This window comes from Pseudomonas sp. 05N432 (assembly GCF_056396945.1).
On sequence record NZ_JBFTMM010000011.1, the window covers coordinates 1 to 56,401 of the forward strand.

Consider the following 56,401-nt stretch of genomic DNA (forward strand, 5'->3'; position numbering starts at 1 on the left):
CTCCCACATTGGAACTGCGTTGACTTCGGTAATGAGGTCGACATAGAACCCCTGTGGGAGCGAGCCTGCTCGCGATTGCTTTCGCCCATTCAACACACTCCTCACCGCCTGCACCCACCCCGCGCACCCCCGCCCGCGGCGCTCCTTTTGCAGTGCGCGCTACCGAGGTTTTCCTTCATTCTTGCCACGCGTGAAGAAGTGGATGAACGGGTCGGCAAAACCTTGCGGGCAGTGGATCGTACGGCGCAGGCGTTCGGCCGGCTCTGAGATTGCTGGAAGGTCCTGCGGACCTTATCGCGAGCAGGCTCGCTCCTACATTGGAACTGCGTTGACTTCGGTAATGGGGTCGACATAGGCCCCCTGTGGGAGCGAGCCTGCTCGCGATTGCTTTCGCCCATTCAACACATTCCTCACCTCTTGCACCCACCCCGCGCACCCCCGCCCATGGCGCCCTTTTGCAGTGCGCGCTACCGAGGTTTTTGTTCATTCGCAGCGACATATTTCCTCATTTTCCTATGGCCGTCCTTGGGCCAACATCAACCTCGCCAGTCAGCCGAACGCTGACCACCTCAAGGTCCATTCAGAGACCGCAGGTAGCACCTGTTCCAAGGCCGCTGGCCGTACTGCCCAGGACAAAACTAAATCAACAGCTGTGGGAGTGCTCCATGATCAAGTCCTTGCTAACCCGTATCGCTCAGCCACTCGCGATCACCGCCATCGCTGCCGGGGTCGCCACCAGCGCCCAGGCCGGCACCCTGTCCATCGGCCACACCACGTGGGTCGGTTACGGCACCCTCTACCTCGCCCAGGACCTGGGCTATTTCAAGGAAAACGGCCTGAGCGTCGAACTGCCGGTGGTGGAAGAAGCCTCGATGTACATGGCCGCCCAGGCCTCGGGCCAGCTGTCCGGCTCGGCCTCGACCATCGATGAAGTGCTCAAGTATCGCCCGCAATTCTGCTTCAAAGCGGTAGCGGCTCTGGATGACAGCCATGGTGGCGACGGTGTGTTGGTGGGCAAGGACGTCATGAGCCTGCAAGAGCTCAAAGGCAAAGCCGTGGCGGTGAACGAAGGCTCGACCTCGCAGTTCTGGCTCTCGTACCTGCTGAAAAAGAACGGCATGAAAATGAGCGACATCACCGTGCAGAACATGACCGCTGACGATGCCGCCACCGCGTTCATCGCCGGTCGTGTGCCGGCCGCCGTCACCTGGGAACCCCATCTGTCGATGGTCCGCGACAAGAAGCAAGGCAAAGTGCTGATCGACAGCAGCACCACTCCCGGCGTGATCGTCGACGTGGTCGCGCTCAACTGCAACGTCATCGAAAAACAGCCAGAAGACGTCAAAGCCCTGGTCGCCGGTTTGTACAAAGCGGTGAAATACACCCAGGAACATCCGGACGAGGCTTACGCAATCATGGCCAAAGGCGTCGGCGGTTACCTCGCCGATCCGAAGGAACTGGCCGCTGCGGCCAAAGGCGTGCGCTTCTACGATCAGGCCATGAGCGAAAAACTCCTCGGCTCGCCGGGCAAACCAGGTGACAGCGCGGCGCTGATCAAAATCGCCAATGAAACCGCCAGCGAGCTGCAAGGCAAACCCTACAACGTCAGCCACGACGAACTGGTCGACAACCGCTTCGTCAGCCCGCTGTAGGAGGTGGCCATGTTCAAGCGAAATTCATGGTTGAGCCGCTGCATCACGCCCAAGACCGGCTTGCCGGTCAAGGTGATCTGGAGCGCCAGCGGCCTGGCCTGGGTGCTGCTGGTCGGCCTCTGGGCCGGGTTGTCGTACGGCGGCGTGGTGCCGGGCATGTTCCTGCCGACACCCGGCGCGGTACTCGATGCCGCCGTGCGCCTGGCGCGCGACGGCACACTCGGGGTCCACGTTTGGGCGAGCCTGGAAGTGGTGATGGTCGGCTTCATCGTCTCGTCGCTGGTGGCGGTGCCGTTGGGGCTGCTGATGGGCAGCTTCCGCATCGTCCAGGCGTTCCTCGAACCGATGGTCAACTTCATCCGCTACCTGCCGGTGACCTCCTTTGTGCCGCTGTTCATCCTGTGGATCGGCATCGGTCTGGAGCAACGGGTCTCGGTGATCATCTTCGGGGTGTTCTTCCAGCAACTGGTGATGATTGCCGATGTCTCCAAAGGCATCTCCAAGGACCTGATCAACGCCTCGTACACCCTCGGTTCGACCCGCCGCGACGCGGTGCTGCATGTGATCGCCCCGGCCTCGTTGCCGGGTGTGCTCGACACCTTGCGCGTCACCATGGGCTGGGCCTGGACGTACCTGGTGGTCGCCGAACTGGTGGCTGCTTCCAGTGGCCTCGGCTACCTGAGCCTCAAAGCTATGCGCGGCTTTCAGGTGGATGTGATCTTTCTGGCGATCGCGATCATCGGCCTGCTGGGCCTGGTCACCGATCAACTGTTCCGTTTCCTTCGACTGAGGATCGCCGCATGGGCTCAGTAACTGCCGCCAATCATCGCTTCACCACACCCACTGCCGCCCCGGTGCACGCCGCGCCACGGCTGCAAGTGGACAAGGTCAGCCTGCGTTACCAGAAGCCTGACGGCGGGATTTTTACGGCGCTGGAAAAGGTCTCGTTCGAAGTGCCGGACCAGCAATTCGCGGTGCTGGTCGGGCCTTCGGGCTGTGGTAAATCCAGTCTGCTGTACCTGACAGCCGGCCTGGCCGAACCCACTGAAGGCGAGATCTACGTCGGCGGCCAGCACGTCGAGGGCCCCGGCGCGGATCGCGGAATGGTCTTCCAGAGCTACACGCTGTTCCCCTGGCTGACCGTGCGGCAAAACGTCGAGTTTGGCCTCAAGCGTCGTGGCATGCCGGCGGCCCAGCGTAAGGAAATTGTCGACTACTACGTCAACGAAGTCGGCCTGACCGGCTTCGCCGACAACTACGCCAAGCAACTCTCCGGCGGCATGATGCAGCGCGTGGCCATCGCCCGCGCCCTGGCCAACGACCCGCAAATCCTGCTGATGGACGAGCCCTTCGGCGCCCTCGACAGCCAGACCCGCCTGCAAATGCAACAACTGCTGCTGCGGGTCTGGGGCAACAGCAAGAAGACCGTGCTGTTCGTCACCCACGACATCGACGAAGCGATCCTGCTCGGCGACCGGGTCTATGTGATGGGCGCAAGACCTGGGCGGATCAAGCAGATTCTCGATGTGCCGATCGAGCGTCCGCGCACGCTGGACATGGTCATGGAGCGCTCGTTCATCGAGATGAAGCGCGAAATCTTCGGCTTGCTGCATGACGAGTTGGAGGAGGCGCATTAATCGGCTGCCCGCCAGGTGCGCGCATGGCGGGCCAGACTTCACCGTGTTGCGAGGGAGCTTGCGGCGGATATGAGATTCGGAGCAACACATGACCCGTAGCAGCTGCCGAGCCCGCGAGGCTGCGTTCGGCCGCGAAGCGGTCGTAAAATCAGGCAACGCGTTCTCTCAGGTAAACTGCGTATGCAGGATTTGCGAGGACTTCGTCCTCGAACGCAGCCTCGCGGGCTCGGCAGCTGCTACGGATCGCGTACTGGTTAGGGCAAGCCTCTCGCCTAAATACTGCTGATGGACGAACCCGGGAGTTGTTGCGGTGCCTGAACCGAAAAGTTCAGAGTAACCGTGAAGCGGTTCTTTTCGGGCGCGACCTCGATGTGCCAGCCCAGTTTTGCGCAGAGCTGGTGCATCAGTTCGAGTCCGAGGCCGTAACCGAAATCGGTAGATTCCTGATGCTGCGGGGTGTCGCGTATCCGGTTGACGATGCGCAGTTGCAGCTGTTCGAAGGTGATCTCGACACTGCCATCGTCAGCGTATTGCAGGGCGTTGCGCAGGAAGTTACCCACCACGATGCGGCACGCGGTCAGGGGCAGCCGGCAAGGTTCGTCGCTGATGCGCAGGATCAACTCGATATCGCGTTTGCCGATCAGGTAGCGATGTTCCTGGATCAGTTCATTGAGCAACTGGCGCATGTCGAGCGGTTCTTCGCGCAGCGCTTCCGGGCTCTCGCGGCTCATCCACAACAACGTCTCGGCAATCCGCTGCATGTTCAGCACCGAGCGCTCGATCCGCTGCAAGGGCGGGGGCAGTTCGCCGCCGGACTGCACGGCGAGCAATTCAACATTGGCCTTGAGCACCGCCAGCGGCGTACGCAGTTCATGGCTGGTGTAGCGCAGCAGACGCTCTTCACGCAGGCTCGCGGCTTTAACCTGTTGCACGCTGTGGGCCAGCGAATCGGCCAGCACATTGAACTCGCGAAAGATGAAATGCGGTCGGCCATTCGGCGCCGCACCGAGGCTTTCCAGGCGGGTCGACCATTGCGTCAGCCGACCGAGCGGCCGGACCACCCACCACACCAGCAGGGCGATGATGATCAGCGCGGGAATGAACACCGCCAGACCGATCATGCTGATCATCGCCAACTCGTGTTCCAGGTAGGCATCGGACAACGGCGTCTCAACCACGCCACCTGCTTCATGGTCGTGGTCGGTGTCGTACATATACAGCGTTTTACCGTCGTACAACGGGTGGATCAGGATGGCCGTGCCGTCATCCTCGTCGTCGGATTCCATGTCGCCGAAGAACTGCACGGCGCCGAAGACCAATGTCGGCGTGGTGTCGAGCAGGTCGCGGACGTTTTTCGGCAAGGCTTCCTTGCCGATCGCACTCTTGACGAAGTAGTTATCGGGCGGCGGGGTCGTCGGGTCCTGCCGGTAATGCCGGGCGAAGTATTGCGCCTCCTCTTCCATCATCGCGCTGGCGGTAAACAGGAACCCGCGCATGGTGTACACCGGCAGCAGCTGGTTATAGATGATCAGCACCACGGCAATGATCAACAGCAGACTGCCACTGATCACCCACTTCAGACTCAAGCCTTTGCGCATGTCGCCCCCAACTGAACGCCGATACCGGGCAATGTCTGGATCAACGCCACGTCGAAATCTTTGTCGACCGCCTTGCGCAGACGGTGCATGTGCACCTTGAGCGTGTTGCTGTCCGGCAATTCGTCACCCCAGATCGCCGCTTCAAGACGCTCGCGATTGACAGTGGCGGGGCTGGCGCGCATCAGACATTCGAGCAACGTCCAGCCGGTCGGTGACAGGTGCAGCTCCTGACCGTTGCGACTGACCTTGCGCGTTGAAAGATCCATGATCAGGTCCGCGACTTGCAGCCGGCTGGCCTGGCCACTGCGGCGCAGGCTCAGGGCACGAATCCGCGCAACCAGTTCCGGCAGCTCGAAAGGCTTGACCAGATAATCGTCGGCCCCGACCGAGAAACTGGCGAGTTTGTCGGCCAGGGCATCCAGCGAGGTGAGCATCAGGATCGGTGTCTGATTGCCCTGTTCGCGCAGCTTTTTACACACCTGCTGGCCGTCCAGACGCGGCAGCATGATATCGAGCAAGATCACGTCATAGTGCTGGGCAAGCGCCAGGTTCAAACCCCTTTGCCCGTCACTGGCGTGGTCGCAGACGATCCCGGTGATTTCCAGGTACTCGATGACAGTGTTCGCTAGGTCGATGTTGTCTTCGACCAACAACAGATGAATATGCACGCACAGACCTACGGTTTTTCACTAGTGGGGCAGAGGATAGCGGAGTTGCGATTCTTCGCGACAATGTTCACCTGACGTTAACCCGCGGCTCCTTATCGTGACGGCGTGTTTCAACAACAGGACCTCGACATGCAACCCGCAGGCTCGGAAAAGGAAAGCGACCACTACACCGCACAGTTTATTTTTTGCTTGCTGCTGGTGCTGGGCATCGCCATTGGCATGGCCATCTACATCTCCCAACTGAATACCTGGATCGACAAGAGAAGAGCCTATTCAACCCCCCACTCGTTTGAGTGCGGCAGAGGGCAGGGCGTCTTCATCATCGACCCCAGCGGCAAACGCCGTGATTGCTACTTTGTTGAAGAGACCGAGGACGCTGAAGATCAATAGCGGCAAATGCCGGTGGCATCAGCCCGCGAAATTCAATCGCAAGAAACGTAGTTCTTGCGTTTGAATCCGCAATTACTCTGAATACGTCCTCTGACACAGATGAACGATCGCCTTCAACGTCCAGCGACGTCTGAAGCCCTCGTCGGATCAAGGAGTCAACCATGTCGTACGTGTTCAAACTGATGAAATCCCCCGTCGGCACCCTCACCCTGGTCGCCAAAGGCAGCAAGCTCTGCGCGATCCTGTGGGAAAACGAAAAGCTCAATCGGGTTCGTCTCGGCCCGTTGCACGAAGATATCCACAGCCCCGCGTTGCTGGAGACTGAGCGTCAACTTAATCAGTACTTTGCGGGTGAGCGTGATTGCTTTGAGCTGGAGCTTGATTTTGCCGGGACGGAGTTTCAGCAAAAGGTTTGGCACGCGCTGCTGACGATACCGTTTGGGGAGACGCGGAGTTATAGCCAGATTGCCCAGCAGATTGGTAACCCGAAAGCGGTTCGGGCGGTGGGGGCGGCGAATGGGAAGAATCCGCTTTCGATTGTTGCGCCGTGCCATCGGGTGATTGGGGCTTCGGGGAGTTTGACCGGGTTTGCGGGTGGGTTGGGGGCGAAGCAGTTTTTGTTGGGGTTGGAGGGGAGGGGGACGTTGGGGCTTTGAGGGTACAAAATCGCCGAGAAACGATTAGATGGCGGCTCGGTACAAGTTGATCGAAGGGGGACTGCGAGGCGCATCGGATTGCTTACGACTCAAAGTGGAAGGTGATGAGCTACCAGCTTAATCTTTCAACACATAGCTCTACTTTCGATGACAGAGATGGGATGATGGCGTTATGCTCCATCTAGGGTGGAGATCTCACCTACAATAATGTGAAATCAGCTTAATCAGGGATAGTATGAGTACAGTTAATAGCTCGCTTGGTATACCAATGACTCAGGGGCAATATGCTCAGCAGTGGACTATGGATGCTGAGCATATTTCAAGTTGCGGGCACTACAATTGGATGCGAGATCAAATAGGGGAACAGTCGCTCGTAGTAGAAATTGGATGCGGCTCGGGAATGAGTACGCTGGCTTTGGCAAAAAAGTCAAAAGTTTTATGTGTAGAGTCAAATGAAAATCTAGTTGATATATGTAAGGCATATCTTGTTTCAAATGGAGTGAGCGTAGAGGTCGTTGAGGTTGGTCGGCTGTCGGAAGCGAAAAGCCAGGTTGTCATAATCAAGCACGATTTATTTGATACTTCAATTGATACTGAAATAGCTGGTCTGAGTCCTACAGCCATAGTGTGCTGGTTGATTGGTGCCGCACCAGAAACGATCGCGAAAAAACTGGGGAAAGAGCTTGTTAATTTTACTGGCGCCGAAATGCCAGAGTATCGCGCTGACGTCCACAAGAGAACTTACGAGTTAGGCCGGAAGACTCTTAGTTCTGGAGGGCTTGTGCAAATTGTAGATCGTATCGGCATTGAATCATGGAACGAAAAAACTGAATTAAGACTATCTCTATCAGAACTCCACTCTGAGCTCGCGGGAGATGAGTACTTTCATACGGCGAGTGGAGTGTTTCTTAGGAAAGCTCCGCAAGGTTTCAGCCGTTCTCAGATTCAAATGCTTAGCCAGGGGCAGTCTTCTGAAGTGATCCCTGCTATAGCTTCTATAAAGTCCTCACTTAAGTAATGAGTAGAATGGGGCAAAGTAATCGACGTTAAGATGTTTGTCCCTTTTTTAATGATAATCATCCGTAAGGTTGTACGGTTTAGGAGTGGTAATGTTTTTGGGGGAAGGTAAAAGAGCTTTGCTTGAGTTTTTAAGAAATTTGACGCCTCAAATTTTATTTCTGACACTTGCAATAATTTTTAGCACTAAGCTCGATTTGGAGACTTTCGATTTTAGTTTTGAAGGTGTTAAAAGGTCATTCGCTTTTGTTATGTGCTTACTTGTTTTTATTGGCGCTTGGGTAGCGAATATGAGTAGCTTTATCGAGTCAGTACTTAAGTCTCCCGAAGAGCTTGAGAAAATAGCAGCAGAAATCAGATGTCAAAAAATTGCGTTTTGGAAGCGTACTTGGATGCTGTTTTGTGCAAATTGTAGATGTAACAAGCTTGTTTTTTTTGAGGTCGCCTTGGTGGTTGTGATTACACATATTGCGCTTGGTGCTGTTTTCTTTTCAGCCGTACAAAGTGCGGTTGTTAGTCCACTTGTTTACAAATAATCGACTGGAAAGGGAGGGGGGGTTGTTGTTGGCGTGATTTGGCGAATAAATAAATCTGTCCATTTTTTTGGAACTGGTAGGGGGACGTTACCGCTCGCGACAATGCGTTCTATTGGGGCTTGGACACATCCAGAACGAACACATCAATTAGCCCTGATAGTTCTGGTGGTAGCGTTCTTTCGATACTGTTTTTAAGGTCCTGAGCGGTTCCGATACCGTGTTTTATAAGCCCTGCAACCTTTTCATCTACGCCAAACCAGATTGCCAGGAAAATACCCTGTTGCTCTGCGTCCGGGTGGATGGAGTAGCGTTCATGCAACTGAGAGGAAGCAGCGGTGTATAGCTCCCTATGCCACTGTCCTTTTACCTCTGTAACAAGCAGCCGTCTTCTACCGCCAATCATCTTGGTCGCTGTGAAATCACTCCGGTTTTCATTTTTTAGTTGATGCTCCGGCGTCACTGAGATGCCTTGCGGCTCAAGTCTAAGGTTGAGGCGCTCAGCAATAATCTCAGTAGACCGAACTTCGTCCAACCGTTCACCTTTCTCATAAAAGCGATTTGCGGAGTTGAACTCTCCACCATCTATAGCGTTCTGAAAGTCCTGGAGTTCTTGGATCACGAGTTGACGCAGACCTTCCACAGTTACTACGGCATCGCGGTCCAGTCGATTTACGATTTCCTGTGGCGTCGGTGGTTCGAAATCTCTCAGCGCTATCTTCCTGACTTGGTTGGCATGCATGCTCTTTAAGTCCTTGTGAAGGTCTGCGAAGCGCAGGTCGGCAAGAAGCCGGTCGAGGACAAAAATTGCATCATCGGGATCAGCCGAGTTAATTGACCAGATCACTTCACTCAAAAAGCGGTATGCATTCTCTTCTTTGGGGCTACTCGTTCCCCAGTGACTCGGCAGGTCTACCTTAGGCCATTTGTCGAAGAAAGCGTCTAGAATGGCTTCCACTTTGCTTAATGTGAGCTTGGGCCAATAGGGATGATCAATATAACTCATTCGCCCAGACCGCTCGTGAAATAAAAGAACCGTATCTTTGTCGGCTTTGAGCCAGTTCCAGTATGTTTCTGGTGTGTTTTCCAGAAAATACCATGCGCGTACGAACCAAAATACACGTTTCTGTTCAATGTCTTCTATGCCGGTCGGATTGGGCCAATTGGACATGAACTCTGCACAACGTTCTGCAATGATTTTTTTCAATTCATCACGATTGCCATACTGAGCAGCTATCTCAAAAAGTGCATTCAGTGGCCCAAGAGCCAACCCCTGAAAATTTCTAAGCCATTCAATTGATAGCACGGAACGCGAATGGCTGAAGACTTTGTCGCCGCGCAGCAGCCAAATTTCAGGATGAATACATCCCGACTGTGCCAGTTGTGGCTCAACGTATTGCCGGAGAAAATTCTCGGCACTCGCAGTATCAGGGAAAATTAGGCGATCAGTTTCGGCCTTCAGTGCATCACGTTCTTCGTTGGAGACCGTACTGTATTTTGTGTCAATGTTGGTTCTCAGCGCCTTCAGAAGTCGAAGATCAACACCGTCTAAGTTCCCATTAACACGCATAATCTCCAAGCAAGCCGCATAAAGGATCATTACAGAGTGCAAACACTCTGAAGCGCACTGTAGTTCAGCTAGCCTAAGCAGGTCGGGGATTTTCGGAGCAATGAAGTCGAGACAGTTTCTGAGCGCGTTACGAACTAGCGTCTCATCTCCAAGTTCTTGCTCAACTTCGTCTTGACTCATAAGCACCAACTCGGCAAAGCGGACGAGACAACCCCAGTGGCGTCCACCTTCGACTAGTTCCCGGTTATCTTGGATATACTTGATGTTCAATGCGCGGTTGTCGTCTTGTTGCCTGCGACAGCGCTTCATTCTTCGGGTATGCCTAAACCTCGGGATTCGATGTTCTCGTTCAGATTGCAACACAGCCCTGTTGTAATTAACCCACTCTCGCATGAATGAAGGTTTTTTCGATGCTTGCTCGCGCATGTGCCGCCGCAAACTGTCTGGGCCTCTTTCTGCTATATTTCGATGGTGTTGATGTCCAGTCATGAAACTTGCCCACAAATTCGGGTTGTCGGTCTCAAACGCTAGATCGACTACGAATTTACGATCATCAGAGTAAAAATGAAGACCAGAATGGGAGTGGAAATCGAACTTATGTATCCTGGTTTCGAAAATCTGATCACGGTCAGTTAGTTTTCCGAACACATGGGCGATAATGCCTTGACGCAAGTCATCATCCTCTCGAATCACTTTAACCGCTGTGCTTTGGCTTGCAGATTTTTGCTCATGAAAATTCAGATTTTCGACCCATTGCCAAACGCGTTTTGGATCAAATGGAGGTGCTGCCAAATCGAAATAACGGTCAAGCATTGAACCTATTATCTTGCTCATGCCGCTTCGACAATCGCACTCATAAGTCCTCTTGCCGCATTTGCAAAAAAGACCTTTGCTTAGCTCATCCAAAAGACATTCAATGACCGTTAAGTTTAATCCATTGATGAAACTCTTTACAAAGTAGCGCGCACCTATCGTTCGCTCTCGGTGCTCTAGGAGACCTAAAAATAAGTTTGCACAGGCTCGAAAAAAATCAGCAAGATAAGCCTGCTCAAGTTTCTCCGGTCCTAAAGCTTCGATAATTTTGGCTGAAACTTTTAATGAGGCTTGACTTGCTTCAGCAATGAGGGCTGTCAAGTCGGCGCGATGATCATGATCCACTATTTCGAGTAAACATGCACTCGCCACTAGGCGAGTGTTTTCGCTTTCGTCCGACGTTAGAACGAGTTGGCGTAACTCATCTTTTAATTTCTCAATCGCTGGCGACCCCGCCAAAAGCTCAAGAATTAGATCGCGTAAGTGACCATCACTTCCGCTCACAAGAAGAGGTTTGATCTCATCCATAACATCTTGGGTGAAGAAACCTGCAGCACTGAATCTTCGCCAGAAATCTCCCCGTCTAAAATAGGGATCTTTGGTTTCAACTGCTTTCAGCCGCTTTACAAGCAGGCGTTTTGACGAATTTTCAAGCTGGGAAGGGTCGCCGTTCGCAAGTACTGCATAAGGGTCAAGTTCGATTGCGGACTCCTGAATAGACTTGTTACCTAGCGATGCCATCCAGCCCAGAAGCCCCCTGAGTTCATCTCGAACTATGGAGTTAGGTGCAATAATAGGGAGGCACTTAGGAAGTGTCAGAGCGTCCGCCGGGTCTGCTATCCGCTTGGTAAGATAGTCTGCCGCACAGTATTCAGCGACGATCTTGTGAACGGGACGATGTTGATCTGCACTATCGCCAGGTTTAAAAAGTCGAGTTGCTAGGATGCCTTCAGCCGATGTGTTGCCGCGAAATAATGATGCAAGCAAAGGATACATTCGGTCTTCAGTGGCTTCGCTCATGCCAATTCCTTCAGCACCAGACAACAAAAGCTTGGCGAAAACTTCCGATGATAAGTCAACTTTTTGAGTGGTCGAAAGTGTCGAATTGGTTCTCGCTATATTGATGTTAGCTTCCTTCGCCAAATGTTCGACTGCTTGTGAGAAAATAGACCGTTTGTCAGTGAAATATCTTTCGCTTTCGATATAGGCAGCAGCAAACAGTTTCAAAAACTGAGGGTTTGGGAGTAACGCGTCTAAATCAAATCGAGAAACTTCGGCTTGGAACGCTGAGAAATCTTCACCTTGCACATGATGTTCAAAAATCGTCCGCTGTTCCGCCTCATCAAACTCGCATAGTCTAACTACTAGTGGTGGGTGCCCAAGAAAGTCTTTGAATGCGTTTGTAGCAGCACTGTCCCACTCACTGGACCGACTTGAAATAATGAAGTGTGTCGGCTTTGCCTTTCTAGCGTTAGCGAGAAGCCTGTGAATCCCTGTCTGATCGACCTTGGCCAACTCATCAAATGCATCAATCACGAGTGGGCAATTCTCTACATCGGCTCCCATGTGTGTAAACACGTTTGCGGTAATGGTAGAAATGCCCAATTGGTGGGCAAAGCTCCCCATAAGCTCGGTTTTCCCACCGCCGGGCTCGGCCAATACCACAACATAATTTGAAGCGACTAGCAGCGTTTCTTCACTGTATGTCCTGTCATTACACGAGAGTCTGCGCGGAAGATAGAAATTCGAACTCATGGAGGGAAACTCAAAATATAGTGTATTGAACCGCACTAGATTTTCCGGCGGCCATTTTATTTGAGTCGGACAGCTTCAACTGGCTCGTGCTGCTGTCGATAGTACGCCATTTCCTCTGCAGTTTGGGGCACCTCTCAAATCAGTTCTAACGCACGGCGTTCATTAAACAAACCAATCCATTCCAAGGTGGCGATAGTCAATCGCACTCAGTTCTTCCTATTGCCCCGCGATGATGGATCACTTTGGTCTTGAGCATGCCGGTGGTCTGAGCCGAGACGTCGATAACCGCATCTGCCAAGCGCTGGGTGTTGAGGATACGACAGATATTGGCCGTTTCCTGCCTGTTGCGAGCTGGCTAGAAACGGTCCGAATCAGTCAGTCTAGATAAACTGGATTTGAAAGTTTATGGGGATATCCATTAACTGGTTCTGTCCTAGGAAATGACTACAAACATCTCAATCCCGGCAGAATTTTCCGACAGCTTTTCAAGGTTGCCGGGTGGGAAGGTCTGTGGATAACCTCCGGGTGTCGCTGCCAATTCAGCGGCCGGGTTTAGCGACCCGAACAGGTATAGGTGCTACAGCACCCCAAATCTTTGTTGCAGGTGTTTTTTTATGCCCGCAATATCGCGTCTTGGCGGCTGTGCGTGGGAGACCTTCGGGTCTGCCGGGCTCCTATATCCCCGGTTCGCTAACCTGCGTACGGTCGCCACCTTTACTTGTTTAGCGACGAGTGATGGTGGTTCCAACTCAGGTATAGGAGATTCACCATGCACAAGGTCACTCCAAATCCACCAGAAACCCCAGGCACTTCCCCTTACGCCTCCACCGATTCCAAAAAACTCCACGACGCCGCCGAGCGGGCGCTGGATCATTACCTCAAGCCGCCGTTTGTTGAGGCGCCGCTGTCCGATAAGCGTCCTTCCAATATTTTTACGGTGATTCCTGATCTGGATAACGAGACGCTGTTGGCGCATGCCTCGGAAACGTTGGCGTCGTTGAATGTGCTGGCCAGTGATTTGGCGTTTGAGCTGGAGGGCACGCGTCGGCATGTGGCGTTGGCGATTCAGCAGATGATTTCGTTGGGGGAATTGTTGGTGAATCGGGCGTTGGATAATTTTGATCAGCCGGAGAGCGGTAGCACTGGGTTCTGAAGACAGAGTGCTTCTGTGGCGAGGGAGCTTGCTCCCGCTCGAGCGCGTAGCGGTCGCAAATCCAGCAAGCGTGGTGTGTCTGGTGCAACTCGATTGCAGGTTTTGGGGCTGCTCCGCAGCCCAGCGGGAGCAAGCTCCCTCGCCACGGGTTGAGTGTTCAGTGAAATCAAGCGGCGCGTTCTTTCAGGTATTCCGTGTCTGCAGGGTTTGCGAGGACTTCGTCCGAACGCGGCCCGCCTCGAACGCAGCCTCGCGGGCTCGGCAGCTGCTACAGGGGAACGTGTCGATCCTGAAATCCCTTGTCATCGGAATCGAGCGGCATTCCCCATTCGGGTTGTCGGGTTTGTAACAGGACAGCAATCGGCGGGACAGTTGGGCTGTGCCAGAATAGGTGATCCATTTTTTCAGGAACGCCCATGGACGCTGCCAAACCCGCTCTGATTCGCGAAACCTTTCCCGTCGGCCCTTTGCAGTGCAATTGCACGATCATCGGCGATCCGATCACCAAGAAGGCCATCGTTGTCGATCCGGGTGGCAATCATGAGTTGATTCTGGCGCGGCTGGAGGCGTTGGGGTTGAAGGTGGTGAGCATCATTCATACGCACGCGCACCTGGATCACTTTCTGGCCTCGGGTCAGTTGAAGGAGAAAACCGGCGCAACGTTGCACCTGCATAAAGAGGATCAGTTCCTTTGGGACAATCTGGAGATGCAGTGCCAGATGTTCGGTGTGCCGTACACGCCGGTGCCGTCGCCGGATCGTTGGTTGGCCGATGATGAAGAGCTGGCTTGCGGTTGTGGCGTGGCGTTGCACACGCCGGGGCATACGCCGGGTTCCATGAGCTTTTGGTTTTCCGAGGCTAAGCTGCTGATTGCCGGCGACACGCTGTTTCGTCGCGGGGTAGGGCGTACGGACTTGTGGGGCGGTGATCAGGCGACCATCGTGCGTTCGATCAAGCAGCGTTTGTACACCCTTGATGAAGAGGAGACAGTCATAACCGGACACGGTCCCGATACTCGTCTGGGTGATGAAATGCGTGAAAATCCTTTTGTGCGGGCCTGATTTTCCGGGCTGTGGAACGACCTGATGGAATTTTTGCTGCAGGCCGTGTTCCAACGCCGGCACGGGTCTATTGCCAACGTCCGTTGCACCACAGAATGTAAAAGTAGGAGCTCTCCATGTTCACCTCGAGTCGTTTGATTATTGTCGCTACTGCCGTGGCCATGCTGGCTGGCTGTGCGAACCAGAACCCGTATGACAACCAGGGTCAGGCCGACAGCGGCTCCACGGGCATGAGCAAAACCGCCAAATACGGTGGCCTGGGTGCGCTGGCCGGTGCGTTGGCCGGTGCTGCCATCGACCACAACAACCGTGGCAAGGGCGCGCTGATTGGCGCCGCTGTTGTCGGTGCTTCCGCTGCCGGTTATGGCTACTACGCTGACCAGCAGGAAAAGAAACTGCGCGCCAGCATGGCCAACACCGGGGTTGAAGTGCAGCGTCAGGGCGATCAGATCAAGCTGATCATGCCGGGCAACATCACGTTTGGTACCGACTCGGCGAACATTGCTCCAAGCTTCTACCAGCCGCTGAACAACCTGGCCGGTTCGCTTAAAGAGTTCAATCAGAACCAGATTGAAATCGTCGGCTACACTGACAGCACCGGCAGCCGTCAGCACAACATGGACCTGTCCCAGCGTCGTGCTCAAAGCGTGGCAACTTACCTGACGTCGCAAGGCGTGAGCGGTGCCAACCTGTCGGCGCGTGGTGCCGGTCCGGATAACCCGATTGCCAGCAATGGCGATGTGAATGGTCGGGCGCAGAACCGTCGTGTAGAGGTTAACCTCAAGGCGATTCCGGGTCAGCAGTATGGCCAACCTGCCCAGCAGCAAGGTCAGCAGTACCAGTAACAAAAAACCTGACTGAACCCCAGGTGTAGAAAGCCCGCCCGATTCTCAGCAGATCGGGTGGGCTTTTTTTTGTCTGTTAGGGCCTCATCGCGAGCAGGCTCGCTCCCACACTGGGCCGCGTAGGGCACAGATTTTGTGTCCACTGAAGATCAAATGTGGGAGCGAGCCTGCTCGCGATGAGGCCCGCACAGGCGCTCAAACTCCCAGCAACAAAAAAGCCCTCGGACATCACCTGTCCGAGGGCTTTTTCATGTCGCGTGAAACCGGGTTATTTCTTCAAGCCGTAATGCTCGTCGAGCATGCCTGGGGAGTTTGGCATTTTCGGCGCGTAATCGCGTGGCGGCTCCTGATTGCGTGGCGGCGTCAGGCGTTCCCGTGGCGCTTGCACGGCGGCCTCGGAGTGCAGGGCGGCCAGCAGGCGTTGGCGAGTCTGTTCGTCCAGGGCCAGGCGGTTGGCACCCTCGGCGAGGTGGTCTTGCACTTCCTGATAGCTCTGAGTGAGCTTCTTGACCAGCGTTGCGGTGCTGTTGAAGTGGGTGATCACTTCATTCTGATAGTTGTCAAAACGTTCCTGAATGTCATCCAGCTGACGTTGCGTGCTGCTAGGCGCGGCATTCGGCAGAAGGCGGGCAACCAGGAAACCAATGGCGACACCGGCAACCAGGGCAAGAGTCGGCAACAACCAAACTAAGAGCGAGTGTTCCACGAGTCCTTCCTCTATAAACGGCTTTGCTTTACGTTAACGGCTCGGACCTGCGCTGTATACCGCGACGAGATCGCAATCATGCCAGGCACAGACTTTTAGCTAGACGAGTCGACCCTTCGAGAGGTCACGGAGTTCCTTCCTTGCTTATGCGTGAAACCCCTGTATTGATTGATGGCCCGGTGGGCCAACTGGAAGCCTTGTACCTGGACTCCCCCGAGCCACGTGGCCTGGCGCTGATCTGTCACCCAAACCCGGTGCAGGGCGGCACCATGCTCAATAAAGTCGTTTCGACCTTGCAGCGCACCGCTCGCGATGCCGGTTTGATCACATTACGATTTAATTACCGTGGCGTCGGCGCGAGCGCCGGCATGCATGACATGGGCACCGGCGAAGTCGATGACGCTCAAGCCGTGGCTGAATGGTTTCGCGCCAAACACCCTGATTTGCCAATGACCCTGTTCGGTTTCTCGTTCGGCGGCTTCGTTGCGGCCAGCCTCGGCGGACGCCTGGAAGCCAGGGGCGAGCAGCTCAAGCACGTGTTCATGGTTGCGCCGGCGGTGATGCGTCTGGGCGATCAGGATCAGCTGCCGCAGCACGGCGAACTGACGCTGATCCAGCCAGAATCCGACGAAGTCATCGATCCGCAACTGGTTTACGATTGGTCTGACGCCCTCGATCGCCCCCATGAGCTGCTGAAAGTGGCAGAATGCGGACACTTTTTTCACGGCAAGCTGACCGATCTCAAGGATCTGATCCTGCCGCGCCTTTCGAATTGATTGCAGTCTGATAAGCGATTACCCATGACTACTCGTACGCGCATCCTCACCGGCATCACCACCACCGGCACCCCGCACCTGGGCAACTACGCCGGCGCGATCCGGCCGGCGATCCTCGCCAGCCGCGACAGCAATGCCGATTCGTTCTACTTCCTGGCCGACTACCACGCCCTGATCAAGTGCGATGACCCGCTGCGCATCCAGCGCTCGCGTCTGGAAATCGCCGCGACCTGGCTGGCCGGTGGTCTGGATGTGGATCGGGTAACGTTTTATCGCCAGTCCGACATCCCGGAAATCCCTGAGCTGACCTGGCTGCTGACTTGCGTTGCCGCCAAGGGCCTGCTCAACCGTGCGCACGCCTACAAGGCCTCGGTGGACAAGAACGTCGAAGCCGGTGAAGACCCGGACGCCGGCATCACCATGGGCTTGTACAGCTACCCGGTGCTGATGGCGGCGGACATCCTGATGTTCAACGCGCACAAGGTTCCGGTCGGTCGCGATCAGATCCAGCACGTGGAAATGGCCCGCGACATCGGCCAGCGCTTCAACCACCTGTTTGGCCAGGGCAAGGAGTTCTTCACCATGCCCGAGGCGCTGATCGAAGAAAGCGTCGCCACGCTACCGGGCCTCGATGGCCGGAAGATGTCGAAAAGCTACGACAACACCATTCCGTTGTTCTCCAGCGCCAAAGAGATGAAGGACGCGATTTCGCGGATCGTCACCGACTCCCGTGCACCGGGCGAAGCCAAGGATCCGGACAATTCGCACCTGTTCACCCTGTTCCAGGCTTTCGCCACTGCGGCGCAGGCCGACGAGTTCCGCAGCGAACTGTTGCAGGGCCTGGGTTGGGGCGAGGCGAAGAATCGTCTGTTCCAACTGCTCGATAACGAACTGGGCGAGTCCCGCGAGCGTTACTACCAACTGATCGAACGCCCGGCAGACCTCGAAGACATTCTGCAGCACGGTGCCGCCAAGGCTCGCGCCGTGGCCACGCCGTTCCTCAACGAGCTGCGTGAAGCGGTCGGCCTGCGGTCTTTCGTCAAGCAGACGCAAGTGGCGGCCACCACCAAGAAGAAAGCCGCGAAAGCCGCGCGTTTCGTCAGCTTCCGTGAAGACGACGGCAGCTTCCGTTTCCGCCTGCTGGCCGCTGATGGCGAGCAACTGCTGTTGTCGCGCAACTTCGCTGACGGCAAAACCGCCGGCCAGGTGACCAAGCAACTGCAATCCGGCCAGGCGCTGGATGTTCGCAGCGAAGACCTGAGCTTCAGCGTCTGGCTCGAAGGCGAGTGCGTCGCCGACAGCCCGGCCTTCGCTGACAGCACCGCGCGGGATGTCGCCATTGACACCTTGCGGGTTGCGCTGACGCCTGTTCAGGAATAATCAACGGTTCGGCCCGACCAAGGGCTGATTGCCATTCTCAAGGGTCGTCGCTACAGTGTCGGCCCGTTTTTGTTGCCTTGCTAACGAATTATGACGCCCCTAGAACGATATCAAGCTGATCTGAAACGCCCGGAATTCTTCCATGACGCCGCGCAGGAAACTGCCGTGCGCCATTTGCAGCGCCTGTACGACGATCTGGTCGCGGCCTCGCAGAACAAACCGGGCCTGCTCGGCAAGCTGTTTGGCAAGAAAGACCAGGCGCCGGTCAAGGGCCTGTACTTCTGGGGCGGCGTAGGTCGCGGTAAGACTTACCTGGTCGACACCTTCTTTGAAGCGCTGCCGTTCAAGGAAAAGGTCCGCACTCACTTCCACCGCTTCATGAAGCGCGTGCACGAAGAGATGAAGACCCTCGGCGGCGAGAAAAACCCGCTGACCATCATCGCCAAGCGTTTCTCCGACGAAGCGCGGGTGATCTGTTTCGATGAGTTCTTCGTGTCCGACATCACCGACGCGATGATCCTCGGCACCTTGATGGAAGAGCTGTTCAAGAACGGCGTGACGCTGGTTGCGACCTCGAACATCGTGCCGGACGGTCTGTACAAGGACGGCCTGCAACGTGCGCGTTTCCTGCCAGCCATCGCGCTGATCAAGCAGAACACCGACATCGTCAACGTCGACAGCGGCGTCGACTATCGTCTGCGTCACCTTGAGCAGGCCGAACTGTTTCACTCCCCGCTCGACGAAGCGTCCCACGAGAGCCTGCGCAAAAGCTTCCGCGCACTCACGCCGGAATGCACTCAGGCCATCGAAAACGATGTGCTGATCATCGAGAACCGTGAGATCCGTGCCGTGCGTACGTGCGACGACGTGGCCTGGTTTGACTTTCGCGAACTGTGCGACGGCCCGCGTAGCCAGAACGACTACATCGAACTCGGCAAGATCTTCCACGCCGTGTTGCTCAGCGGCGTAGAGCAGATGAGTGTCACCACCGACGACATCGCCCGACGTTTTATCAACATGGTCGACGAGTTCTACGACCGTAACGTCAAGCTGATCATTTCCGCTGAAGTCGAGTTGAAAGACCTCTACACCGGCGGTCGCCTGAACTTCGAGTTCCAGCGCACCCTCAGCCGTCTGCTGGAAATGCAGTCCCATGAGTTCCTGGCGCGGGCGCACAAGCCGTAGGACATTTCGGAAAATAAAAAAGGCCTGCAATGCAGGCCTTTTTTATACGCTGAAGATCCCGGTGTGGGAGCGAGCCTGCTCGCGATGACTGAGTGCCAGTCGACATCGATGTTGGATGTCAGACCGCAATCGCGAGCAGGCTCGCTCCCACAGGGGGGCTGTGTTGGCCCTTGGTTTACGCGGCCTGCTGGAACTGCTGCCGATACTGGTTCGGCGACAGCTCGGTGTGCTGGCGGAATAGCCGGGCGAAGAAGCTCGCGTCGTCGTAGCCGACTTCGTAGCTGATGGTCTTGATGCTTTTACGGCTGGCGGACAACAAGCCCTTGGCGGTTTCGATGCGCAGGCGTTGCAGGTAGTGCAGCGGTTTGTCGCCAGTGGCGGTCTGGAAGCGCCGCATGAAGTTGCGGATGCTCATGCCGTGCTCGCGGGCGACGTCTTCGAAGCGGAACTTGTCGGCAAAATGCTCTTCGAGCCAATGCTGGATTTGCAGGATGATCACATCCTGATGCAGCTTCTGCCCGCCGAAACCGATACGCCCGGGTGAATAACTGCGCTGCACTTCATACAGAATGTCGCGGGCCACGGCCTGGGCCACGTTGGCCCCGCAGAAGCGCTCGATCAGGTAAATGTAGAGGTCGCAGGCCGAGGTGGTGCCGCCGGCGCAGTACAGGTTGTCGGCGTCGGTCAGGTGCTTGTCCTGATTGAGCTGAACGTTGGGGAAGCGCTCTTCGAAGGCGTTGAAGAAGCGCCAGTAGGTGGTCGCTTCCTTGCCATCGAGCAGGCCGGCCTCGGCGAGCCAGAACACCCCGGTGGCTTCGCCGCAGAGTACCGCGCCGCGTGCGTGTTGCTCGCGCAGCCACGGCAGCACCTGTGGATAACGTTTGCAGAGGGTGTCGAAATCGTCCCAGAACGCCGGGAGGATGATGATGTCGGCGTTTTCCAGGCCGCCATCCACCGGCATGATCACATCGCTGAAGCTGTTGACCGGTTTGCCGTCGGGGCTGACCAGGCGGGTTTCGAACACCGGGGTCAGGCCGTGGCCCAGTTGTTTGCCGTAACGCAGGCTGGCCAGATGGAAGAAATCCTTGGCTTGCATGAGGGTGGATGCAAAAACCCGGTCGATAGCCAGAATGCTGACGCGCCGCAGGGGCGTGGAGAGTTGGATAGACATATTCAATTTATTCTTATAGGGGAAAGTGGTCACCAAGCGGCTGGATCGTCTTATTTTTTGTCTGATGTGTCCAGTGTCCTGTTATCAACGGGAGGCTTAGGCTCAGGGTTCATTTGCGATCAACAATAACCACAGGTGCCCCGATGATCCCCAGAACCTTGTTCAGTTCCGAGCACGAACTGTTTCGCGACAGCGTACGAACCTTCCTCGAAAAAGAAGCCGTGCCGTTTCATGCGCAGTGGGAAAAACAGGGGCATATCGACCGCGCGCTGTGGAACAAGGCGGGGGAGGCGGGGATGCTCTGTTCTCATCTGCCGGAAGCGTACGGTGGGTTCGATGCGGACTTCCTCTACAGCGCGGTGGTGATCGAAGAGGTGGGGCGACTGGGGTTGACCGGTATCGGCTTCTCCCTGCATTCGGACATCGTGGCGCCGTACATCCTGCATTACGGCAGCGAAGCGCTGAAGCACAAATACCTGCCGAAACTGGTCTCCGGCGAAATGGTTACCGCGATTGCCATGACCGAGCCAGGCGCCGGCTCCGACCTGCAAGGGGTGAAAACCACAGCGGTGCTGGAGGGCGACGAGTATGTGATCAACGGTTCGAAAACCTTCATCACCAACGGCTTTCTCGCGGACCTGGTGATTGTCGTGGCCAAGACTGATCCCAAGGCCGGGGCCAAGGGCACCAGTCTGTTTCTGGTGGAAGCGAACACCCCGGGCTTCGAAAAGGGCAAGCGCCTGGAGAAGGTCGGGATGAAAGCGCAGGACACCTCGGAGCTGTTCTTCCAGGACGTCCGTGTGCCCAAGGAAAATCTCTTGGGCCAGGCTGGGATGGGCTTCGCCTATCTGATGCAGGAATTGCCGCAGGAACGTCTGACGGTTGCCATCGGCGGTCTGGCTTCAGCCGAGGCAGCGTTGAAGTGGACCCTGGATTACACCCGCGAGCGCAAGGCGTTCGGCAAGGCGATTGCAGATTTCCAGAACACCCGCTTCAAACTGGCAGAGATGGCCACGGAGATTCAGATTGGCCGGGTCTTCGTCGACCGCTGCCTGGAGCTGCACCTGCAAGGCAAGCTCGATGTGCCAACGGCGGCGATGGCCAAATACTGGGGCACCGACCTGCAATGCAAGGTGCTCGACGAGTGCGTGCAGCTGCATGGCGGTTACGGTTTCATGTGGGAATACCCGATCGCCCGGGCCTGGGCGGATGCGCGGGTGCAGCGGATTTATGCCGGGACCAATGAAATCATGAAAGAGATCATCGCGCGGTCGCTTTGACCGGAGGTGACTGGGCGGACGCCATCGCGAGCAGGCTCGCTCCCACAGGTACAGCGTAATCCCTGTGGGAGCGAGCCTGCTTGCGATGGGGTTTATGAGTCGATCAAGGCGCCGGGTTCGGGTGATCCTTGTGAATCGCCTCGATCCCCGCCAGCACTTCATCCGACAGTTTCAGGTCGAAACTGGCAATGTTGCTGTCCAGCTGTTCCAGCGTGGTCGCGCCAATGATGTTGCTGGTGACGAACGATTGCCGGGTCACGAACGCCAGGGCCATTTGTGCCGGGTCCAGGCCGTGTTCACGGGCCAGCGCCACGTAACGGCTGCACGCGACTTCCGACTGCGGGTTGAAGTAGCGGCTGAAGCGGCTGTAAAGACTCAGGCGAGCGTTTGCCGGGCGCGCCCCACCTTCGTACTTGCCGGACAGAAAACCAAACGCCAGCGGCGAATAGGCGAGCAGTCCGCATTGTTCGCGGATGGCGATTTCCGACAGACCGATTTCAAAGCTGCGATTGAGCAGGTTGTAGGGGTTCTGGATCGACACCGCACGCGACCAGCCGCGGGCTTCGGCCAGCGCGAGGAACTTCATGGTGCCCCACGGCGTTTCGTTGGACAGGCCAATGTGGCGGATCTTGCCGGCTTTGACCTGTTCGTCGAGTGCCTCGAGAGTGTCTTCCAGCGGGGTCAGGTTGACTTCGCTCTTGTGCGTGTAGCCCAGTTGCCCGAAGAAATTGGTGCTGCGTTCCGGCCAGTGCAGTTGGTAGAGATCGATATAGTCGGTCTGCAAGCGCTTGAGGCTGGCGTCCAGGGCCTGGACGATGTGTTCGCGGTTGTGTTTGAGGTGGCCACCGCGAATGTAGTCGATGGTGTTGCCGGGGCCGGCGATCTTGCTCGCCAGAATCCAGTCGGCTCGATCTCCACGGCTCTTGAAGTAATTGCCGATGTAGCGCTCGGTGGTGGCGTAGGTTTCGGCTTTGGGTGGCACCGGGTACATTTCGGCGGTGTCGATGAAATTGATCCCGGCGCTCTTGGCCCGTTCAATCTGTGCGAAAGCCTCTGCCTCGCTGTTTTGCTCGCCCCAGGTCATGGTCCCGAGGCAGATTGCGCTCACGTTCAGATCGGTACGGCCCAGCTGTCGATAGTCCATCGGGTAGTCCTTGGGGGAAAACAATCATAAAAGCAGGTTGAATTTTTTTTCGCAATCTGCATAATTGCGCACCTCTTTCTGCAGTGGAAGTGATGCGCCGCCTGCCGAAGAATCTTGCCGTTGAACGGACGCGCCGACCCGAGCCCCCGATAGCGTCTGTACCCGGCTGCCTTTGACTTGTCAAAGTACGCACTATTCAGTAAGATCCGCCGTCTAAATTTACAGGGCGGCCCCTGAGGCTATAAAGAATGAAAACTTTTACTGCTAAACCGGAAACAGTAAAGCGCGACTGGTTTGTCGTCGACGCTGCTGGTCAGACCCTGGGTCGTCTGGCCACCGAGATCGCGAGCCGTCTGCGTGGCAAGCACAAGGCTGAGTACACTCCTCACGTTGACACCGGCGACTACATCGTCGTTATCAATGCCGAGCAGATTCGTGTGACCGGTGCTAAAACCACCGACAAAATCTACTACTCCCACTCCGGTTTCCCGGGCGGCATCAAGTCGATCAACTTCGAAAAGCTGATCGCTAAAGCCCCTGAGCGCGTGATCGAGACCGCGGTCAAAGGCATGCTGCCTAAGAACCCGCTGGGTCGCGACATGTATCGTAAGCTGAAAGTCTATGCGGGCGCTGCTCACCCTCATACTGCTCAGCAGCCCCAAGAACTGAAGTTTTAACGGAATAGTTCATTATGTCGGCGACTCAAAATTACGGCACTGGCCGTCGCAAGACCGCAACCGCACGCGTTTTCCTGCGTCCGGGCACTGGTAACATCTCCATCAACAACCGCTCCCTGGATAATTTCTTCGGTCGCGAAACTGCCCGCATGGTAGTTCGTCAGCCGCTGGAATTGACTGAGACTGTCGAGAAGTTCGACATCTACGTCACCGTGATCGGTGGTGGTGTAAGTGGTCAAGCTGGCGCAATCCGCCACGGTATCACTCGCGCTCTGATGCAGTACGACGAAACTCTGCGCGGTGCTCTGCGCAAAGCGGGCTTCGTTACTCGTGACGCACGTGAAGTTGAACGTAAGAAAGTTGGTCTGCGTAAAGCGCGTAAGCGTCCGCAGTACTCGAAGCGTTAATTCGCTTTCGCGTTCAAAGCGCCCAGTCTCCTCGCGGAGCTGGGCGTTTTTTTTGCTTAAAGATTTATGATGTGACAACTTGCCACATCCGTAGAGCCCCTATACTACAAGGCTTGGCGCTGACCCCGGATGGTAATTACCTTGTCAGAACTGGGGCTTTTCATTACCATTCTGCAAAATTTTTATAAGTTCAGATTTTTACTTAGTAGATGCCTGATTTAACAGGCCACAAAGCTGATGGGAGAGGACTGAATGAGCAATGACGGCGTGAATGCAGGCCGGCGTCGCTTCTTGGTAGCAGCCACATCCGTGGTGGGTGCTGCAGGAGCGGTGGGGGCTGCGGTCCCGTTCGTGGGGTCATGGTTTCCCAGTGCCAAGGCGAAAGCCGCAGGTGCACCGGTGAAAGTGAATGTCAGCAAAATCGAACCAGGTCAGCAAATGATTGCTGAATGGCGCGGTCAGCCGGTATTCATCGTCCGCCGTACGCAGGAGATTTTGGGGAATCTTGCAAAGATCGAGGGTGACCTCTCTGATCCAGACTCCAAGAATTCGGTACAGCCAACTTACGTGGACCCCAAGACGCGCTCGATCAAGCCGGAAGTTCTGCTGCTGATCGGTATTTGCACGCACTTGGGTTGCTCTCCGACCTTCCGTCCAGAAGTAGCGCCTGCCGATCTTGGCCCTAAATGGGTAGGTGGTTATTTCTGCCCTTGCCACGGTTCCCACTACGATCTGGCTGGCCGCGTCTTCAAGTCGCAACCTGCGCCTTTGAATCTGCCAGTTCCCCCGCATTCCTATGAGTCGAACGACATTATTGTCATCGGCGTCGATACGGAGAAAGCGTGATGAGCAAGTTCATGGATTGGGTTGATGCGCGCTTTCCTGCCACTAAAATGTGGGAAGACCATCTCAGCAAGTACTACGCCCCGAAGAACTTCAACTTCTTCTATTTCTTTGGCTCCCTGGCGCTGTTGGTTCTGGTTAACCAGATCGTAACCGGCGTCTGGCTGACCATGAGCTACACCCCGTCGGCGGAAGAAGCATTCGCCTCCGTCGAATACATCATGCGTGACGTCGAGTACGGCTCGATCCTGCGTCTGCTGCACTCCACCGGCGCTTCGGCGTTCTTCATCGTGGTTTACCTGCATATGTTCCGTGGCCTGCTCTACGGTTCGTACCAGAAGCCGCGTGAGCTGGTATGGGTCTTCGGCATGCTGATCTACCTGGCACTGATGGCTGAAGCCTTCATGGGCTACCTGCTGCCGTGGGGTCAGATGTCCTACTGGGGCGCCCAGGTGATCATCTCGCTGTTCGGTGCGATCCCGGTCATCGGCAACGACCTGACCCAATGGATCCGTGGTGACTACCTGATTTCGGGCATCACCCTGAACCGCTTCTTCGCCCTGCACGTCGTGGCCTTGCCGATCGTGATTCTCGGTCTGGTGGTGCTGCACGTTCTGGCGCTGCACGAAGTCGGCTCGAACAACCCGGACGGCGTGGACATCAAGAAACACAAGGACGAAAACGGCGTACCGCTGGACGGCATTGCCTTCCACCCGTACTACACCGTGAAGGATATCGTCGGCGTGGTGGTGTTCCTGTTCATCTTCTGCGCGATCGTGTTCTTCTTCCCGGAAATGGGCGGTTACTTCCTCGAGAAGCCGAACTTCGAAGTGGCGAACGCCTTCAAGACCCCGGTACACATTGCCCCGGTCTGGTACTTCACCCCGTTCTACGCGATTCTGCGTGCGATTCCGGACAAGCTCCTGGGCGTTGTCGCCATGGGTGCTTCGATTGCCTTGCTGTTCGTCCTGCCCTGGCTTGACCGTAGTCCGGTCAAGTCCATGCGCTACAAGGGCTGGTTGAGCAGGATCTGGCTCTGGGTGTTCTGCATCTCCTTCGTGATTCTTGGCTGGCTGGGCGTCATGGCGCCTACTCCGGAACGTACATTGCTGTCGCAGGTCTGTACCTTCCTGTACTTCGCCTACTTCATTCTGATGCCGTTCTACACCAGGCTCGAGAAGACCAAACCGGTTCCGGAAAGGGTGACTGGCTGATGAAAAAGCTATTTGCTGTACTGATTCTTGCTGCACTGCCTGTCTTGTCCTTCGCGGCCGAGTCCGGTGGTCCAGAGCTCGAAAAAGTCGATATCGACGTCTCCGATAAAGCGGCAATGCAAGATGGTGCGCGTACGTTCGCCAACTACTGCATGGGGTGCCACAGTGCCAAGTTCCAGCGCTATGAGCGCGTTGCCGACGATCTGGGGATTCCTCACGATCTGATGCTGAAGAACCTGGTGTTCACGGGCGCCAAGATCGGTGACCACATGAGCATCGGCATGCAGCCGGCAGACGCCAAGTCCTGGTTCGGCGCTGCGCCGCCCGACCTGACGCTGGTGGCTCGCGTTCGTGGCACTGACTGGCTCTACGGCTACCTGCGGTCGTTCTATGAAGACCCGAGTCGTCCTTGGGGTGTGAACAACAAGGTGTTCCCGAACGTCGGTATGCCTAACGTTCTGGGCGGCCTGCAGGGTCGTCAGGTGGTAGGCTGCAAACAAGTTCAAATCGTCGAAAGCGGCAAGAAGCAGTATGATCCTCTGACCGGCACACCGCTGACTCATGAAGCGTGCGATCAGCTGACCATCGTGCCAAAAACCGGTGCTCTGAACGAAGAGCAGTTCGACGAGAAGGTCAAGAATCTGGTGACCTTCCTGGCCTATTCGGCCAACCCGGTGAAGCTGCAGCATCAGCGCATCGGTACCTATGTGTTGCTGTACCTGGCGTTCTTCTTCGTATTCGCTTACTTGCTCAAGCGTGAATACTGGAAAGACGTGCATTGATAAAGCTTTAAGCAATTGCTGTTAATCGCGCGCGCCCAAGGGCGTCTCTGAACGTGTAACGAGTCTGGTCATCCAGGCGTTACGGGAGACGCCCTCTGGGCGCGCTCGTTTTTCCGCTCCCGATAATTTCTACAAGCGAGGAGGACCGCCATGGGCGTGACCAATCGGTTGGCCTGTTACTCCGACCCCGCCGACCACTATTCCCACCGAGTGCGTATCGTACTGGCAGAGAAGGGTGTCAGCGCCGAGATCATCAGTGTGGAGGCGGGCCGTCAGCCGCCAAAGCTGATCGAAGTGAACCCTTACGGCAGCTTGCCCACCCTGGTCGATCGTGACCTGGCGTTGTGGGAGTCGACCGTGGTGATGGAATATCTGGATGAGCGTTACCCGCATCCACCGTTGCTGCCGGTTTATCCGGTAGCGCGTGCCAACAGCCGTCTGCTGATTCACCGTATTCAGCGTGACTGGTGTGTTCTGGTGGATCTGATTCTGGATTCGCGAACCAAGGAGCCAGCGCGTGTGCAGGCTCRCAAGGAATTGCGTGAAAGCCTGACGGGCGTTTCGCCGCTGTTCGCCGACAAGCCGTTTTTCTTGAGTGAGGAACAAAGTCTGGTGGATTGTTGCCTACTGCCAATACTCTGGCGTTTGCCGATTCTGGGTATTGAACTGCCGCGGCCTGCCAAGCCGCTGCTTGATTACATGGAGCGTCAGTTTGCGCGTGAGGCTTTCCAGGCGAGTCTGTCTGGTGTCGAACGCGATATGCGCTAAGGCTTAAGGAGCCGCTATGAACTCCAGTCGACCTTATTTGGTCCGCGCGCTCTATGAGTGGATTGTGGACAACGATTGCACCCCGCACCTGCTGGTCAATTCCGAGTATCCGTCGGTGCAGGTGCCGCAAGGCTTCGCCAGCGACGGACAGATTGTCCTGAACGTATCGCCTGCGGCAGTGCGTCATCTGCACATGGATAACGATGCGGTCAGCTTTGAAGGGCGTTTCGGTGGTGTGCCGCATACGCTGTACGTGCCTATCGCTGCGATCCTCGGCATTTATGCCCGGGAAAACGGTCAGGGCATGGTGTTCGATCTGGAATCGCCTATGGAAGACGAGGAAGAGCTCGAGCCGGATGATGATCTTCCACCACCCGACAGCGAGCCGCCGCGACCTAGCGGCCGGCCAAGCTTGAAGGTAGTGAAGTAATAAAAAAGGCGATCCGCAAGGATCGCCTTTTTTATTACGCAGGAGCTGTAGATCAGTCGATGTACTCGAACAGCTTCACAATCTTCTGTACGCCAGAAACACCCTGCACCAGGTTGGTGGCCTGGTCGGCTTCCTGTTTGGTCAGCAGACCCAGCAGGTAGACGATACCGTTCTCGGTCACGACCTTGATGCGCGAGCCCGGGATGCTGGCGTCGGCGAGCATCTGGGTTTTGATCTTGGTGGTCAGCCAGGCATCGTTATTGCGGGCCAGTATCGACGAAGGCTGCATCACTTGCAGTTCGTTGTGCACGGTCTTTACCCGCTGAACTGCAGCAGCGGCTTGTCCGGCCAGTTCCTTGAGGTCGGGGCGTGGCGTTTGTCCGGCGAGCAGTACCACACCGTTGAAGCTGGTGACGATGATGCGCGAGCCTTTATCCAGGTCCGGGCTGGCCTTGGCCACGTTCACGCCGACCTTGGTTTCGATCAGGGAGTCGTCGATCTTGCTGCCGAAGGTGCGAGTGCCGCGATCGTCTTCAATGGGGGCGTCGCGGGTCGCGGTGAGTACCGAGGTGCAGCCGCTGATGCCCAGGCTTAGAGTCAAGGCCAGAAGGCCAAGGCGATTAAGGGTCATTCTTCACTCCCGAACAATTGGCTGTCGATCAAGTCGCAAAGACAATGGATCGCCAGCAGGTGGACTTCCTGGATACGTGCGGTGACATTGGCCGGGACGCGTATTTCGACGTCTTCGGGCAATAACAGTGATGCCATGCCGCCGCCATCGCGTCCAGTCAATGCTACGACAATCATTTCGCGATCATGTGCGGCCTGGATCGCTTGAATAATGTTCGCCGAGTTGCCGCTGGTGGAAATCGCCAGCAGCACGTCGCCGGGTTGGCCAAGCGCGCGGATCTGTTTGGAGAAGATTTCGTTGTAACTGTAGTCGTTGGCGATCGAGGTGATCGTCGAACTGTCGGTCGTCAGTGCAATCGCCGGCAAGCTCGGGCGTTCGCGCTCGAAGCGGTTGAGCAGCTCGGAGGAGAAGTGTTGTGCGTCACCGGCTGAACCGCCGTTGCCGCACGAGAGCATTTTGCCTTCGTTGAGCAGGGCGTTGACCATCACTTGGCTGGCTTGCTCGATGTGCGGTGCAAGTACGTCCATCGCCTGTTGCTTGGTATCGATACTGGCCTGAAAAAGCTGGCGAATTCGCGATTGCATGTCCATCTGTGTGACCTTAAGTAGCGCGGCTTGGTGGCACAGCAATGTGCAGCCCGCAAAGCAAAGAGCAAAAGTGTTGAGTGAAGATCGGCCTTGTCTTTGAGCAGTCAGCTGTCAAAGGCGTTCCTTAGCCAGTTCAAATGAGCCGCGTTGCCGTCTATGGCAACCACGTCGAAACGGCAGGGGGAGTTGGCCCAGCGCGACTCGCGCTGCAGAAAATACTGCGCGGCGAGTATCAATTTCTGACGCTTGCGCGCATCGATGCTGCCGAGCGCGCCACCCCATTGGGTGTTTTGTCTGTAGCGGACTTCGACGAATACTACTGTATCGCCATCAAGCATGACCAGATCAAGCTCGCCGCGTTTACACAACCAGTTCTGCGCCAGGAGGCGCAGACCTTGTTGCTGGAGATGCTTGAGCGCCTGGCTTTCAGCATCTCGACCGCTTTGTTGGCGTGACCTGTCGGGCATCAGCGTGGCGTGTCAGGCAGGCGTTGAACCTGGCCGTTGATGAACTGTGCCCACGGCAGCTGACGTTGAATGCGTTGCGACGAGGTCATGCTCAAGGTGCCTGACTGACCTTCGATGGTGCTGTCTGGCAGTGCCTTGAGTTGGCCCAGGCGTGGCGCCAGGCGATAGGCGTCGACGCCCATTGCGTAGAGGCGGCCCAGGCTGCCCGCAGCTTGTGGCCATTGAGCGGTCACTTGTCTGCGCAGCGGGTCGTTGGCGTCCAGCAGCCACGGGGTTTCGCAGAAGCGAACGCCGTTCATGTCGTTGTACTGGTTCTGGTCGCCGCTGGCGCTGAATACGTGGGAGGTGGCGTAAACCGGTACGTCACCTGCGTATTGAAAGTTCAGCGTTGGCTTGATCTGTTGGGCTTGCTGCGGTGTCGAGGCGAGGAAAATGAACTCGATGTCCTGACGGCGCGAAGGCTGTGCAGCGACCTGCGAGCCTACGGTGCTTTGCAGGCTCTTGGCGCGACCTTCGCTCTGACGCAGCTGGAACAGGTCGGCGATTTGCTGAGCCAGGGCTACCGGCTGATCAACGCGTTCGATACCAATGACGGTGCCGCCGTTGGCTTCCCAGTCCTGGCGGAAGGCTTTAAGCACGCGATCGCCCCATTCGCCTTTCGGTACCAGGGCAGCAGCGCGGTGCAGGCCGTCGGCGCGTGCGCGACGGGAAACCTCGCGGGCTTCGTCTTCAGCAGCCAGGCCGAACTGGAACAGTTGGGCCGGACCTTGTTCGCCTTCGCTGTAGTTCAGCGCCAGCGTAGTGATCGGCAGTTGCGGGCGAGTGCTGAGTTGTTTGACCAGCGGTTTTTCCAGCGGGCCGATGACCAGTTGCACGCCGTCGGCTTGTGCCTTGCGATAGAAGTCATCCAGCGACGTCAGGTGCGAACTGTCGTAGAACTCGATGGCGGGCGGCTTCTGCCCGGCTTGCTGGGCCTGGTAGTGAGCGGCCAGGAACCCTTCGCGCAGTGCCTTGGCGACCGATGCCAGAGGACCGTCTTGCGGAAGCAGCAGGCCGATCTTGCTGAGCGGTTGGCTGGCCAGTTCCTTGAGCTTGGTCAAAGGCAGTGGCAGCACCAGTGCAGCGGGGTGTTTAGGGTGCTGTGCGCGCCAGTTGTCGATAGCGGCCTGTTGCTGTTCCAGCGTAGCGGCGTTTTTCACCGCCACGGCCAGGCTCATCCAGCCGCCGAGATCGTCGGTGGTGATGGGTTGCAGTTGATCGGTCGGCAGGGACGAAATGAGCGCCCAGATTGCCTCGTGGTTTTTGCTGGCCGCGTCATCCTTGAGCAGTGGGGCAATAAAGATGCGTTCGCGGGCGGCGGCCAGGGTCTGGCCGTCGGCTTCAAGGGCGCGGGCATGGACGGTGCCGGTGCGCACTTGCTGCTCGACTGGCATCTCGCTCAGGTGTTGCAGGCTCGGATGGCTCAAGGCGGTCAGTGCTGCCTTGGGCTGGTTACGAGTCAGCGCCAGTTCGGCGGCCAGGGTGCTGGCATACACCTGTTGGCCGGGTTTCAACTGGTCCATCGGGACCTGCTGAAGGATTTGTGCAGACTGGCCGGCATTACCTTGGCGGTAAGCCAGGTCTGCCGCGCTCAGGCGTAACAGGGCAGCCTTCTCCGGTGTTTTGCTGGTGGCAGCCTGTTCGAGCAATTGCTCGATACTGGCATCCGCAGTCCGTGGAAGTTCGCCAAGGCTGGAGGAGGGCGAGCTGGCGCAAGCCGCCAACAGGGCAGCGAGGCAGAGGGCAGAGAACAGCCGCAGGCAAGCGATCATGTAATGTTCCTGATACTCGATCAAATTAGCGTGGAATTGTACCCAAGCGCTGGCCGGGGCGCGATGTTACTGGCGTGAAACCTTCAATTTAGGTCGTGTAAATGTTACGGCGATCAACAAAAGGGCGTGGAGCAAGATGATCGCTGCGCGCATTCAGGGCACTTCTACGCGCTACAATGCCGGTTTTACCGATCATGAGGTGTGCGCTTTGACTGCTCCAGGTGCTTTGAATTCCGTTGCTGGCTCGCTTTTTGTGGTGGCGACGCCCATCGGCAACCTGGACGACATCAGTGCGCGGGCGCTGAAAATCTTGCGTGAAGTGGCGTTGATCGCGGCTGAAGATACTCGTCACTCCTTGCGGTTGCTGCAACATTTCGGGATCGCGACACCGTTGGCGGCGTGTCATGAGCACAATGAGCGCGATGAAGGCAGTCGCTTCATCACGCGTTTACTGGCCGGTGACAATGTCGCGCTGATCTCCGATGCGGGAACGCCGCTGATCTCTGATCCGGGTTATCACCTGGTGCGTCAGGCGCGGGCGGCAGGTATCAATGTAGTGCCGGTTCCCGGTGCGTGCGCATTGATCGCGGCGTTGTCTGCGGCAGGGTTGCCATCCGACCGGTTCATCTTCGAAGGCTTTTTGCCGGCGAAGGCGGTGGGGCGACGTGCGCGTCTGGAGTCGATAAAGGAAGAGCCGCGTACGTTGATCTTTTACGAAGCGCCACACCGGATCCTCGAGTGCTTGCAGGACATGGAACTGGTATTCGGTCCGGAGCGTCCGGCGCTGCTCGCTCGCGAGCTGACCAAAACCTTCGAAACCCTCAAGGGGTTGCCGTTGGCCGAGTTGCGGGCATTCGTCGAGAACGATAGCAATCAGCAGCGCGGCGAGTGTGTGGTGTTGGTGTCCGGCTGGTCGGCGCCAGAGAGTGAGGAGGCGGTGAGTAGCGAGGCAATGCGGATTCTCAATCTGCTGCTCGAAGAAATGCCACTCAAGCGTGCTGCGGCGTTGGCGGCGCAAATTACCGGTGAGCGCAAGAACGTTCTCTATCAGGTGGCCCTGGATAAACAGAAAAGCGAGTAAGCGCGCGGGTTGCAGGGCGGCAAAAGGCTTTTATCGCTTGTTCTTCGGGCTCTCTGCCGTTAACCTTTGCGGCGGAGAGTCGATTGGACAGTCGCTGCCCTCTATGAAAATTAGGGGGGGGAGGAAAGTCCGGGCTCCATAGGGCGAAGTGCCAGGTAATGCCTGGGAGGCGTGAGCCTACGGAAAGTGCCACAGAAAATAACCGCCTAAGCACTTCGGTGCCGGTAAGGGTGAAAAGGTGCGGTAAGAGCGCACCGCACGACTGGCAACAGTTCGTGGCTAGGTAAACCCCACTTGGAGCAAGACCAAATAGGGTCCCAAGGCGTGGCCCGCGCTGGGACCGGGTAGGTTGCTAAAGATGTCCAGTGATGGCCATCGTAGACGAATGACTGTTCAAGACAGAACCCGGCTTATAGATCGACTCTCCACCTTTTTGTTCCTTCGGCTTGAATCTTCGGCGGAAGGACGTGGTAATACTGGTTGGCCATCTGCTGAACCCCTGGCAGAGGCTCCAATACAGTAATGATTACCCTCCCTGCTTGAGTCAGTGGCAGAAGGGCTTTGTAATACCGATTAGCTAGCGCTTGAACCGTTAGTCGCATCACCCAGGTAGTGGCCAATTCCCTCCCTGCTTGAATCAGTGGCAGAAGGGCTTCGTAATACCGATTAGCCAGCGCTTGAACCGTTAGTCGCATCACCCGGGTAGTGGCCAATTCCCTCCCTGCTTGAATCAATAGCAGAAGCGCTTTTGTAATACCGAAAAAATCTTACTCTTAACAAATCACTTTAACTTCTGAACGTAGCCTTCAGTGCTGCTTCAAGTTATTGAACAAAATCATCCGCCAAATACTCGTAACCCCTTCTTTTGCAGCGCTAAATCTCCGATCTGTAAGGGTTTTCCTTCAATCCGTGCCTTGACGGTGTGGTGGGCGCATTCCTATAGTGTGCGCAAGTGGCGGAAAGTGGCATGAAGTGGGTTTTTTAAGCGTAAAACGCTAAAATTTGGAGAAACGCTGACGTGTTTCGCGGAGCTAACGCTATCAGTCTCGATGCAAAAGGCCGTCTCGCCATGCCGAGCCGGTATCGTGACGAGCTCGTTTCGCGAAGTTCCGGGCAATTAATTGTCACAATTGATGCCGTTGATCCTTGTTTATGTGTTTACCCGCTCGATGAGTGGGAGCTGATTGAAACCAAACTGCGCGCACTGCCTTCGCTTCGCGAAGAGAACCGCCGCTTGCAACGTTTGCTGATTGGTAATGCCGTCGACCTCGAGCTCGATGGCAGTGGTCGTTTTCTGGTTCCGCCACGTCTGCGCGAATACGCCAAATTGGATAAGCGCGCGATGCTGGTAGGCCAACTGAACAAGTTCCAATTGTGGGACGAGGATGCCTGGGATGCGGTTTCTGCTGCTGACCTGGCTGCTATTCAACAACCGGGCGCCATGCCTGATGAACTGCGTGATTTGATCCTGTGACTATTGATAGCGGCTTTAACCACATCACCGTACTGCTTGACGAAGCCGTTGAGGCTCTCGCCGTACGCCCTGATGGCTGCTATCTGGATGGCACGTTCGGGCGTGGCGGGCATAGCCGTCTGATTCTCAGCCAGCTCGGTCCCGATGGTCGGTTGCTGGGATTCGACAAAGATCCTCAGGCGATTGCCACCGGGCAAACGCTAGCGGCCGAAGACGGCCGCTTTGTCGTTGTACAGCGCAGCTTTGCCGAGCTCGGTTCGGAAGTTGCCGAACGCGGTCTGGCCGGCAAGGTCAGCGGCGTCCTGCTTGACCTGGGCGTGTCTTCGCCACAGCTCGACGACCCGGAGCGTGGCTTCAGTTTTCTCAATGACGGCCCGCTGGACATGCGCATGGACCCGTCTCGGGGGATCAGCGCGGCAGAATTCGTCAACACCGCACCTGTCGAAGAAATTGCCCGCGTGTTCAAGGAATACGGCGAAGAGCGTTTCTCCGGCCGTATGGCCCGTGCCGTGGTCGAGCGTCGCGACATCAAGCCCTTCGAACGCACTGGCGATCTGGCTGAAGTCCTGAAAGTCGCCAACCCTGCCTGGGAAAAGGGCAAGAACCCGGCGACCCGCGCGTTCCAGGGCCTGCGAATTCACGTCAACAACGAGTTGGGCGATCTTGAGACCGGCCTCGAAGCCGCGCTTGAAGCCCTTGAAGTGGGCGGTCGCCTGGTGGTGATCAGCTTCCACTCGCTGGAAGACCGCATCGTCAAACAGTTCATGCGCAAACTGGTCAAGGGTGAAACCGATAACCTGCCGCGCAACCTGCCAGTACGTTTCGAAGCCTTCGTACCGAAAATCAAGATTCATGGCAAACCGCAGTTCGCTGGCGAAGCCGAACTCAAAGCCAACCCTCGTTCCCGTAGCGCCGTCATGCGTGTCGCGGAGAAACTTCGGTGAGCAAGCTCTTCGCCAAGCCACTTCCAGGCGGAAGCTTTTTCATGCTGCTGCTATTTATTGCCGTATTGGTCTCCGCGATCGGGGTTTCCTATAGCGCTCACTGGAACCGCCAACTGTTGAACTCGCTGTACAACGAGTTGAGTGTGCGCGACAAGGCGCAGGCGGAGTGGGGCCGGTTGATTCTCGAGCAGAGCACCTGGACCGCCCACAGCCGTATCGAAGTATTGGCCACCGAACAACTGAAGATGCGCATTCCCGGCGCCGCTGATGTACGGATGGTGGCGCCATGATGAAACTCGAAGGGGCACTCTTTCCTTGGCGGTTTCGTGTGGTGCTCGGCTTGCTGGGCGCCATGGTTGTAGCCATCGCGTGGCGCATTGTCGACCTGCAGGTGATCGACCGTGACTTCCTGATTGGTCAGGGCGATGCGCGCAGTGTTCGACACATTCCGATTCCGGCTCACCGTGGTTTGATCACCGACCGTAACGGCGAGCCGTTGGCCGTGAGCACCCCGGTCACCACCCTGTGGGCCAACCCCAAGGAAATGCAGCTGGCCAAGGAAAAATGGCCGGCACTGGCGACTGTGCTGGGGCAGGACCCTAAAGTACTGACCGAGCGACTCGAAGCTCAGGCGAATAAAGAATTCATCTATCTGGTGCGCGGGCTGACCCCCGAGCAGGGCCAGGTCGCGCTCGATCTGAAAGTGCCGGGCGTTTACGGCATCGAAGAGTTCCGGCGTTTCTACCCGGCCGGCGAAGTCACTGCGCACATGGTCGGCTTTACCGACATCGATGACCACGGGCGTGAAGGCGTAGAGTTGGCGTACGACGAATGGCTGGCCGGTGTCGCTGGCAAGCGTCAGGTCATCAAGGATCGGCGCGGCAGACTGATCAAAGACGTTCAGGTGACCAAAAACGCCAAGGCCGGCAAGCCCTTGGCGTTGTCGATTGACCTGCGTCTGCAATACCTGGCGAACCGCGAACTGCGCAACGCGATCATCGAGAACGGCGCCAAGGCTGGCAGCCTGGTGATCATGGACGTCAAGACCGGCGAGATCCTCGCCATGGTCAACCAGCCGACCTACAACCCGAACAACCGTCGCAACCTGCAACCGGCGATGATGCGTAACCGCGCGATGATCGACGTGTTCGAACCGGGTTCGACCATGAAAGCGATCTCCATGAGCGCCGCGATCGAAACCGGGCGCTGGAAACCGAGCGACACCGTCGAGGTGTACCCGGGCAGCTTGCAGATTGGTAAATACACCATCAAGGACGTATCCAAGACCGAAGGCCCGGTGCTCGACCTGACCGGCATTCTGATCAACTCCAGTAACGTCGGCATGAGTAAGGTCGCCTTCGATATCGGCGGCGAAACGATTTTCCGTCTGGCGCAGAAAGTCGGCCTCGGCCAGGACACCGGCCTGGGTTTCCCGGGCGAGCGTGTCGGCAACCTGCCGAACTACCGCGAATGGCGCAAGGCCGAGACGGCCACGCTGTCGTACGGCTACGGCATTTCGGTGACCGCGATTCAGCTGGTCCACGCCTTCTCGGCGCTGGCCAACAACGGTCGTATTGCACCACTGACCCTGATCAAGACCGACAAGGCCGCGCAAACCACCCAAGTGATTCCGGAAGCGGTGGCGAAAACCATGCAGGGCATGCTGCAGCAAGTGATCGAAGCCCCGCGCGGTGTATTCCGTGCGCAAGTGCCGGCCTATCACGTTGCTGGCAAGTCCGGTACTGCACGCAAGACCTCGGTGGGCACCAAAGGCTATGCCGAGAACTCCTACCGCTCGCTGTTCGCCGGTTTTGGTCCCATGAGCGACCCGCGCTACGCGATCGTCGTGGTCATCGATGAACCGAGCAAGGCCGGCTACTTCGGTGGTCTGGTTTCGGCGCCGGTGTTCAGCAAAGTGATGTCCGGGACCCTGCGCCTGATGAACATCACGCCGGACAACCTGCCGCCCACCCAGCAAGCCAACGCGACGCCGGTAATCCCTGTAAAAGCTAACGGAGGGCGTGGCTGATGTCGCTTAGCCTGAACAAGATTTTCGCCCACGCTGGCCGTGACCTGTTGATTCGCGAACTGACCCTGGACAGTCGAAATGTCCGTGCTGGCGACCTGTTTTTGGCCGTTCCGGGCGCTAAATTCGACGGTCGTACGCACATTGCCGACGCCTTGCAACGTGGCGCTGCTGCAGTCGCCTACGAAGTCGAAGGCGCGACCGTCCTGCCGATTACCGATGTGCCGCTGATTCCGGTCAAGGGTCTGGCTGCGCAGCTGTCGGACATTGCCGGGCGTTTTTACGGCGACCCGAGCCGTAACCTGAACCTGATTGGCGTGACCGGCACTAACGGCAAGACCAGCGTGACCCAACTGGTCGCACAAGCGCTGGACTTGTTGGGGCAGCACTGCGGCATTGTTGGCACCCTGGGCACCGGTTTCTACGGCGCACTGGAAAGCGGCCTGCACACCACACCGAACCCGATTGCAGTACAGGCAACCCTGGCCGACCTGAAAAAGGCCGGTGCCAAAGCCGTGGCCATGGAGGTGTCCTCCCACGGTCTGGATCAAGGGCGCGTGACGGCACTGGCGTTCGATGTGGCGGTGATGACCAACCTGTCGCGCGATCACCTGGATTATCACGGGACCATGCAAGCCTACGGCGAGGCCAAGGCCAAGCTGTTTGCCTGGAACGATCTGAAGTGCCGGGTGATCAACCTCGACGATGCGTTCGGTCGGCAACTCGCAGCTGAAGAGCGTGAGTCGCGCCTGATCACTTACAGTCTCGAAGACGCCAGCGCCTACCTCTATTGCCGTGAAGCGCAGTTCGACGATGAAGGCGTGCGCGCGACACTGGTGACGCCGCAGGGCGAACACCATTTGCGCAGTGCCTTGCTCGGCCGTTTCAACCTGAGCAACGTACTGGCCGCTGTCGGTGCCTTGCTCGGCCTGGATTACGCGCTGGATGAAATCCTCCACGTACTGCCAAAACTCGAAGGCCCGGCCGGTCGCATGCAGCGCCTGGGCGGCGGTACTCAGCCGCTGGTGGTGGTCGACTACGCCCATACCCCGGATGCGCTGGAAAAAGTCCTGATGGCCCTGCGTCCACATGCCAAGGGCAAATTGCTCTGCCTGTTCGGTTGCGGCGGTGATCGCGACCGTGGCAAGCGTCCGCTGATGGCCGAAGTGGTCGAGCGTCTGGCTGACGGTGTGCTGGTCACCGATGACAACCCGCGCACCGAAGACCCTGCACGAATTTTCGACGACATCCGCGCCGGTTTCACGGCGGTGGATAACGTTCGTTTCGTCGCCGGCCGTGGCCAGGCGATTGCCCAGTTGATCGCCAGCGCCAGCGCGGATGACGTGATCGTGCTGGCCGGTAAAGGTCATGAGGACTATCAGGAAATCAACGGCGAACGCCATGATTTCTCCGATCTGGTGGAGGCCGACCGTGCCTTGACCGCGTGGGAGGTGGCCCATGCTTAAAGCCTTGAAATTGAGCGAAGTGGCGGGTCCATTGGCCGGCCGCCTGCTGACTACCGACAGCAGCTTCGATGGCGTCAGCATCGACAGCCGGGCGATCAAGCCGGGCCAGTTGTTTGTTGCCCTGACCGGGCCGCGTTTCGATGGTCATGACTACCTGAACGACGTGGCTGCCAAAGGCGCGGTCGCGGCTCTGGTCGAGCGTGAAGTGACGAACTCCACGTTGCCTCAGCTACTGGTCACCGATACTCGTCAGGCCCTTGGTGAACTCGGCGCGCTGAACCGTGCTGCGTATTCGAACCCGGTCGCGGCAATCACGGGCTCCAGCGGCAAGACCACGGTCAAGGAAATGCTTGCGAGCATCCTGCGCACGCGCGGGCCGGTGCTGGCGACCCGTGGCAACCTGAACAATGACCTCGGTGTTCCGCTGACCTTGCTCGAACTGACCGCGGAGCACACTGCGGCTGTCATCGAACTGGGTGCTTCGCGGATCGGCGAGATTGCCTACACCGTCGGCATGACCAAGCCGCATGTCGCCGTGATCAACAACGCCGGGACCGCCCATGTCGGCGAATTCGGCGGGCCGGAAAAAATCGTTGAAGCCAAGGGCGAGATTCTCGAAGGGCTGGACGCCGATGGCATCGCCGTTCTGAACCTCGACGACAAGGCTTTTGATATCTGGAAGAAGCGTGCCGCCGGTCGTCAGGTGCTGAGCTTTGCCCTGAACGACAGCCGTGCCGATTTCCACGCCACCGATCTGGCTCGTGACGCTCGCGGTTGCCCGTCCTTCACGCTGCACAGTCCGCAAGGCGTCGAACAGGTTCAACTGAACCTGCTTGGCAACCACAACGTTGCCAATGCCCTGGCCGCCGCCGCTGCCGCGCATGCCCTGGGTGTGTCGCTGTTCGGTATCGCCACGGGGCTGAATGCGGTGCAACCGGTCAAGGGCCGTGCCGTGGCGCAACTGGCAACCAATGGCATGCGCGTCATTGATGATTCTTACAACGCGAACCCCACCTCAATGTGCGCTGCCGTTGATATACTCGCCGGCTTTTCCGGCCGCACCATTCTGGTGCTCGGGGATATTGGCGAGTTGGGCGAGTGGGCGGAGCAGGGGCACCGCGACGTTGGCGCGTACGCCAGCGGCAAGGTTTCCGCGCTTTACGCTGTTGGCCCGATGATGGCGCATGCCGTCGCCGCCTTCGGTGAGCAGGCTCGTCACTTTGCCAATCAGGCTGATCTGATCGCGGCGCTGGGCGCCGAACACGATACAAACACCACTATTTTGATCAAGGGCTCGCGAAGCGCTGCGATGGAAAACGTCGTTGCGGCTTTGTGCGGTTCGAGCGGGGAGAACCATTAATGCTGCTGTTGTTAGCGGAGTATCTGCAACAGTTCTACAAAGGCTTCGCAGTCTTTCAGTACCTGACCCTGCGCGGGATTCTCGGTGTGCTGACCGCGTTGTCGTTGTCGCTGTGCCTGGGTCCCTGGATGATCCGCACGTTGCAGAACCGCCAGATCGGCCAGTCTGTCCGTAATGACGGCCCGCAATCGCACTTGTCCAAGTCGGGCACTCCGACCATGGGCGGCGCACTGATTCTGACCGCCATCGGCATCAGCACCTTGCTCTGGGCAGACCTGCACAACCGCTATGTGTGGGTCGTGTTACTGGTCACCCTGTTGTTCGGGGCCGTGGGCTGGGTCGACGATTACCGCAAAGTCATCGAGAAGAACTCCCGTGGCTTGCCGAGCCGCTGGAAATACTTCTGGCAGTCGGTGTTCGGCCTGGGCGCGGCGATCTTTCTTTATATGACTGCACCCAGCGCGGTTGAAACGACCTTGATCGTGCCGATGTTCAAAGACGCCAGCATCGCGCTCGGCATTGGCTTCGTGGTCCTGACCTACTTCGTGATCGTCGGCTCCAGCAACGCGGTCAACCTGACCGACGGCCTCGACGGCCTGGCGATCATGCCAACCGTGATGGTCGGCGGCGCGCTGGGGATCTTCTGCTACCTGTCGGGTAACGTGAAATTCGCTGAATACCTGCTGATCCCTTATGTACCGGGCGCAGGTGAGCTGATCGTATTCTGCGGCGCGCTGATCGGTGCCGGCCTGGGTTTCCTCTGGTTCAACACCTACCCGGCTCAAGTCTTCATGGGCGACGTCGGCGCACTGGCGCTGGGTGCAGCGTTGGGCACCATCGCAGTGATCGTCCGTCAGGAAATCGTCCTGTTCATCATGGGCGGCGTGTTCGTGATGGAAACCCTGTCGGTGGTCATTCAGGTTGCCTCTTTCAAGCTGACCGGTCGCCGCGTGTTCCGCATGGCACCGATTCACCACCACTTTGAACTCAAGGGCTGGCCCGAGCCACGCGTGATCGTCCGTTTCTGGATCATCACTGTAATTCTCGTACTGGTCGGCCTTGCCACCCTGAAGCTGAGGTAGAACAAGTGTCTCTGATCGCTTCTGACCACTTCCGCATCGTTGTCGGCCTCGGCAAGAGCGGCATGTCCCTGGTTCGCTTCCTGGCGAACCGGGGCGTGTCGTTCGCTGTCGCCGATACGCGGGAAAATCCACCGGAGCTGGCCACGCTGCGTCGTGACTACCCGCAGGTGGAAGTGCGTTGTGGCGAGCTGGATGTCGAATTCCTCTGCCGTGCCGACGAGCTCTACGTGAGCCCGGGCCTGGCCTTGGCGACTCCGGCCCTGCAAGCGGCAGCGGCCCGTGGCGTGAAGCTGTCGGGTGATATCGAATTGTTTGCACGTAACGCGAAGGCGCCGATTGTTGCCATTACCGGCTCCAACGCAAAAAGTACCGTGACCACGCTGGTCGGCGAAATGGCGGCAGCAGCCGGCAAGCGCGTGGCGGTGGGCGGTAACCTCGGTACCCCGGCACTCGATCTGCTGAGCGACGACGTCGAGCTGTACGTGATGGAACTCTCGAGCTTCCAGCTGGAGACCACCGATCAGCTGGGCGCCGAAGTGGCTACCGTGCTGAACATCAGCGAAGACCATATGGACCGTTACAGCGGCCTGCCGGCCTATCACCTGGCCAAGCACCGGATCTTCCGTGGCGCGAAGCAAGTGGTGGTCAATCGTCAGGATGCGCTGAGCCGTCCGTTGATGGGCGAGGGCCTGCCGTGCTGGACCTTCGGTCTGAACAAGCCGGACTTCAAGGCCTTTGGTTTGCGCGAAGAAAATGGCGAGAAGTATCTGGCCTTTGAATTCCAGAACCTGATGCCGGTACGCGAGCTGAAAATTCGTGGCGCGCATAACCAGTCCAACGCCCTCGCGGCCTTGGCCCTGGGGCACGCCGTGGGCCTGCCGTTCGACGCCATGCTCTCGAGCCTGCGGACTTTCGCCGGGCTTGAGCATCGCTGCCAGTGGGTCCGCGACCTGAATGGCGTGAGCTACTACAACGACTCCAAGGCTACCAACGTTGGCGCCGCTTTGGCCGCTATCGAAGGCCTGGGCGCAGACATCCAGGGCAAGCTGGTGCTGATCGCCGGTGGCGACGGCAAAGGTGCCGAGTTCAAGGACCTGCGTGATCCGGTCGCGGCCAACTGCCGCGCCGTGGTGTTGATGGGGCGTGATGCCGAGCTGATTGGCCAGGCCATCGGCGACGCCGTGCCGCTGATTCGCGTCAATTCGCTGATCGAAGCGGTCGAGCAATGCCGCGCCATCGCCCAACCAGGCGATGCCGTGCTGCTGTCGCCGGCGTGCGCCAGTTTCGACATGTTCAAGAACTACGAAGAGCGTGGGCACCTGTTCGTCCAATCCGTGAAAGATCTGGCCGCGGAGGACTTGGCATGAGCTTGAGAAATATCATCAAGCCGTACCCGTCGCCGATCATCACCGGGCGCGGTATCGACCTCGACTTCCCGATGCTCGCCGGTTGCCTGGCATTAATCGGCCTGGGGCTGGTCATGATCGCCTCTGCCTCGACCGAAGTGGCGGCAGTACAGTCGGGCAGCGCCCTGTATTACATGATTCGCCACCTTGTCTACATCGTGCTCGGCTTCGGTGCCTGCATCGTCACCATGATGATTCCGATCGCTACCTGGCAACGCCTGGGCTGGCTGATGCTGATTGGTGCGTTCGGTTTGCTGGTGATGGTGATCGTCCCGGGGATCGGTCGTGAGGTGAACGGATCGATGCGCTGGATCGGTTTCAGTTTCTTCAACGTCCAGCCTTCCGAGATTGCCAAGGTCTTTGTGGTGATCTACCTCGCCGGTTATCTGGTGCGTCGGCAGAAAGAAGTGCGTGAAAGCTGGATGGGCTTCTTCAAACCGTTCATCGTGTTGCTGCCAATGGCCGGCCTGCTGCTGATGGAGCCCGACTTCGGTGCCACCGTCGTGATGATGGGGGCCGCGGCGGCGATGCTGTTTTTGGGTGGCGTCGGGCTGTTCCGCTTCACCTTGATGGTGATACTGGCGGTGGTGGCGGTGGTGCTGCTGATCAAGATGCAGCCTTATCGAATGGCGCGTCTGACCACCTTCACCGATCCTTGGGCCGACCAGTTCGGTTCCGGCTACCAGTTGACCCAGGCACTGATCGCCTTCGGTCGCGGTGAGTGGCTGGGCGTTGGCCTGGGCAACAGCGTGCAGAAACAGTTCTACCTGCCGGAAGCGCACACCGACTTCGTGTTCTCGGTCCTCGCCGAAGAGCTGGGCGTGGTCGGCTCCCTGGCCACCGTCGCGCTATTCGTTTTCGTGTGCATACGCGGCATGTACATCGGGTTGTGGGCGGAAAAGGCCAAGCAATTCTTTGCAGCTTACGTCGCCTACGGCTTGTCGTTCCTGTGGATTGGTCAGTTCCTGATCAACATCGGAGTGAACGTCGGCCTGCTGCCGACCAAGGGCCTGACCTTGCCGTTCCTCAGTTACGGCGGTAGTTCGTTGGTGATCTGCTGCGCCTGTCTTGGCTTGTTGTTGCGCATCGAATGGGAGAGTCGAACCCACTTGGGCAGCGAAGAGATGGAGTTCAGTGAGAGCGACTTCGCCGAGGAGCCGACCCATGGGCGCTAACGTGCTGATCATGGCGGGCGGCACCGGTGGCCACGTGTTCCCGGCGCTGGCCTGCGCTCGTGAGTTTCAGGCGCGCGGCTATACCGTGCACTGGCTCGGGACGCCTCGCGGAATCGAAAATGAACTGGTCCCGAATGCCGGCCTGCCGTTGCACCTGATCAACGTCAGCGGCCTGCGTGGCAAGAGCAAGCTGTCGCTGCTCAAGGCACCTTTTGTATTGCTCAAGGCGATCTGGCAGGCCCGTGCCGTCATTCGTCAGTTGAAGCCGGTCTGTGTCCTGGGCTTTGGCGGATATGTCACTGGCCCTGGTGGCGTAGCCGCCAGATTGGCCGGTGTGCCCGTCATCGTTCATGAACAGAACGCCGTTGCCGGTACCGCCAATCGGTTGCTGGTGCCGTTGGCCGCGCGAGTCTGCGAAGCTTTCCCGGACACCTTTGCTGCCAGTGGCAGCCGGCGCACTACCGGTAACCCGGTGCGCACCGAGTTGTTCCTCGATACAGCGCGTCCAGCCCTGGCCGGACGCAAAGCGCGTTTGCTGATCCTGGGCGGAAGCCTTGGGGCAGAACCGTTGAACAAATTGCTGCCTGAAGCCCTGTCGCAGGTGCCTGTTGAACTGCGTCCGGAAGTGTTTCATCAGGCTGGTAAAAACCACGATGAAGTGACTGCCGAGCGCTATCGCACAGCCGGTGTCGAGGCGCAAGTGCAGCCTTTCATCAAAGACATGGCCCAAGCCTATGGCTGGGCCGACCTGGTGGTCTGTCGCGCTGGCGCGCTGACTGTCAGTGAGCTGGCTGCTGCCGGTCTGCCCTCGATGCTGGTGCCTTTGCCCCACGCAATCGACGATCACCAGACCCGCAATGCCGAATATTTGGCCCGTGAAGGCGCTGCCTTCCTGATGCCGCAAAGAACGACTGGCGCAGCGGATCTCGCTGCACGCCTGACAGAGGTCTTGATGCAACCGCAACGACTCAACGACATGGCTGGCGCTGCTCGTCGCCTGGCCAAACCTGATGCAACCCGCAACGTGGTCGATATCTGCCTGGAGGTGGTTCATGGTTGAAAATCAGAAAGCCATACCGCAGCCGGAAATGCGCCGCATCCGTCGCATCCACTTCGTCGGTATCGGCGGTGTGGGCATGTGCGGAATTGCCGAAGTGTTGCTGAACCTGGGCTATCAAGTGTCCGGTTCCGACCTGAAGGCTTCGCCGGTGACCGAGCGTCTCGAATCGTTCGGCGCGCAGATTTTCATCGGCCACCGTGCCGAGAACGCCGCAACTGCCGATGTACTGGTGGTATCTAGCGCCGTGAACACTTCCAACCCGGAAGTCGCGACGGCCCTTGAACGTCGTATCCCCGTGGTGCCGCGTGCCGAAATGCTCGCCGAGCTGATGCGCTACCGTCACGGCATCGCCGTCGCCGGTACTCACGGCAAAACCACCACCACCAGCCTGATCGCTTCGGTGTTCGCGGCCGGTGGCCTGGACCCGACCTTCGTGATCGGTGGCCGTCTGAACGCCGCAGGCACCAATGCCCAGTTGGGCACCAGCCGTTACCTGATTGCCGAAGCCGACGAAAGCGACGCCAGTTTCCTGCACCTGCAGCCGCTGGTAGCCGTGGTTACCAACATCGACGCCGACCACATGGCGACCTACGACGGTGACTTCAACAAACTGAAGAAAACCTTCGTCGAGTTCCTCCACAACCTGCCGTTCTACGGTCTGGCGGTGATGTGCCTGGACGACCCGGTGGTGCGTGAAATCCTCCCGCTGGTCAAGCGTCCGACCATGACCTACGGCTTCAGCGAAGACGCCGACGTGCGCGCCATCAATGTTCGCCAGCAAGGCATGCAGACCTTCTTCACCGTGCTGCGTCCCGATCGCGAACCGCTGGATGTTTCGGTGAACATGCCGGGCAACCACAACGTATTGAACTCGCTGGCGACCATCTGCATCGCGACCGACGAGTGCGTCAGCGATGAAGCCATCGTTCAGGGGCTGTCGGGCTTCCAGGGTGTTGGCCGACGCTTCCAGGTCTACGGCGAACTGCCGGTCGAAGGCGGCAACGTGATGCTGGTGGACGACTACGGTCACCACCCGACCGAAGTTGCAGCGGTGATCAAAGCCGTGCGCGGTGGCTGGCCAGAGCGCCGCCTGGTGATGGTTTACCAGCCGCACCGTTACAGCCGCACCCGCGACCTGTACGACGATTTCGTCAATGTACTGGCCGACGCCAACGTGTTGCTGCTGATGGAAGTCTATCCGGCGGGTGAAGAACCGATTCCGGGGGCTGACAGCCGCAAGCTGTGCAACAGCATCCGCCAGCGCGGTCAGCTCGACCCGATCTACATCGAGCGCGGTGTCGACCTCGCGCCTGTGGTCAAGCCGCTGCTGCGTGCCGGCGACATCCTGCTGTGCCAGGGCGCCGGTGATATCGGCGGTCTCGCACCGAAACTGTTGAAGAGTCCTTTGTTCGCGGGTGCCGTTGTCGCACCTAGCGAGGGGAAGTTGAAATGACTGCTGCCTACGCCAATCTGTTCTCGACAATCGCCCCGAAAGACTTCGGCCGTGTGGCCGTGCTGTTCGGTGGCAAAAGCGCCGAGCGTGAGGTTTCGCTGAAATCCGGTAACGCGGTGCTGGAAGCGCTGCAGTCCGCTGGCGTGGATGCGTTCGGCATCGACGTCGGTGACGATTTCCTGCAGCGCCTGCTGAACGAAAAAATCGACCGCGCCTTCATCATTCTCCACGGTCGCGGCGGTGAAGACGGCAGCATGCAGGGCCTGCTGGAATGCGCAGGGATTCCGTACACCGGCAGCGGCATCCTTGCTTCGGCGCTGGCCATGGACAAGCTGCGGACCAAACAGGTCTGGCACAGCCTCGGCATTCCGACGCCACGTCACGCGGTACTGAGCAGCGAAGCCGACTGTATTTTGGCGGCGAAGGAACTGGGCTTCCCTTTGATCGTCAAACCGGCGCATGAAGGTTCAAGTATCGGTATGGCCAAAGTGACTTCGGCAGCTGAATTGATCGAAGCCTGGAAAGCGGCCAGTACCTACGATTCGCAAGTGTTGGTCGAGCAATGGATTCAAGGTCCGGAGTTCACCATTGCGACCCTGCGTGATCAGGTGTTGCCACCGATCGCCCTGGGCACGCCACACACTTTCTATGACTACGACGCCAAGTACCTGGCTTCCGATACCCAGTACCGGATCCCGTGCGGCCTCGATAGCGCCAAGGAACAAGAGCTCATGGACCTCACGGCAAAAGCCTGTGAGGCGTTGGGTATCGCCGGTTGGGGACGGGCTGACGTGATGCAGGACGCCGATGGGCAGTTCTGGTTCCTGGAAGTCAACACCGCACCGGGCATGACCGATCACAGTCTGGTCCCGATGGCCGCACGCGCCGCCGGTCTGGATTTCCAGCAGTTGGTGCTGGCGATCCTGGCGGCCAGTGTTGGCAGTCACGTAGAGCCGCGAGGTTAAGACCATGCAAGGCGCCCAGCTACGTCATCAGCCATCCGCACCCGGCCGCAAGCCGGTGCCGCGGGGTGCCAGCCGAATGGTGGCCAAAGAGCCGATGTCGGTGCGCCTGCCGAAAGCCAATTTTGGTTTTCTCAAAGCCTTGTTCTGGCCCGTGCTGCTGGTCGCGTTGGGGTTCGGTACTTACGAAGGTGCACAGCGCTTGCTGCCGTACGCCGACCGGCCGATCACCAAGATCAACGTGCAGGGCGATTTGAGTTACATCAGCCAGCAAGCGGTGCAGCAGCGGATCGCCCCTTATGTGGCGGCGAGCTTCTTCACCATTGACCTGGCGAGCATGCGTACCGAGCTGGAACAGATGCCATGGATTGCACACGCCGAAGTGCGTCGCGTCTGGCCTGACCAAGTGGTGATTCGCCTGGAAGAGCAACTGCCCGTGGCCCGCTGGGGCGACGAAGCGCTGCTGAACAACCAGGGGCAGGCGTTTACGCCGCGTGAATTGGCCAACTACGAACATTTGCCACAGCTGTTCGGCCCACAACGGGCCCAGCAGCAAGTGATGCAGCAGTATCAGGTGTTGAGCCAGATGTTACGGCCATTGGGCTTCTCGGTTGCCCGGCTGGAATTGCGTGAACGCGGCAGCTGGTTTTTGACCACTGGCGCGGGTAGCGCGGGCCCTGGGATCGAGCTGTTGCTGGGACGCGATCACCTGGTGGAAAAGATGCGCCGCTTCATTGCCATCTACGACAAGACGCTTAAAGAACAGATTACGAACATTGCGCGCATCGACCTGCGTTATGCCAACGGCCTGGCCGTTGGCTGGCGGGAACCTGTAGCGCCCACGACGGCCCAACGCGCTGTCGCGAAGAATTGAGAAGAGGCAGGACCATGGCAAACGTGCAAAGCGGCAAAATGATCGTCGGTCTGGATATCGGTACCTCCAAGGTGGTGGCGCTGGTAGGCGAGGTCGCGGCCGATGGCCAACTGGAAATCGTCGGGATCGGTACGCATCCCTCCCGCGGCCTGAAGAAGGGCGTGGTGGTGAATATCGAGTCCACCGTGCAGTCCATTCAGCGTGCGATCGAAGAAGCGCAACTGATGGCTGGCTGCCGGATTCACTCGGCGTTCGTCGGTGTGGCGGGCAATCACATTCGCAGCCTGAACTCCCACGGCATCGTGGCGATTCGTGATCGCGAAGTCAGCTCGGCCGACCTTGAGCGCGTGCTCGATGCGGCCCAGGCCGTGGCCATTCCGGCGGATCAGCGCGTACTGCACACGCTGCCGCAGGATTACGTGATCGATAACCAGGAAGGCGTGCGCGAGCCTTTGGGCATGTCCGGCGTACGTCTGGAAGCCAAGGTCCACGTGGTCACCTGCGCGGTGAACGCGGCACAGAACATTGAGAAATGCGTGCGTCGTTGCGGCCTGGAAATCGACGACATTATTCTCGAGCAACTGGCTTCGGCGTACTCGGTACTGACCGATGACGAGAAAGAGCTGGGCGTGTGCCTGGTGGACATCGGTGGCGGTACCACCGACATCGCGATCTTCACCGAAGGCGCGATCCGTCACACCGCGGTGATCCCGATTGCCGGTGATCAGGTGACCAACGACATCGCCATGGCGTTGCGCACACCGACCCAGTACGCCGAAGAAATCAAGATCCGCTACGCCTGCGCCCTGGCCAAACTGGCCGGCGCCGGTGAAACCATCAAGGTCCCAAGCGTCGGTGATCGTCCGCCGCGCGAGCTGTCCCGTCAGGCCCTGGCCGAAGTGGTCGAGCCGCGTTACGACGAGCTGTTCACGCTGATCCAGGCCGAGCTGCGTCGCAGCGGCTACGAAGACCTGATCCCGGCCGGCATCGTGCTGACCGGCGGTACGTCGAAGATGGAAGGCGCGGTCGAGCTGGCCGAAGAGATTTTCCACATGCCGGTTCGCCTGGGCGTACCGCATGGCGTCAGAGGTCTGGACGACGTAGTGCGCAACCCGATTTATTCCACCGGTGTTGGCTTGCTGATGTATGGCCTGCAAAAGCAGTCCGATGGCATTTCCTTCTCCGGGATCAGCAGCAGTCGCGATAGCTACAACAACGACGAGGCCAAGAGCCCGTTGATCGATCGCATCAAAAGCTGGGTCCAGGGCAATTTCTGAAGATTTACCGCAACACCGTGACACCGCAGCACCGTTGTACGCAGTAGGCGCAGTAGGCGAAAAAAACTAGAGAATGTAAGGAGAGGGAAAATGTTCGAACTCGTAGACAACATCCCCGCAAGCCCGGTTATTAAAGTTATCGGTGTTGGCGGTGGCGGCGGAAACGCTGTGAATCACATGGTCAAGAGCAACATTGAAGGCGTTGAGTTCATCTGCGCCAACACTGATGCCCAGGCGCTGAAAAACATCGGCGCGCGGACCATCCTGCAATTGGGCACCGGCGTGACCAAGGGTCTGGGTGCTGGCGCGAACCCTGAGGTCGGTCGTCAGGCCGCTCTGGAAGACCGCGAGCGCATCGCTGAAGTGCTGCAAGGCACGAACATGGTGTTCATCACCACCGGCATGGGCGGCGGTACCGGTACCGGTGCTGCGCCGATCATTGCTGAAGTGGCCAAGGAAATGGGGATCCTCACCGTTGCGGTGGTGACTCGTCCGTTCCCGTTCGAAGGCCGCAAGCGTATGCAGATCGCCGATGAAGGCATCCGCGCGCTGAGCGAAAGCGTCGACTCGTTGATCACCATCCCCAACGAGAAGCTGCTGACCATCCTGGGTAAAGACGCAAGCCTCTTGTCGGCTTTCGCCAAGGCTGACGACGTACTGGCCGGTGCCGTTCGCGGTATCTCCGACATCATCAAGCGTCCAGGCATGATCAACGTCGACTTCGCCGACGTCCGTACCGTCATGAGCGAAATGGGCATGGCAATGATGGGCACTGGCTGCGCCAGCGGTCCGAACCGTGCACGTGAAGCGACTGAAGCGGCAATCCGTAACCCGCTGCTCGAAGACGTCAACCTGCAAGGTGCACGCGGCATCCTGGTGAACATCACCGCCGGTCCTGACCTGTCTCTGGGTGAGTACTCCGACGTGGGTAGCATCATCGAAGCCTTCGCTTCCGAGCACGCGATGGTCAAGGTCGGTACTGTTATCGATCCGGACATGCGCGACGAATTGCACGTGACTGTGGTTGCCACAGGCCTGGGCGCAAAAATCGAGAAACCTGTGAAGGTCATCGACAATACCGTTCAAACCTCCATGTCTGCTGCCGCACCTGCTGCCGCACGTCAGGAAATGCCGTCGGTCAACTACCGCGACCTGGATCGTCCAACCGTGATGCGCAACCAGGCTCAGGCCGGCGCAGCGGCGGCGGCGAAACTCAATCCGCAAGACGATTTGGACTACCTGGACATCCCGGCATTCCTGCGTCGTCAGGCCGATTGATGGAATGTATCAGGGCTATGAAGGTGATTGGTGTTCAGCAAAGGTCTGGTCTGCTATTATCGCCAGCCTTTGTTGATACCAGTTCGCAATTTGCGCTGAAGCGGCCCAAGCCATGATTAAACAACGCACCCTGAAAAATATTATCCGTGCCACAGGTGTAGGCCTGCACTCCGGGGAGAAGGTATACCTGACCCTCAAGCCAGCACCTGTAGACACCGGCATCGTGTTTTGTCGTGCCGACCTGGACCCTGTGGTGCAGATTCCTGCTCGCGCGGAAAACGTTGGTGAAACCACTATGTCGACGACACTGGTCAACGGTGACGTCAAAGTGGACACGGTGGAGCATTTGCTCTCGGCCATGGCTGGCCTGGGCATCGATAACGCCTACGTCGAGCTCTCCGCGTCCGAAGTCCCGATCATGGATGGTAGCGCTGGACCCTTCGTATTCCTGATTCAATCGGCTGGCCTGGAAGAACAGGACGCAGCCAAGAAGTTCATCCGGATCCTGCGTGAAGTGACAGTGGAAGACGGCGACAAGCGCGCCACTTTCGTCCCTTTCGAAGGTTTCAAAGTGAGCTTCGAGATCGATTTCGATCACCCGGTGTTTCGTGACCGCACTCAAAGTGCCAGCGTGGATTTTTCCAGCACTTCGTTTGTAAAAGAAGTCAGCCGCGCCCGGACCTTTGGCTTCATGAGTGATATCGAGTACCTGCGCAAGCACAACCTCGCACTCGGCGGTAGCGTTGAAAACGCCATCGTGGTCGACGCGGATGGAGTACTGAACGAAGACGGTCTTCGCTACGAAGACGAATTCGTGAAGCACAAGATCCTCGATGCAATTGGTGACCTCTACCTGCTGGGCAATAGCCTGATTGGTGAGTTCAAAGGCTTCAAGTCGGGCCACGCACTGAACAACCAGCTTCTGCGCAAATTGATTGAGCAGAAAGATGCTTGGGAAGTCGTGACGTTTGAAGACGCCAGCACTGCACCGATCTCTTACATGCGTCCTGTTGCGGCCGTGTAAGCAAAAACCTCTCTAGTTTTTAAAGGCTGCCTTCGGGTGGCCTTTTTTTATGGGTGCGCCAGGCATGGCGCGTTGCGCGCAAGCGCAACCAGCTTGGCTGTGGTGGCCACGCTGGTGACTTGGAGGTGGACGTCTTCTACACCCGACAAAAGGGAAGTGTTAGCCAAGGGCAATGATGCTGTGGACGGCCGTGCGTTATTTTTCGGTAGTATGCCAAGTGGCGCATCAGAAGATTTTCAGGGTTAACAGATCCAGGTCAAAATGGCTTTGCAGCATCACCAGCAAGATCAGTGACGTGCATGTCGCCTGACCTACAACCCCCGGATGGATCTGCTGAGCAGCCGGCAGTCATTGCTCGGAGCCCGTGCTCACGGCCTGCAAGGTACTGCGCACCTGGCCTGGGCTACTACCGGTGACGCGCCGAAACCAGTGACCAAACGAATCGCCCGAGGCAAATCCCAGGTGCTGCGCCAGGGTCTCGTTGGTGTTCTCGACCGCCAGGCCACGGTATGCCTCCACGAGCAGCAGACGGTTGTGCCAGTCCGTATAACGTAAACCGGTATCCTTGCGAAACAGACGTGCCAGAGTCCGCTCGGTGGCGCCTACCTCGCGACCCCATTCGGTCAGGTTCCTACGCATCCCAGGCTTGGCAATCAGTTGCTCGGTGACACGCTTGAGCCGTGCGTCACGCGGTAAAGGCAGGACCATATTGCTGGGCGCCAGTTCTTCGATGTCCTCGAACAACAATTGCAACATGCTGCCGCGCCGTTGTTCGGAAAGCGGCCGAGTGCTTTCCTCGGCCAATCGGTCGCACAGGGCGATAATCAGCAGGGATGCATCGATCAGCTTGATGCTCGGAGAGAAGCGTTCGCACAACTCCGGGCCAAGGTACAAGACCGTGAGGTCTACCTGGGTGTAAGCCTCACCAGAGTGCAAGGTCTGTGGCGGAATCCAGACCGCCATTCCCGGTTTGAGCAACCAGCGTTGCTCAAGGGCATTGCCATGGAGCACGCCCTTTTTCACTAACACGAATTGTCCGAGGTGGTGTCGATGAGGCTCGCTCTCCCCATCGGCCATCTTGGTCAACTGCCTTTCAATAACTAATGCTGTGTGATCCATGTCAGCGAAATGCATTGCTACTCCGTCTACCTTTGTTGCGGTCCGCCGCGCGAAGGCAGTCCAAAGGCAAAGAGTAAACCGACCGTCATCAAAAGACCTAGCAGCAGGAAAGTGATCTGGTAGGCCAGGTTGGGCGGCAGGTACAGCGCAATAGCCACCATCGCATTGACGCCGAACGCCGCGCCAAGGTTACGCAGAAATTGCACCGTGGACGTGTAGGCTCCCAACTGATCATGCGGGGCGCTGTTCTGCGCGAGCACCAGGGTCGTAGTGGCCGTCAAGCCCATCCCCAGCCCGACCAGTATCTGGCCTGCACCAATGGCCAACCACTGCGACCATTGCAGTCCCGCAGCCACCCCTATGCAACCGAGCATCAGCATCGACATCCCAACTATCGCCATGGGCCTGAAGCCGACGCTCGACAGACGCTTGCCACAGACGGTCGCGCCTACCACCCAGCCTAACGCTGCCAGCATGATCAGCACCCCTGTCGATAATGCGCTGCCCGCCGAACGGCTGAGAGCGATGGGCAACAAGCTGACCGTGGCGTACAAGCCGATACTCGAGATAACCACCAAGGCCATGACCGCTCCCAGCGCTGGCCGATCAAAGAACCCCAATGGCACCGGACTGCCGGCGGGTGCCGCGCGGACTCGAGCGACCAGTGCTACAAGACTGATGAGCATCACGATCGCCAGCGTCTGTATCGGGTGCGCGATCATGTCAAGGTGCTGACTGCTCAACATGAACAGTCCCGCACACGCGGCGATGGCCAAAAAAAACTGCGCTATGGGATCTACGGTCCTGGCTGATTGACCTCGGCCGATCACGGGTGTGAAAAGCAGCACCATCAATGCCAGAAAGCCCAGTGGCAGATTGAGCCAAAAAACTGCACGCCAGCTCAAGGTGCTGCCCAGTACAGTACCGGCAACAGGGCCCAATACTGCAGCCAGGCCCCAGACGCTGCTGAGCATTCCCTGCATGCTGGCACGCTTTGGCCCTTCGAAGAGCGATGCCAGCATCGAGTAGGAAAGAACGATGATGCCACCGGCCCCGATGCCTTGCAGGGCTCTGCCTGCAATCAGCATGACCATGCTCTGGCTACTGGCAACCACTGCCGACGTAGCGATGAAGATCAGCAGGCTGCCTTTCATCATCGAAGAAATTCCGAACCGATCAGCCAGTGCGCCGGCCAGCGGCGCAATCAGTGCCAGAGGCAGCAAGAAGCCCGAGACAACCCAGGGATAGAGCGTTGTATCCTGCATTTGCGCATTGATCTGCGGCAGTATGGTGCTGACTGCAGTGCTGTCCATGGCAGCGAGAAACAGAGCGACGAGCACGGCCAGGACACTCAAGGAATGCTTCTCCTGGCTGATCGAGTCAATGGGTGCAAGCGTTTGCGGCTTCATGCCGGCGTCCTCAGAGGAAGTATTGGGTGTGAATCGCGTTGGCCCTGGAAAACTCCCACACGATGGCCGCAGTATCGAATTCCATGTGCTCATCGACATTGCGAATCAGGTCGTGCGACTGGAAGATCTCTTTGAAGCGCAGGCGGTTAGCGTTCCGCTCGTGCGGTCGCGACGGGAAATCAGCTTACGTAACGGCCAGGGTTACGAAAATGCTCAATCAGGACAACTAATCGAATGAAACGGACGACGGCTATCGGTCATGCTTCAGCACTCTCGACGTCCTGACAATGACTCAATCAATGGTCTTTTTTGAGAACCTGCATTGCGCTGGAGGCTGCTCAAAGGAAAAAGGCCAACGCTCGGCATTGGCCTTTTTATGGTTCTTTTAAAAGATCGCAGCCTGCGGCAGCTCCGACGACTGGCTGCGATCTTTCAATTGGCGACCACTTGGTTGCGCCCTCCGTACTTGGCCTGATACAGCGCTTTGTCGGCTGCATGCATCAGGTTTTCCAGGCTCTCGCCCGGTTGCCCTGTCGAGGTGCTGAGGCCGATGCTGACGGTGATGGGGGACTCGTCGCCTTCGAACGGTGGCAGTTGCTCGACTGCCGCGCGGATATTTTCGGCAATCCGCAGGGCTCCGGCGCTGTCAGTCTCGGCCAGCACCACGGAAAACTCCTCACCGCCATAGCGCGCAGCGAGATCGGAGGGGCGACGGATGTTTTCGCTGATCACCCGGGCGAGTACGCGCAACGCATCGTCGCCGCCGTGATGGCCGTGACGGTCGTTGAACGACTTGAAGTGATCGGCGTCGATCATCAGCACTGACAGCGGCTTGCCCGAGCGCTGGGCACGGGACCATTCGCGGTTCAGGGCCTGGTCGAGGGTCCGCCGGTTTGCCACGCCGGTGAGGGCGTCGACGGCGGCCTGTTGCGCCAGTTCCTGCTCGGCGTGATGGCGCAGGCGAAATTCGCGGCACAGCAGCAAGGTCAGCCACATCAAGCCGATACACAACACCCCGGTTGCGCCACTGATCACGTACGCCGTGCGCTTCCAGCTGGCGAAGATTTCGTCCATGGAGAGTGCGACGCTGACCGTCAACGGCAGGTTGCCGACGCGCGAGAAGGTGTACAGGCGTTCCTGGTGGTCCATGCTCGACAGGCTGCTGAAGCTGCCACTGCCTTCACGCATGATGCGTATGACGTTGGGTCGATTGCCGAAACTCTTGCCGATGCTGGCATCGGTCAGCATGGGCTTTTGCGCCAGCAGTATGCCGTCCTTGTCGAGCACGTTGAGGGTACTGTTAGAGCCGATGTCCAGGCTGCTGAACAGCTCGTCAAAGTACTCCAGTTGCATGGACGCGACGGCAACGCCAAGAAACTCCCCGGTGGGCGAAGAGATGCGCCGGCTGAAGCTGATGCGCCACTGATCGTTCTCGGGGCAGTCGCAACGGGGTTTGAACGGGCGACTGATAAACATCCCGTTATCGCTGTTGCTGACGTGGGCCTGGAAGTAGTCACGGTCTGCAAAATTGCCCGATTTGGGCTGAATCGACGACGAGTTGGCGATCACATCGCCGTGCTTGTCGAGCAGCAGCACATCACCCTTGTAGCGTGCAGTACTTGCGCGGTCGAACAGCACCAGGTGGCGGATCTGCGCCGAAACCTTCTGCAGGTCGTCACGTTGGGCGGCAGCGATCAATCCTTGCAGTGACAGGTCATAGAGCTCGACGTTGCGCAGCACATCGGCATCGATCAGTTGCACGATGTTGGTCGCACCCCGCGTGGCCGCCTGCATGGCATTGGCGTGTTCGCGGATCAGCAGGAAGGTGACGATGGCGATGATCGCGACGACGGTCAGTGAACTGCCGAGAATCAGCAGCAATTCCGGTCGGCGGGCAGAGCCTGTTATGGCGTGGTGTGTGCGGTTTGCACTCATGGTTCTGATTTCTGCACAGGGACATCATCAGCGTAGTTCCCGGACACACCGGGCGGCATTGCAGATATCAGTTCGTTTATCTCAGTGCATGTATAGATCCCGGATACAAAAAAGGCCAGCACCGGTGCTGGCCTTTTTGTGAATTTTCTCAGAAAACGTTCAGTGGGTAGTCGACGATCACCCGGTATTCATCGGTGTCGGTATCCAGCGCACCATAGCCGTTGCCGCCACGGTTGGTGGCCCATTGCAGGCGCAGCGCCAGATCTTTGGCTGTGCCGCCCTGGACCACGTACTTGAGATCGACATCACGCTCCCAGTGTTTGGCATTTTTACCCGCTTCGTTATAGAAGCTGGCATAACCGCGACTGTTCGGGTCGACCTTGCTCAGG

The 56,401-nt window shown here is 57.9% G+C and carries 52 protein-coding genes and 1 other RNA gene (1 of these 53 cut by a window edge); 39 read left to right on the forward strand and 14 right to left on the reverse strand.

Annotated features, from left to right (window positions below; all coding sequences use genetic code 11):
- Positions 1 to 665: 665 nt before the first annotated feature.
- From AC1DHT_RS13320 to AC1DHT_RS13330, 3 genes are read left to right on the forward strand one after another with little or no spacing between them, the layout of a single operon-like run.
- Positions 666 to 1,652 carry an ABC transporter substrate-binding protein gene (locus tag AC1DHT_RS13320; RefSeq protein WP_427543257.1) on the forward strand — a complete coding sequence of 329 codons (987 nt, stop codon included), beginning with the start codon at positions 666 to 668 and terminating at the stop codon, positions 1,650 to 1,652.
- A gap of 9 nt (positions 1,653 to 1,661) precedes the next feature.
- On the forward strand, positions 1,662 to 2,465 hold the full coding sequence (locus AC1DHT_RS13325) for an ABC transporter permease (RefSeq protein WP_427543260.1): 804 nt from the start codon (positions 1,662 to 1,664) through the stop codon (positions 2,463 to 2,465).
- Positions 2,453 to 3,289, forward strand: coding sequence for an ABC transporter ATP-binding protein (locus AC1DHT_RS13330; RefSeq protein ID WP_427531391.1), 837 nt, complete (start codon positions 2,453 to 2,455; stop codon positions 3,287 to 3,289). Before AC1DHT_RS13325 ends, AC1DHT_RS13330 begins: the two co-directional genes overlap by 13 nt.
- 272 nt (positions 3,290 to 3,561) lie before the next feature.
- Here AC1DHT_RS13330 and AC1DHT_RS13335 read toward each other — a convergent pair whose 3' ends face one another.
- Both AC1DHT_RS13335 and AC1DHT_RS13340 read right to left on the reverse strand, forming a co-directional pair.
- Entirely contained in the window at positions 3,562 to 4,887 is a 1,326-nt protein-coding gene (locus AC1DHT_RS13335) for a sensor histidine kinase (RefSeq protein ID WP_427543263.1), read from the reverse strand.
- Positions 4,872 to 5,555, reverse strand: coding sequence for a response regulator transcription factor (locus tag AC1DHT_RS13340; protein WP_427543266.1), 684 nt, complete (start codon positions 5,553 to 5,555; stop codon positions 4,872 to 4,874). The genes AC1DHT_RS13335 and AC1DHT_RS13340 overlap by 16 nt, the downstream gene beginning before the upstream one ends.
- Positions 5,556 to 5,684: 129 nt before the next feature.
- On the opposite strand from AC1DHT_RS13340, the gene AC1DHT_RS13345 reads away from it, so the two are divergent.
- The 4 genes from AC1DHT_RS13345 to AC1DHT_RS13360 all read left to right on the forward strand — a co-directional run bounded on the left by AC1DHT_RS13345 (position 5,685) and on the right by AC1DHT_RS13360 (position 8,154).
- Positions 5,685 to 5,945, forward strand: coding sequence for a hypothetical protein (locus AC1DHT_RS13345; RefSeq protein WP_427543269.1), 261 nt, complete (start codon positions 5,685 to 5,687; stop codon positions 5,943 to 5,945).
- A gap of 161 nt (positions 5,946 to 6,106) precedes the next feature.
- Positions 6,107 to 6,601 (forward strand): methylated-DNA--[protein]-cysteine S-methyltransferase, encoded by a 495-nt coding sequence (locus AC1DHT_RS13350; protein ID WP_427543272.1) that lies wholly within the window; start codon positions 6,107 to 6,109, stop codon positions 6,599 to 6,601.
- Positions 6,602 to 6,836: 235 nt separating this feature from the next.
- Positions 6,837 to 7,619 (forward strand): class I SAM-dependent methyltransferase, encoded by a 783-nt coding sequence (locus tag AC1DHT_RS13355; protein ID WP_427543275.1) that lies wholly within the window; start codon positions 6,837 to 6,839, stop codon positions 7,617 to 7,619.
- 91 nt (positions 7,620 to 7,710) lie between these two features.
- Positions 7,711 to 8,154, forward strand: coding sequence for a hypothetical protein (locus AC1DHT_RS13360; protein ID WP_427543278.1), 444 nt, complete (start codon positions 7,711 to 7,713; stop codon positions 8,152 to 8,154).
- A gap of 109 nt (positions 8,155 to 8,263) precedes the next feature.
- On the opposite strand, the gene AC1DHT_RS13365 is transcribed toward AC1DHT_RS13360, so the two are convergent.
- Positions 8,264 to 12,289, reverse strand: a complete 4,026-nt coding sequence (locus AC1DHT_RS13365; protein WP_427543281.1) for an NACHT domain-containing protein — start codon at positions 12,287 to 12,289, stop codon at positions 8,264 to 8,266.
- Between the two features lie 769 nt (positions 12,290 to 13,058).
- On the opposite strand from AC1DHT_RS13365, the gene AC1DHT_RS13370 reads away from it, so the two are divergent.
- The 3 genes from AC1DHT_RS13370 (at position 13,059) to AC1DHT_RS13380 (ending at position 15,348) form a co-directional block, all read left to right on the forward strand.
- Entirely contained in the window at positions 13,059 to 13,442 is a 384-nt protein-coding gene (locus tag AC1DHT_RS13370) for a DUF6124 family protein (RefSeq protein ID WP_427543284.1), read from the forward strand.
- Between the two features lie 416 nt (positions 13,443 to 13,858).
- The gene (locus AC1DHT_RS13375; RefSeq protein WP_427543287.1) at positions 13,859 to 14,503 is read left to right on the forward strand and encodes an MBL fold metallo-hydrolase; all 645 of its coding nucleotides are present in this window, start codon (positions 13,859 to 13,861) and stop codon (positions 14,501 to 14,503) included.
- Positions 14,504 to 14,619: 116 nt separating this feature from the next.
- Entirely contained in the window at positions 14,620 to 15,348 is a 729-nt protein-coding gene (locus AC1DHT_RS13380) for a YiaD family glycine zipper/OmpA-like lipoprotein (RefSeq protein WP_054595688.1), read from the forward strand.
- A gap of 268 nt (positions 15,349 to 15,616) precedes the next feature.
- On the opposite strand, the gene AC1DHT_RS13385 is transcribed toward AC1DHT_RS13380, so the two are convergent.
- A complete protein-coding gene (locus tag AC1DHT_RS13385; RefSeq protein ID WP_427543290.1) occupies positions 15,617 to 16,054 on the reverse strand; it encodes a Z-ring associated ZapG family protein in 438 nt (145 codons plus the stop codon).
- A gap of 146 nt (positions 16,055 to 16,200) precedes the next feature.
- Here AC1DHT_RS13385 and AC1DHT_RS13390 point away from each other — a divergent pair, with 146 nt between their 5' ends.
- The 3 genes from AC1DHT_RS13390 (at position 16,201) to zapE (ending at position 19,395) form a co-directional block, all read left to right on the forward strand.
- Positions 16,201 to 16,830, forward strand: coding sequence for an alpha/beta hydrolase (locus AC1DHT_RS13390; protein ID WP_427543311.1), 630 nt, complete (start codon positions 16,201 to 16,203; stop codon positions 16,828 to 16,830).
- A 24-nt stretch (positions 16,831 to 16,854) separates the two neighbouring features.
- A complete protein-coding gene (locus AC1DHT_RS13395) occupies positions 16,855 to 18,210 on the forward strand; it encodes a tryptophan--tRNA ligase (protein ID WP_427543293.1) in 1,356 nt (451 codons plus the stop codon).
- 90 nt (positions 18,211 to 18,300) lie between these two features.
- On the forward strand, positions 18,301 to 19,395 hold the full coding sequence (gene zapE / locus AC1DHT_RS13400; protein ID WP_054595692.1) for a cell division protein ZapE: 1,095 nt from the start codon (positions 18,301 to 18,303) through the stop codon (positions 19,393 to 19,395).
- Positions 19,396 to 19,570: 175 nt separating this feature from the next.
- Here zapE and AC1DHT_RS13405 read toward each other — a convergent pair whose 3' ends face one another.
- Positions 19,571 to 20,467: a GlxA family transcriptional regulator gene (locus AC1DHT_RS13405; RefSeq protein WP_427531469.1), complete on the reverse strand. Its 897-nt coding sequence runs from the start codon at positions 20,465 to 20,467 to the stop codon at positions 19,571 to 19,573.
- 242 nt (positions 20,468 to 20,709) lie between these two features.
- On the opposite strand from AC1DHT_RS13405, the gene AC1DHT_RS13410 reads away from it, so the two are divergent.
- A complete protein-coding gene (locus tag AC1DHT_RS13410; RefSeq protein ID WP_427543297.1) occupies positions 20,710 to 21,846 on the forward strand; it encodes an acyl-CoA dehydrogenase family protein in 1,137 nt (378 codons plus the stop codon).
- A gap of 103 nt (positions 21,847 to 21,949) precedes the next feature.
- Here AC1DHT_RS13410 and AC1DHT_RS13415 read toward each other — a convergent pair whose 3' ends face one another.
- Positions 21,950 to 22,990 carry an NADP(H)-dependent aldo-keto reductase gene (locus tag AC1DHT_RS13415; protein ID WP_427543300.1) on the reverse strand — a complete coding sequence of 347 codons (1,041 nt, stop codon included), beginning with the start codon at positions 22,988 to 22,990 and terminating at the stop codon, positions 21,950 to 21,952.
- A gap of 248 nt (positions 22,991 to 23,238) precedes the next feature.
- Here AC1DHT_RS13415 and rplM point away from each other — a divergent pair, with 248 nt between their 5' ends.
- The 7 genes from rplM to AC1DHT_RS13450 all read left to right on the forward strand — a co-directional run bounded on the left by rplM (position 23,239) and on the right by AC1DHT_RS13450 (position 28,111).
- Complete coding sequence (gene rplM / locus AC1DHT_RS13420; RefSeq protein WP_416126365.1) at positions 23,239 to 23,667, forward strand: 50S ribosomal protein L13; 429 nt, start codon at positions 23,239 to 23,241, stop codon at positions 23,665 to 23,667.
- 14 nt (positions 23,668 to 23,681) lie between these two features.
- Entirely contained in the window at positions 23,682 to 24,074 is a 393-nt protein-coding gene (gene rpsI / locus AC1DHT_RS13425; RefSeq protein WP_002555064.1) for a 30S ribosomal protein S9, read from the forward strand.
- Between the two features lie 252 nt (positions 24,075 to 24,326).
- On the forward strand, positions 24,327 to 24,920 hold the full coding sequence (gene petA, locus AC1DHT_RS13430; protein ID WP_019693575.1) for a ubiquinol-cytochrome c reductase iron-sulfur subunit: 594 nt from the start codon (positions 24,327 to 24,329) through the stop codon (positions 24,918 to 24,920).
- Entirely contained in the window at positions 24,920 to 26,131 is a 1,212-nt protein-coding gene (locus AC1DHT_RS13435; RefSeq protein WP_427547184.1) for a cytochrome b, read from the forward strand. Before petA ends, AC1DHT_RS13435 begins: the two co-directional genes overlap by 1 nt.
- A complete protein-coding gene (locus AC1DHT_RS13440) occupies positions 26,131 to 26,913 on the forward strand; it encodes a cytochrome c1 (RefSeq protein WP_427547187.1) in 783 nt (260 codons plus the stop codon). The genes AC1DHT_RS13435 and AC1DHT_RS13440 overlap by 1 nt, the downstream gene beginning before the upstream one ends.
- 150 nt (positions 26,914 to 27,063) lie before the next feature.
- The gene (locus AC1DHT_RS13445) at positions 27,064 to 27,681 is read left to right on the forward strand and encodes a glutathione S-transferase N-terminal domain-containing protein (RefSeq protein WP_477761374.1); all 618 of its coding nucleotides are present in this window, start codon (positions 27,064 to 27,066) and stop codon (positions 27,679 to 27,681) included.
- A gap of 16 nt (positions 27,682 to 27,697) precedes the next feature.
- Positions 27,698 to 28,111, forward strand: coding sequence for a ClpXP protease specificity-enhancing factor (locus AC1DHT_RS13450; RefSeq protein ID WP_427534584.1), 414 nt, complete (start codon positions 27,698 to 27,700; stop codon positions 28,109 to 28,111).
- A gap of 52 nt (positions 28,112 to 28,163) precedes the next feature.
- Here the strand turns inward: AC1DHT_RS13450 and AC1DHT_RS13455 are convergent, their stop codons facing one another.
- From AC1DHT_RS13455 to AC1DHT_RS13470, 4 genes are all read right to left on the reverse strand, one after another.
- Positions 28,164 to 28,742, reverse strand: coding sequence for a BON domain-containing protein (locus AC1DHT_RS13455; protein ID WP_145015022.1), 579 nt, complete (start codon positions 28,740 to 28,742; stop codon positions 28,164 to 28,166).
- A complete protein-coding gene (locus AC1DHT_RS13460; RefSeq protein WP_007904374.1) occupies positions 28,739 to 29,332 on the reverse strand; it encodes a phosphoheptose isomerase in 594 nt (197 codons plus the stop codon). Before AC1DHT_RS13460 ends, AC1DHT_RS13455 begins: the two co-directional genes overlap by 4 nt.
- A 101-nt stretch (positions 29,333 to 29,433) precedes the next feature.
- Complete coding sequence (locus AC1DHT_RS13465; protein ID WP_427534586.1) at positions 29,434 to 29,796, reverse strand: YraN family protein; 363 nt, start codon at positions 29,794 to 29,796, stop codon at positions 29,434 to 29,436.
- Complete coding sequence (locus AC1DHT_RS13470; RefSeq protein WP_427547192.1) at positions 29,796 to 31,607, reverse strand: penicillin-binding protein activator; 1,812 nt, start codon at positions 31,605 to 31,607, stop codon at positions 29,796 to 29,798. Before AC1DHT_RS13470 ends, AC1DHT_RS13465 begins: the two co-directional genes overlap by 1 nt.
- Positions 31,608 to 31,815: 208 nt before the next feature.
- Here AC1DHT_RS13470 and rsmI point away from each other — a divergent pair, with 208 nt between their 5' ends.
- The 18 genes from rsmI (at position 31,816) to lpxC (ending at position 51,549) form a co-directional block, all read left to right on the forward strand.
- Entirely contained in the window at positions 31,816 to 32,688 is an 873-nt protein-coding gene (gene rsmI, locus AC1DHT_RS13475; protein ID WP_427547195.1) for a 16S rRNA (cytidine(1402)-2'-O)-methyltransferase, read from the forward strand.
- Positions 32,689 to 32,763: 75 nt separating this feature from the next.
- Positions 32,764 to 33,117: RNase P RNA component class A (rnpB, locus tag AC1DHT_RS13480), an RNA gene on the forward strand.
- A 589-nt stretch (positions 33,118 to 33,706) separates the two neighbouring features.
- Positions 33,707 to 34,162 carry a division/cell wall cluster transcriptional repressor MraZ gene (gene mraZ / locus AC1DHT_RS13485; protein ID WP_019693566.1) on the forward strand — a complete coding sequence of 152 codons (456 nt, stop codon included), beginning with the start codon at positions 33,707 to 33,709 and terminating at the stop codon, positions 34,160 to 34,162.
- Positions 34,159 to 35,106: a 16S rRNA (cytosine(1402)-N(4))-methyltransferase RsmH gene (rsmH, locus tag AC1DHT_RS13490; RefSeq protein ID WP_427533294.1), complete on the forward strand. Its 948-nt coding sequence runs from the start codon at positions 34,159 to 34,161 to the stop codon at positions 35,104 to 35,106. Before mraZ ends, rsmH begins: the two co-directional genes overlap by 4 nt.
- Positions 35,103 to 35,396, forward strand: a complete 294-nt coding sequence (gene ftsL, locus AC1DHT_RS13495; protein ID WP_103319127.1) for a cell division protein FtsL — start codon at positions 35,103 to 35,105, stop codon at positions 35,394 to 35,396. Before rsmH ends, ftsL begins: the two co-directional genes overlap by 4 nt.
- Positions 35,396 to 37,135 (forward strand): peptidoglycan D,D-transpeptidase FtsI family protein, encoded by a 1,740-nt coding sequence (locus AC1DHT_RS13500; RefSeq protein ID WP_427546835.1) that lies wholly within the window; start codon positions 35,396 to 35,398, stop codon positions 37,133 to 37,135. Before ftsL ends, AC1DHT_RS13500 begins: the two co-directional genes overlap by 1 nt.
- On the forward strand, positions 37,135 to 38,598 hold the full coding sequence (locus AC1DHT_RS13505; RefSeq protein ID WP_427546832.1) for a UDP-N-acetylmuramoyl-L-alanyl-D-glutamate--2,6-diaminopimelate ligase: 1,464 nt from the start codon (positions 37,135 to 37,137) through the stop codon (positions 38,596 to 38,598). Before AC1DHT_RS13500 ends, AC1DHT_RS13505 begins: the two co-directional genes overlap by 1 nt.
- Entirely contained in the window at positions 38,591 to 39,958 is a 1,368-nt protein-coding gene (locus AC1DHT_RS13510) for a UDP-N-acetylmuramoyl-tripeptide--D-alanyl-D-alanine ligase (RefSeq protein WP_427546829.1), read from the forward strand. The genes AC1DHT_RS13505 and AC1DHT_RS13510 overlap by 8 nt, the downstream gene beginning before the upstream one ends.
- Positions 39,958 to 41,040 (forward strand): phospho-N-acetylmuramoyl-pentapeptide-transferase, encoded by a 1,083-nt coding sequence (gene mraY, locus AC1DHT_RS13515; protein ID WP_427533291.1) that lies wholly within the window; start codon positions 39,958 to 39,960, stop codon positions 41,038 to 41,040. The genes AC1DHT_RS13510 and mraY overlap by 1 nt, the downstream gene beginning before the upstream one ends.
- 5 nt (positions 41,041 to 41,045) lie before the next feature.
- Positions 41,046 to 42,407 carry a UDP-N-acetylmuramoyl-L-alanine--D-glutamate ligase gene (murD, locus tag AC1DHT_RS13520; protein ID WP_429540407.1) on the forward strand — a complete coding sequence of 454 codons (1,362 nt, stop codon included), beginning with the start codon at positions 41,046 to 41,048 and terminating at the stop codon, positions 42,405 to 42,407.
- Positions 42,404 to 43,621: a putative lipid II flippase FtsW gene (gene ftsW / locus AC1DHT_RS13525; RefSeq protein ID WP_054595714.1), complete on the forward strand. Its 1,218-nt coding sequence runs from the start codon at positions 42,404 to 42,406 to the stop codon at positions 43,619 to 43,621. Before murD ends, ftsW begins: the two co-directional genes overlap by 4 nt.
- Entirely contained in the window at positions 43,611 to 44,681 is a 1,071-nt protein-coding gene (gene murG, locus AC1DHT_RS13530) for an undecaprenyldiphospho-muramoylpentapeptide beta-N-acetylglucosaminyltransferase (protein WP_427546823.1), read from the forward strand. Before ftsW ends, murG begins: the two co-directional genes overlap by 11 nt.
- Positions 44,674 to 46,134 carry a UDP-N-acetylmuramate--L-alanine ligase gene (gene murC / locus AC1DHT_RS13535; protein ID WP_427546820.1) on the forward strand — a complete coding sequence of 487 codons (1,461 nt, stop codon included), beginning with the start codon at positions 44,674 to 44,676 and terminating at the stop codon, positions 46,132 to 46,134. The genes murG and murC overlap by 8 nt, the downstream gene beginning before the upstream one ends.
- On the forward strand, positions 46,131 to 47,099 hold the full coding sequence (locus AC1DHT_RS13540) for a D-alanine--D-alanine ligase (RefSeq protein ID WP_427533288.1): 969 nt from the start codon (positions 46,131 to 46,133) through the stop codon (positions 47,097 to 47,099). Before murC ends, AC1DHT_RS13540 begins: the two co-directional genes overlap by 4 nt.
- Before the next feature lie 4 nt (positions 47,100 to 47,103).
- Positions 47,104 to 47,970, forward strand: coding sequence for a cell division protein FtsQ/DivIB (locus AC1DHT_RS13545; RefSeq protein ID WP_427533287.1), 867 nt, complete (start codon positions 47,104 to 47,106; stop codon positions 47,968 to 47,970).
- Positions 47,971 to 47,984: 14 nt separating this feature from the next.
- Complete coding sequence (ftsA, locus tag AC1DHT_RS13550; protein WP_019693553.1) at positions 47,985 to 49,247, forward strand: cell division protein FtsA; 1,263 nt, start codon at positions 47,985 to 47,987, stop codon at positions 49,245 to 49,247.
- A gap of 90 nt (positions 49,248 to 49,337) precedes the next feature.
- On the forward strand, positions 49,338 to 50,525 hold the full coding sequence (gene ftsZ / locus AC1DHT_RS13555; RefSeq protein WP_427533285.1) for a cell division protein FtsZ: 1,188 nt from the start codon (positions 49,338 to 49,340) through the stop codon (positions 50,523 to 50,525).
- A gap of 112 nt (positions 50,526 to 50,637) precedes the next feature.
- Positions 50,638 to 51,549 carry a UDP-3-O-acyl-N-acetylglucosamine deacetylase gene (lpxC, locus tag AC1DHT_RS13560; protein WP_054595720.1) on the forward strand — a complete coding sequence of 304 codons (912 nt, stop codon included), beginning with the start codon at positions 50,638 to 50,640 and terminating at the stop codon, positions 51,547 to 51,549.
- A 348-nt stretch (positions 51,550 to 51,897) separates the two neighbouring features.
- Here the strand turns inward: lpxC and AC1DHT_RS13565 are convergent, their stop codons facing one another.
- From AC1DHT_RS13565 to AC1DHT_RS13580, 4 genes are all read right to left on the reverse strand, one after another.
- Positions 51,898 to 52,683: an AraC family transcriptional regulator gene (locus AC1DHT_RS13565; RefSeq protein WP_427546921.1), complete on the reverse strand. Its 786-nt coding sequence runs from the start codon at positions 52,681 to 52,683 to the stop codon at positions 51,898 to 51,900.
- Between the two features lie 11 nt (positions 52,684 to 52,694).
- Positions 52,695 to 54,077 carry an MFS transporter gene (locus AC1DHT_RS13570; RefSeq protein WP_427546924.1) on the reverse strand — a complete coding sequence of 461 codons (1,383 nt, stop codon included), beginning with the start codon at positions 54,075 to 54,077 and terminating at the stop codon, positions 52,695 to 52,697.
- Between the two features lie 432 nt (positions 54,078 to 54,509).
- Positions 54,510 to 56,012: a sensor domain-containing diguanylate cyclase gene (locus AC1DHT_RS13575; RefSeq protein ID WP_427546927.1), complete on the reverse strand. Its 1,503-nt coding sequence runs from the start codon at positions 56,010 to 56,012 to the stop codon at positions 54,510 to 54,512.
- A 148-nt stretch (positions 56,013 to 56,160) separates the two neighbouring features.
- A protein-coding gene (locus AC1DHT_RS13580; protein WP_427546946.1) for an OprD family porin crosses the window boundary here: on the reverse strand, positions 56,161 to 56,401 show its final stretch. 1,040 nt of this gene lie beyond the right edge of the window; 241 of the gene's 1,281 nt are visible here — the last part of the coding sequence; its start codon lies beyond the right edge, outside the window — the gene reads right to left on this strand; it ends in the stop codon at positions 56,161 to 56,163.

What these genes read in the sequence shown, in the direction of transcription:
- AC1DHT_RS13320 (WP_427543257.1), top strand. Translation starts at nt 666, where the DNA reads ATGATCAAGTCCTTGCTAACCCGTATCGCTCAGCCACTCGCGATCACC.
- AC1DHT_RS13325 (WP_427543260.1), top strand. Translation starts at nt 1,662, where the DNA reads ATGTTCAAGCGAAATTCATGGTTGAGCCGCTGCATCACGCCCAAGACC.
- AC1DHT_RS13330 (WP_427531391.1), top strand. Translation starts at nt 2,453, where the DNA reads ATGGGCTCAGTAACTGCCGCCAATCATCGCTTCACCACACCCACTGCC.
- AC1DHT_RS13335 (WP_427543263.1), bottom strand. Translation starts at nt 4,887, where the DNA reads ATGCGCAAAGGCTTGAGTCTGAAGTGGGTGATCAGTGGCAGTCTGCTG.
- AC1DHT_RS13345 (WP_427543269.1), top strand. Translation starts at nt 5,685, where the DNA reads ATGCAACCCGCAGGCTCGGAAAAGGAAAGCGACCACTACACCGCACAG.
- AC1DHT_RS13350 (WP_427543272.1), top strand. Translation starts at nt 6,107, where the DNA reads ATGTCGTACGTGTTCAAACTGATGAAATCCCCCGTCGGCACCCTCACC.
- AC1DHT_RS13355 (WP_427543275.1), top strand. Translation starts at nt 6,837, where the DNA reads ATGAGTACAGTTAATAGCTCGCTTGGTATACCAATGACTCAGGGGCAA.
- AC1DHT_RS13360 (WP_427543278.1), top strand. Translation starts at nt 7,711, where the DNA reads ATGTTTTTGGGGGAAGGTAAAAGAGCTTTGCTTGAGTTTTTAAGAAAT.
- AC1DHT_RS13365 (WP_427543281.1), bottom strand. Translation starts at nt 12,289, where the DNA reads ATGAGTTCGAATTTCTATCTTCCGCGCAGACTCTCGTGTAATGACAGG.
- AC1DHT_RS13370 (WP_427543284.1), top strand. Translation starts at nt 13,059, where the DNA reads ATGCACAAGGTCACTCCAAATCCACCAGAAACCCCAGGCACTTCCCCT.
- AC1DHT_RS13375 (WP_427543287.1), top strand. Translation starts at nt 13,859, where the DNA reads ATGGACGCTGCCAAACCCGCTCTGATTCGCGAAACCTTTCCCGTCGGC.
- AC1DHT_RS13380 (WP_054595688.1), top strand. Translation starts at nt 14,620, where the DNA reads ATGTTCACCTCGAGTCGTTTGATTATTGTCGCTACTGCCGTGGCCATG.
- AC1DHT_RS13390 (WP_427543311.1), top strand. Translation starts at nt 16,201, where the DNA reads ATGCGTGAAACCCCTGTATTGATTGATGGCCCGGTGGGCCAACTGGAA.
- AC1DHT_RS13395 (WP_427543293.1), top strand. Translation starts at nt 16,855, where the DNA reads ATGACTACTCGTACGCGCATCCTCACCGGCATCACCACCACCGGCACC.
- zapE (WP_054595692.1), top strand. Translation starts at nt 18,301, where the DNA reads ATGACGCCCCTAGAACGATATCAAGCTGATCTGAAACGCCCGGAATTC.
- AC1DHT_RS13410 (WP_427543297.1), top strand. Translation starts at nt 20,710, where the DNA reads ATGATCCCCAGAACCTTGTTCAGTTCCGAGCACGAACTGTTTCGCGAC.
- AC1DHT_RS13415 (WP_427543300.1), bottom strand. Translation starts at nt 22,990, where the DNA reads ATGGACTATCGACAGCTGGGCCGTACCGATCTGAACGTGAGCGCAATC.
- rplM (WP_416126365.1), top strand. Translation starts at nt 23,239, where the DNA reads ATGAAAACTTTTACTGCTAAACCGGAAACAGTAAAGCGCGACTGGTTT.
- rpsI (WP_002555064.1), top strand. Translation starts at nt 23,682, where the DNA reads ATGTCGGCGACTCAAAATTACGGCACTGGCCGTCGCAAGACCGCAACC.
- petA (WP_019693575.1), top strand. Translation starts at nt 24,327, where the DNA reads ATGAGCAATGACGGCGTGAATGCAGGCCGGCGTCGCTTCTTGGTAGCA.
- AC1DHT_RS13435 (WP_427547184.1), top strand. Translation starts at nt 24,920, where the DNA reads ATGAGCAAGTTCATGGATTGGGTTGATGCGCGCTTTCCTGCCACTAAA.
- AC1DHT_RS13440 (WP_427547187.1), top strand. Translation starts at nt 26,131, where the DNA reads ATGAAAAAGCTATTTGCTGTACTGATTCTTGCTGCACTGCCTGTCTTG.
- AC1DHT_RS13450 (WP_427534584.1), top strand. Translation starts at nt 27,698, where the DNA reads ATGAACTCCAGTCGACCTTATTTGGTCCGCGCGCTCTATGAGTGGATT.
- AC1DHT_RS13455 (WP_145015022.1), bottom strand. Translation starts at nt 28,742, where the DNA reads ATGACCCTTAATCGCCTTGGCCTTCTGGCCTTGACTCTAAGCCTGGGC.
- AC1DHT_RS13460 (WP_007904374.1), bottom strand. Translation starts at nt 29,332, where the DNA reads ATGGACATGCAATCGCGAATTCGCCAGCTTTTTCAGGCCAGTATCGAT.
- AC1DHT_RS13465 (WP_427534586.1), bottom strand. Translation starts at nt 29,796, where the DNA reads ATGCCCGACAGGTCACGCCAACAAAGCGGTCGAGATGCTGAAAGCCAG.
- AC1DHT_RS13470 (WP_427547192.1), bottom strand. Translation starts at nt 31,607, where the DNA reads ATGATCGCTTGCCTGCGGCTGTTCTCTGCCCTCTGCCTCGCTGCCCTG.
- AC1DHT_RS13500 (WP_427546835.1), top strand. Translation starts at nt 35,396, where the DNA reads ATGAAACTCGAAGGGGCACTCTTTCCTTGGCGGTTTCGTGTGGTGCTC.
- AC1DHT_RS13505 (WP_427546832.1), top strand. Translation starts at nt 37,135, where the DNA reads ATGTCGCTTAGCCTGAACAAGATTTTCGCCCACGCTGGCCGTGACCTG.
- AC1DHT_RS13510 (WP_427546829.1), top strand. Translation starts at nt 38,591, where the DNA reads ATGCTTAAAGCCTTGAAATTGAGCGAAGTGGCGGGTCCATTGGCCGGC.
- mraY (WP_427533291.1), top strand. Translation starts at nt 39,958, where the DNA reads ATGCTGCTGTTGTTAGCGGAGTATCTGCAACAGTTCTACAAAGGCTTC.
- ftsW (WP_054595714.1), top strand. Translation starts at nt 42,404, where the DNA reads ATGAGCTTGAGAAATATCATCAAGCCGTACCCGTCGCCGATCATCACC.
- murG (WP_427546823.1), top strand. Translation starts at nt 43,611, where the DNA reads ATGGGCGCTAACGTGCTGATCATGGCGGGCGGCACCGGTGGCCACGTG.
- murC (WP_427546820.1), top strand. Translation starts at nt 44,674, where the DNA reads ATGGTTGAAAATCAGAAAGCCATACCGCAGCCGGAAATGCGCCGCATC.
- AC1DHT_RS13540 (WP_427533288.1), top strand. Translation starts at nt 46,131, where the DNA reads ATGACTGCTGCCTACGCCAATCTGTTCTCGACAATCGCCCCGAAAGAC.
- AC1DHT_RS13545 (WP_427533287.1), top strand. Translation starts at nt 47,104, where the DNA reads ATGCAAGGCGCCCAGCTACGTCATCAGCCATCCGCACCCGGCCGCAAG.
- ftsA (WP_019693553.1), top strand. Translation starts at nt 47,985, where the DNA reads ATGGCAAACGTGCAAAGCGGCAAAATGATCGTCGGTCTGGATATCGGT.
- ftsZ (WP_427533285.1), top strand. Translation starts at nt 49,338, where the DNA reads ATGTTCGAACTCGTAGACAACATCCCCGCAAGCCCGGTTATTAAAGTT.
- lpxC (WP_054595720.1), top strand. Translation starts at nt 50,638, where the DNA reads ATGATTAAACAACGCACCCTGAAAAATATTATCCGTGCCACAGGTGTA.
- AC1DHT_RS13565 (WP_427546921.1), bottom strand. Translation starts at nt 52,683, where the DNA reads ATGCATTTCGCTGACATGGATCACACAGCATTAGTTATTGAAAGGCAG.
- AC1DHT_RS13570 (WP_427546924.1), bottom strand. Translation starts at nt 54,077, where the DNA reads ATGAAGCCGCAAACGCTTGCACCCATTGACTCGATCAGCCAGGAGAAG.
- AC1DHT_RS13575 (WP_427546927.1), bottom strand. Translation starts at nt 56,012, where the DNA reads ATGAGTGCAAACCGCACACACCACGCCATAACAGGCTCTGCCCGCCGA.